51 protein-coding genes, 1 rRNA gene and 1 riboswitch are annotated in these 49,718 nt (G+C 70.7%); of the genes, 17 read left to right on the top strand and 35 right to left on the bottom strand.

Features of this window, described 5'->3' with window-relative positions; translation table 11 throughout:
* Positions 1-40 precede the first annotated feature (40 nt).
* A complete protein-coding gene (locus ACFV9D_RS35760) occupies positions 41-304 on the bottom strand; it encodes a response regulator transcription factor (protein WP_385156082.1) in 264 nt (87 codons plus the stop codon).
* A gap of 237 nt (positions 305-541) precedes the next feature.
* Between ACFV9D_RS35760 and ACFV9D_RS35755 the strand changes: the two genes are divergently transcribed.
* Positions 542-1,567, top strand: coding sequence for a LysR family transcriptional regulator (locus tag ACFV9D_RS35755; protein WP_385156079.1), 1,026 nt, complete (start codon positions 542-544; stop codon positions 1,565-1,567).
* On the opposite strand, the gene ACFV9D_RS35750 is transcribed toward ACFV9D_RS35755, so the two are convergent.
* From ACFV9D_RS35750 to ACFV9D_RS35720, 7 genes are all read right to left on the bottom strand, one after another.
* Entirely contained in the window at positions 1,526-2,116 is a 591-nt protein-coding gene (locus ACFV9D_RS35750; protein WP_385156076.1) for a TetR family transcriptional regulator, read from the bottom strand. The genes ACFV9D_RS35755 and ACFV9D_RS35750 overlap by 42 nt on opposite strands.
* On the bottom strand, positions 2,113-3,402 hold the full coding sequence (locus ACFV9D_RS35745; RefSeq protein WP_385156072.1) for a chorismate mutase: 1,290 nt from the start codon (positions 3,400-3,402) through the stop codon (positions 2,113-2,115). Before ACFV9D_RS35745 ends, ACFV9D_RS35750 begins: the two co-directional genes overlap by 4 nt.
* A 1-nt stretch (position 3,403) precedes the next feature.
* Positions 3,404-4,165, bottom strand: a complete 762-nt coding sequence (locus ACFV9D_RS35740) for an AfsA-related hotdog domain-containing protein (RefSeq protein WP_385156069.1) — start codon at positions 4,163-4,165, stop codon at positions 3,404-3,406.
* Between the two features lie 120 nt (positions 4,166-4,285).
* Positions 4,286-4,894 carry a transferase hexapeptide repeat family protein gene (locus tag ACFV9D_RS35735; protein WP_385156065.1) on the bottom strand — a complete coding sequence of 203 codons (609 nt, stop codon included), beginning with the start codon at positions 4,892-4,894 and terminating at the stop codon, positions 4,286-4,288.
* 78 nt (positions 4,895-4,972) lie between these two features.
* Positions 4,973-6,175, bottom strand: coding sequence for an FAD-dependent monooxygenase (locus tag ACFV9D_RS35730; RefSeq protein WP_385156062.1), 1,203 nt, complete (start codon positions 6,173-6,175; stop codon positions 4,973-4,975).
* Positions 6,176-6,227: 52 nt separating this feature from the next.
* On the bottom strand, positions 6,228-6,701 hold the full coding sequence (locus tag ACFV9D_RS35725; RefSeq protein ID WP_385156090.1) for a flavin reductase family protein: 474 nt from the start codon (positions 6,699-6,701) through the stop codon (positions 6,228-6,230).
* Positions 6,702-6,781: 80 nt separating this feature from the next.
* On the bottom strand, positions 6,782-8,374 hold the full coding sequence (locus tag ACFV9D_RS35720) for a 4-hydroxyphenylacetate 3-hydroxylase N-terminal domain-containing protein (RefSeq protein ID WP_385156058.1): 1,593 nt from the start codon (positions 8,372-8,374) through the stop codon (positions 6,782-6,784).
* Between the two features lie 249 nt (positions 8,375-8,623).
* On the opposite strand from ACFV9D_RS35720, the gene ACFV9D_RS35715 reads away from it, so the two are divergent.
* From ACFV9D_RS35715 to ACFV9D_RS35700, 4 genes are all read left to right on the top strand, one after another.
* Positions 8,624-10,045, top strand: coding sequence for a class II 3-deoxy-7-phosphoheptulonate synthase (locus ACFV9D_RS35715; RefSeq protein ID WP_385156055.1), 1,422 nt, complete (start codon positions 8,624-8,626; stop codon positions 10,043-10,045).
* A 43-nt stretch (positions 10,046-10,088) separates the two neighbouring features.
* Positions 10,089-10,547, top strand: coding sequence for a MaoC family dehydratase (locus tag ACFV9D_RS35710; protein ID WP_385156052.1), 459 nt, complete (start codon positions 10,089-10,091; stop codon positions 10,545-10,547).
* 65 nt (positions 10,548-10,612) lie between these two features.
* A complete protein-coding gene (locus ACFV9D_RS35705; protein ID WP_385156049.1) occupies positions 10,613-11,344 on the top strand; it encodes a siderophore-interacting protein in 732 nt (243 codons plus the stop codon).
* A 106-nt stretch (positions 11,345-11,450) separates the two neighbouring features.
* Positions 11,451-11,897, top strand: coding sequence for a hypothetical protein (locus tag ACFV9D_RS35700; protein WP_385156046.1), 447 nt, complete (start codon positions 11,451-11,453; stop codon positions 11,895-11,897).
* 7 nt (positions 11,898-11,904) lie between these two features.
* Here the strand turns inward: ACFV9D_RS35700 and ACFV9D_RS35695 are convergent, their stop codons facing one another.
* The 7 genes from ACFV9D_RS35695 to ACFV9D_RS35665 form a co-directional block, all read right to left on the bottom strand.
* The gene (locus ACFV9D_RS35695; RefSeq protein ID WP_385156087.1) at positions 11,905-12,378 is read right to left on the bottom strand and encodes a hypothetical protein; all 474 of its coding nucleotides are present in this window, start codon (positions 12,376-12,378) and stop codon (positions 11,905-11,907) included.
* A 159-nt stretch (positions 12,379-12,537) separates the two neighbouring features.
* A complete protein-coding gene (gene ung / locus ACFV9D_RS35690; protein WP_385156043.1) occupies positions 12,538-13,221 on the bottom strand; it encodes a uracil-DNA glycosylase in 684 nt (227 codons plus the stop codon).
* A gap of 68 nt (positions 13,222-13,289) precedes the next feature.
* Positions 13,290-14,855: an ABC transporter substrate-binding protein gene (locus tag ACFV9D_RS35685; protein ID WP_385156040.1), complete on the bottom strand. Its 1,566-nt coding sequence runs from the start codon at positions 14,853-14,855 to the stop codon at positions 13,290-13,292.
* A gap of 148 nt (positions 14,856-15,003) precedes the next feature.
* Positions 15,004-15,771: an SDR family oxidoreductase gene (locus ACFV9D_RS35680; RefSeq protein ID WP_385156037.1), complete on the bottom strand. Its 768-nt coding sequence runs from the start codon at positions 15,769-15,771 to the stop codon at positions 15,004-15,006.
* Positions 15,772-15,796: 25 nt separating this feature from the next.
* Positions 15,797-16,558, bottom strand: a complete 762-nt coding sequence (gene fabG, locus ACFV9D_RS35675) for a 3-oxoacyl-ACP reductase FabG (protein ID WP_385156034.1) — start codon at positions 16,556-16,558, stop codon at positions 15,797-15,799.
* Positions 16,559-16,725: 167 nt separating this feature from the next.
* Positions 16,726-17,109: a DUF3037 domain-containing protein gene (locus ACFV9D_RS35670; RefSeq protein WP_385156031.1), complete on the bottom strand. Its 384-nt coding sequence runs from the start codon at positions 17,107-17,109 to the stop codon at positions 16,726-16,728.
* Entirely contained in the window at positions 17,106-17,951 is an 846-nt protein-coding gene (locus tag ACFV9D_RS35665) for a HipA family kinase (RefSeq protein ID WP_385156028.1), read from the bottom strand. Before ACFV9D_RS35665 ends, ACFV9D_RS35670 begins: the two co-directional genes overlap by 4 nt.
* Positions 17,952-18,078: 127 nt before the next feature.
* Between ACFV9D_RS35665 and ACFV9D_RS35660 the strand changes: the two genes are divergently transcribed.
* Positions 18,079-20,400 (top strand): alpha-N-acetylglucosaminidase, encoded by a 2,322-nt coding sequence (locus ACFV9D_RS35660; RefSeq protein WP_385156025.1) that lies wholly within the window; start codon positions 18,079-18,081, stop codon positions 20,398-20,400.
* Positions 20,401-20,435: 35 nt separating this feature from the next.
* A complete protein-coding gene (locus tag ACFV9D_RS35655; protein ID WP_385156022.1) occupies positions 20,436-20,879 on the top strand; it encodes a Rieske (2Fe-2S) protein in 444 nt (147 codons plus the stop codon).
* A 4-nt stretch (positions 20,880-20,883) separates the two neighbouring features.
* On the opposite strand, the gene ACFV9D_RS35650 is transcribed toward ACFV9D_RS35655, so the two are convergent.
* Positions 20,884-21,543, bottom strand: coding sequence for a cysteine hydrolase (locus ACFV9D_RS35650; protein ID WP_385156019.1), 660 nt, complete (start codon positions 21,541-21,543; stop codon positions 20,884-20,886).
* Between the two features lie 112 nt (positions 21,544-21,655).
* Here ACFV9D_RS35650 and ACFV9D_RS35645 point away from each other — a divergent pair, with 112 nt between their 5' ends.
* On the top strand, positions 21,656-22,123 hold the full coding sequence (locus ACFV9D_RS35645; RefSeq protein ID WP_385156016.1) for a pyridoxamine 5'-phosphate oxidase family protein: 468 nt from the start codon (positions 21,656-21,658) through the stop codon (positions 22,121-22,123).
* A gap of 12 nt (positions 22,124-22,135) precedes the next feature.
* Here the strand turns inward: ACFV9D_RS35645 and ACFV9D_RS35640 are convergent, their stop codons facing one another.
* Positions 22,136-23,041, bottom strand: coding sequence for a LysR substrate-binding domain-containing protein (locus tag ACFV9D_RS35640; protein WP_385156013.1), 906 nt, complete (start codon positions 23,039-23,041; stop codon positions 22,136-22,138).
* Positions 23,042-23,091: 50 nt separating this feature from the next.
* On the opposite strand from ACFV9D_RS35640, the gene ACFV9D_RS35635 reads away from it, so the two are divergent.
* Entirely contained in the window at positions 23,092-24,075 is a 984-nt protein-coding gene (locus ACFV9D_RS35635; protein ID WP_385156010.1) for a DMT family transporter, read from the top strand.
* A 288-nt stretch (positions 24,076-24,363) separates the two neighbouring features.
* Here the strand turns inward: ACFV9D_RS35635 and ACFV9D_RS35630 are convergent, their stop codons facing one another.
* On the bottom strand, positions 24,364-25,695 hold the full coding sequence (locus ACFV9D_RS35630; protein ID WP_385156008.1) for an aminotransferase class I/II-fold pyridoxal phosphate-dependent enzyme: 1,332 nt from the start codon (positions 25,693-25,695) through the stop codon (positions 24,364-24,366).
* 35 nt (positions 25,696-25,730) lie between these two features.
* Between ACFV9D_RS35630 and ACFV9D_RS35625 the strand changes: the two genes are divergently transcribed.
* Together ACFV9D_RS35625 and ACFV9D_RS35620 are read left to right on the top strand one after the other, a co-directional pair.
* Positions 25,731-26,396, top strand: a complete 666-nt coding sequence (locus ACFV9D_RS35625; protein ID WP_385156005.1) for a pyridoxamine 5'-phosphate oxidase family protein — start codon at positions 25,731-25,733, stop codon at positions 26,394-26,396.
* A gap of 9 nt (positions 26,397-26,405) precedes the next feature.
* Entirely contained in the window at positions 26,406-27,044 is a 639-nt protein-coding gene (locus ACFV9D_RS35620) for an FMN-binding negative transcriptional regulator (protein ID WP_385156002.1), read from the top strand.
* Between the two features lie 126 nt (positions 27,045-27,170).
* Here ACFV9D_RS35620 and ACFV9D_RS35615 read toward each other — a convergent pair whose 3' ends face one another.
* Together ACFV9D_RS35615 and ACFV9D_RS35610 are read right to left on the bottom strand one after the other, a co-directional pair.
* A complete protein-coding gene (locus tag ACFV9D_RS35615) occupies positions 27,171-28,205 on the bottom strand; it encodes a DMT family transporter (RefSeq protein ID WP_385155999.1) in 1,035 nt (344 codons plus the stop codon).
* 41 nt (positions 28,206-28,246) lie between these two features.
* Complete coding sequence (locus ACFV9D_RS35610) at positions 28,247-28,765, bottom strand: Clp protease N-terminal domain-containing protein (RefSeq protein WP_385155996.1); 519 nt, start codon at positions 28,763-28,765, stop codon at positions 28,247-28,249.
* A gap of 218 nt (positions 28,766-28,983) precedes the next feature.
* Here ACFV9D_RS35610 and ACFV9D_RS35605 point away from each other — a divergent pair, with 218 nt between their 5' ends.
* Entirely contained in the window at positions 28,984-29,193 is a 210-nt protein-coding gene (locus ACFV9D_RS35605; RefSeq protein ID WP_385155993.1) for a hypothetical protein, read from the top strand.
* Positions 29,194-29,271: 78 nt separating this feature from the next.
* Complete coding sequence (locus ACFV9D_RS35600) at positions 29,272-29,700, top strand: SRPBCC family protein (protein ID WP_385155990.1); 429 nt, start codon at positions 29,272-29,274, stop codon at positions 29,698-29,700.
* A 100-nt stretch (positions 29,701-29,800) separates the two neighbouring features.
* Here ACFV9D_RS35600 and ACFV9D_RS35595 read toward each other — a convergent pair whose 3' ends face one another.
* On the bottom strand, positions 29,801-30,412 hold the full coding sequence (locus ACFV9D_RS35595) for a PadR family transcriptional regulator (RefSeq protein WP_385155987.1): 612 nt from the start codon (positions 30,410-30,412) through the stop codon (positions 29,801-29,803).
* Between the two features lie 150 nt (positions 30,413-30,562).
* On the opposite strand from ACFV9D_RS35595, the gene ACFV9D_RS35590 reads away from it, so the two are divergent.
* Positions 30,563-31,366: a PhzF family phenazine biosynthesis protein gene (locus ACFV9D_RS35590; RefSeq protein WP_385155984.1), complete on the top strand. Its 804-nt coding sequence runs from the start codon at positions 30,563-30,565 to the stop codon at positions 31,364-31,366.
* 80 nt (positions 31,367-31,446) lie between these two features.
* Here ACFV9D_RS35590 and ACFV9D_RS35585 read toward each other — a convergent pair whose 3' ends face one another.
* Positions 31,447-32,244 carry a CPBP family intramembrane glutamic endopeptidase gene (locus ACFV9D_RS35585; protein ID WP_385155980.1) on the bottom strand — a complete coding sequence of 266 codons (798 nt, stop codon included), beginning with the start codon at positions 32,242-32,244 and terminating at the stop codon, positions 31,447-31,449.
* A gap of 91 nt (positions 32,245-32,335) precedes the next feature.
* Positions 32,336-33,835, bottom strand: a complete 1,500-nt coding sequence (locus tag ACFV9D_RS35580) for a glutamate-cysteine ligase family protein (RefSeq protein WP_385155977.1) — start codon at positions 33,833-33,835, stop codon at positions 32,336-32,338.
* Between the two features lie 480 nt (positions 33,836-34,315).
* Here ACFV9D_RS35580 and ACFV9D_RS35575 point away from each other — a divergent pair, with 480 nt between their 5' ends.
* Both ACFV9D_RS35575 and ACFV9D_RS35570 read left to right on the top strand, forming a co-directional pair.
* Positions 34,316-34,915 (top strand): hypothetical protein, encoded by a 600-nt coding sequence (locus tag ACFV9D_RS35575; RefSeq protein ID WP_385155974.1) that lies wholly within the window; start codon positions 34,316-34,318, stop codon positions 34,913-34,915.
* Between the two features lie 335 nt (positions 34,916-35,250).
* The gene (locus ACFV9D_RS35570) at positions 35,251-35,457 is read left to right on the top strand and encodes a DUF5999 family protein (protein WP_385155971.1); all 207 of its coding nucleotides are present in this window, start codon (positions 35,251-35,253) and stop codon (positions 35,455-35,457) included.
* A gap of 128 nt (positions 35,458-35,585) precedes the next feature.
* On the opposite strand, the gene gcvP is transcribed toward ACFV9D_RS35570, so the two are convergent.
* Positions 35,586-38,471, bottom strand: a complete 2,886-nt coding sequence (gcvP, locus tag ACFV9D_RS35565) for an aminomethyl-transferring glycine dehydrogenase (protein WP_385155968.1) — start codon at positions 38,469-38,471, stop codon at positions 35,586-35,588.
* A gap of 179 nt (positions 38,472-38,650) precedes the next feature.
* Positions 38,651-38,749: riboswitch (glycine riboswitch) on the bottom strand.
* A gap of 114 nt (positions 38,750-38,863) precedes the next feature.
* On the opposite strand from gcvP, the gene ACFV9D_RS35560 reads away from it, so the two are divergent.
* Positions 38,864-39,232, top strand: a complete 369-nt coding sequence (locus tag ACFV9D_RS35560) for a PRC-barrel domain-containing protein (RefSeq protein ID WP_385155965.1) — start codon at positions 38,864-38,866, stop codon at positions 39,230-39,232.
* A gap of 148 nt (positions 39,233-39,380) precedes the next feature.
* Here ACFV9D_RS35560 and ACFV9D_RS35555 read toward each other — a convergent pair whose 3' ends face one another.
* The 11 genes from ACFV9D_RS35555 to rrf form a co-directional block, all read right to left on the bottom strand.
* Positions 39,381-40,754, bottom strand: a complete 1,374-nt coding sequence (locus ACFV9D_RS35555) for a DNA polymerase IV (RefSeq protein WP_385155962.1) — start codon at positions 40,752-40,754, stop codon at positions 39,381-39,383.
* Positions 40,755-40,928: 174 nt separating this feature from the next.
* Positions 40,929-41,558: a MerR family transcriptional regulator gene (locus tag ACFV9D_RS35550; RefSeq protein WP_385155958.1), complete on the bottom strand. Its 630-nt coding sequence runs from the start codon at positions 41,556-41,558 to the stop codon at positions 40,929-40,931.
* Positions 41,559-41,785: 227 nt separating this feature from the next.
* On the bottom strand, positions 41,786-42,259 hold the full coding sequence (locus ACFV9D_RS35545; RefSeq protein WP_158985224.1) for a bifunctional nuclease family protein: 474 nt from the start codon (positions 42,257-42,259) through the stop codon (positions 41,786-41,788).
* Positions 42,260-42,312: 53 nt separating this feature from the next.
* Complete coding sequence (locus ACFV9D_RS35540; RefSeq protein WP_385155955.1) at positions 42,313-43,056, bottom strand: MerR family transcriptional regulator; 744 nt, start codon at positions 43,054-43,056, stop codon at positions 42,313-42,315.
* 29 nt (positions 43,057-43,085) lie between these two features.
* Positions 43,086-44,003 carry an FHA domain-containing protein gene (locus ACFV9D_RS35535; RefSeq protein WP_385156084.1) on the bottom strand — a complete coding sequence of 306 codons (918 nt, stop codon included), beginning with the start codon at positions 44,001-44,003 and terminating at the stop codon, positions 43,086-43,088.
* A gap of 82 nt (positions 44,004-44,085) precedes the next feature.
* Entirely contained in the window at positions 44,086-44,892 is an 807-nt protein-coding gene (locus ACFV9D_RS35530; protein WP_385155952.1) for a DUF881 domain-containing protein, read from the bottom strand.
* A 5-nt stretch (positions 44,893-44,897) separates the two neighbouring features.
* A complete protein-coding gene (locus tag ACFV9D_RS35525; protein ID WP_385155949.1) occupies positions 44,898-45,230 on the bottom strand; it encodes a small basic family protein in 333 nt (110 codons plus the stop codon).
* Positions 45,227-46,156, bottom strand: coding sequence for a DUF881 domain-containing protein (locus ACFV9D_RS35520; protein WP_385155946.1), 930 nt, complete (start codon positions 46,154-46,156; stop codon positions 45,227-45,229). The genes ACFV9D_RS35525 and ACFV9D_RS35520 overlap by 4 nt, the downstream gene beginning before the upstream one ends.
* A gap of 100 nt (positions 46,157-46,256) precedes the next feature.
* Entirely contained in the window at positions 46,257-48,752 is a 2,496-nt protein-coding gene (locus tag ACFV9D_RS35515) for a sugar phosphate nucleotidyltransferase (protein WP_385155943.1), read from the bottom strand.
* Between the two features lie 116 nt (positions 48,753-48,868).
* Positions 48,869-49,477: a CDP-alcohol phosphatidyltransferase family protein gene (locus ACFV9D_RS35510; RefSeq protein ID WP_385155940.1), complete on the bottom strand. Its 609-nt coding sequence runs from the start codon at positions 49,475-49,477 to the stop codon at positions 48,869-48,871.
* Between the two features lie 149 nt (positions 49,478-49,626).
* Positions 49,627-49,718 (bottom strand): 5S ribosomal RNA (gene rrf, locus ACFV9D_RS35505); the annotation flags it as partial.

The following is a 49,718-nucleotide window of genomic DNA, read 5'->3' as shown; positions in this document are numbered from 1 at the left end:
GCTCCCGGCACGCCTGCCGGGAGCCACTCGCATACGGCGATCAGTAGAGGTTGATGGCTCCGTTCCTGATTCCCGCGATGACGGCCTCGGTACGGGATGCGACACCTAATTTGATGAAGATCGAGTGCAGGTGGACCTTGACCGTGCGCTCGGAGATCCCGAGAGTCCTCCCCACCAGCCTGTTCGAATGCCCCTCTTTTATGCAGTTCAGCACCTGGCACTCGCGCGGGGTGAGAGTGAACGACGGTCGCGGTACCCCCCGGTCACGCTCCACCGGTTCGGAGTCCCGCTGATAGATGCGCACGCCACCCAGAAACATGTGCCCCCCTGTCTTGCAACGGTCCCTTGCTCACCACGATTGCATGCTGCGAAATCATTCTATAGGTCTGAGTTAAAGCCGCTATTAAACGTGAGTTACTTCACAGTGACCGCAGTGAAACGTAAATAGATTGCAATATGTTCATTGATGATTGAACGGCACGGTGGGAATTTCGGCCACCAAAACATCGGAGAGTTACCGACGGAAAAGCGGTAAAGAGAATTGATCGACACCGGAATCGATATTCCTGAGCCCTCCGAAAACGGGTCCGACGACCTGCCCGGCCCCTGGCCGCCGCACCTGGACCTGCGTCTGCTGCCGGCCCTGGACGCGCTCCTGCAGGAGGGCAGCGTCACCGGAGCCGCCGAACGCCTCGGACTCTCTCCGCCCGCGATGAGCCGTGCGCTGTCCAAGCTCCGCCTCGCCCTCGGCGATCCCGTCCTGGTGCGTGCCGGGCGCGGTCTGGTGCCCACGCCGCGGGCACGGGAACTCCAGCCGAAGGTACGAACCCTGATGCGGGAGGCGGCGGCCCTCCTCGCCCCATGCGGACAGGAGGACCTCACCCAGGTCACCAGGACGCTCGTCATCGTGGCGGACGAGGCGTACGCGGCGGTGCTGGCGCCGCCTCTGCTGAACCGGGCGAGCACGGAAGTGCCGCACGCCCGCTTCACCTTCACCGTGGGGAACACACACGGCGGCGCCCCCCTGCGGGAGGGCGCCGTGGACATCGAGGTCGGCATCATCGACGAACCCAGCCCGGAGCTGCGCATCGAGCCGCTGTTCGAGGACCGGTTCGTGGGGGTGGCGCGAACCGGCCATCCTCTCCTGCGCGCCCGGACGGGCACGACCGTGACCGCCGCGGAGTTCGCCTCCGCGGCGCACGTCAGCGTCTCGCGCAAGGGCCGTATGAGCGGTCCGATCGACGTGGGGCTCCAGGAGGCACACGGTGTGCGCCGACACGTCGTCGCCTCCGTGCCGAACTACGGCGAGGCCCTGCTGATCATCCCGTCCAGCGACTTCGTCACCGCGATGCCCCGCGCCCTGGCCATCAGCGCGCAGGCGTCCGTGGACATCGAGCTGTTCGACCTTCCGGTCGAGACGGCTCCGGTCAGCATCTGTCAGGCGTGGCATCCACGGCACGAGACCGAGCCCGTGCACAGGTGGCTCAGAGACGCCGTACGGTCCGCGCTGGCACAGCGGATGTCGTCATGTCAGCCCGTCGAGCAGGAGGTCGACGGGCTCGCGTGACGGCGTGACGGGCCCGTCCTGGAGGCCGCCACGCCCCACGACGGCGCCGAGGAGCAGTCGGGCGGCGAGGCGGGGTTCGAGGTCGTCGCGTACATCGCCCTCGGCCGCGGCCCGCTCCAGGAGTTCGGCCACGCGACGGAACACCGACTCACGGCACACCGGGTCGCGGTCGTCCTCGTCCGTCGGCCGGTCCGCCGACCAGAACAGGCCATGCCCGGCCGGGTCGGCCGACGCACCGTCGGAGAGCCCGCACAGCAGACCCGCGAGCCTCTCCACGTACCGGCCCTCCCCCGCCGCGCTCTCCTCCAGGAGGGCCAGCACTGCTGCTCGCACCGGTCCCAGAGCGGCCCTCAGCAGCGCCGGCTTGCTCTTCACATGGCGGTACAGCGCCGCCTTGGTGACGCCGAGGCGAGCGGCGATGTCGCTCATGCTCGTCGCGTCGTAGCCCCGCTCGCGGAACAGAGCCGTCGCGGCCGCGAGGACATCCTCACGGCCGCGACGCGGGCGGGACGACGACGCGGGCCGCGGTGTCGTCGTCGAGGTTGTCACCGCGGCGACCGCCCCCGGCACATCTCCAGCAGGGCGTCCGCGAACCCGGCTCCGCCCTCACCGAGTTCCTCGGCGTACCGACCGCGGATCGCCCGCTCACGCCGGGAGTCCACCGGCGGGCCGCCGCCGGCGGTACGGATCCGCTGGATCTCGCGGGATGTCTCGAGCCGTTGCTTCAGCGTGTCGATGAGGAAGCGGTCCGCCGCGTCGATCTGTTCGCGCAGCCGGGCGATGTCCGAGGGCGTGCGCTCCGCACTGGCTTCCGTGGTCTTGGCTTCCGTGGTCTTGGCTTCCGTGGTCTTGGCTTGCACGGTCTTGGTCTGCATGGCCTTGGCTTGCATCCTCGTGCTCCGTTCGTAGGGGGAGACGTCGTGGCCGGCGCCGTCGGCGCGGCGGATCGAGGCGTACGACCCCAGGCATCGCAGCCCCGGCACCCACAGCCGCAGCAGCCCGACGGCCCGGGCCGTGGCGGGTCTTTCCATACCGCCCGGGCAGTCGGCGAGGAGCACCGAGCCGCTCCCGCCGTCGGGCGCGAGATGCAAGGTCACGGCGCGCAGGAAGGCGTGGTGCCGCAGGCCGTTCAGTACGCCGCCGAGCTCCTCCGGCCGGCTCGCGAGGCGCCCGACCAGCGACGTACGGACGGCGGACGGGGAACCGGTGGCAGCCGCGCCCGCAGGGGTGTGTCGCCCGTCGGAACCCGTGCACAGCAGGAACCGGGTGGCGGTGTCGGACGCGTCCTGTATGCCGGTGACGGCGACCTGGAGGCCGTAGTGCGCGGCGGTGAACTCGCCGGCGACCGCCGCGTCGCACTCACCGTCCCGTACCTGGCGCGCGCCCTCGGCGTTGGACCGGGCCGGCCTCCACCGTGCCTGCGGTATGTGGCTGTTCAGCCAGCCGCGGACCTGTGTTCCCGCGTGGGGATGACCGCTCACCGTGCGGACCTGCACCAGCCGGGTGCCCGGGCGTACCAGCAGGGCGAACTCGATGCCGAGGACGACCTCTCTCAGGACGGTCGGCGAAGGTGCCTCCGCCAACGCCCGCAGCGTCTCCGGGACGGGTCCGGCAACGGTGTTGGAGACGGGGAGCATCGCGGCGTCGACGTCTCCGCGGCGCACGAGCGCCAGGGCCTCGGCGGCGGTGGCCGCCGGCAGCAGGCGGGCGCCCGCTGCCTCCGGGACCGCGCGGAGGGCACGCTCGGTGAAGGTGCCCTCCGGTCCCAGATAGGCGAACTGCCCCTGCGGGCCCACGGTGGCGTCGGTCGGTGTGTCCCGTAGGGGCGGCCTCATCTCACACGGTCTCGAGGGCCGCGTCCACGGTGCTCGCCACGGCGCTCTTGGCCCGCCGCAGCTCCTTCTCCTCCAGCAGCCCGGGGGCGAAGGCGGCCGCGTCGATGGTCACTCCGGCGGCGGCCCGGCCCGCCTGCTCCACCACGACCGTCGTACGGAGAGTGAGCCGGCTCGGCTCCGACAGGTCGGACTCGTCCACCGTGAGCCGCAGGACGGCGCCCACGGGGAAGAGGAAGTTCGAGAACGTGGTGTTCATGGAGTTGAGGACGATGTAGTAGCGCTGCTGCGGCCAGCGCGCCGTGAAGTAGCGCTCGACCACGGCGAGGAACATCTGCCGGGCCGCCTCGATCGCCACCATGCCCTGCACGTGCACGCGGTCCTGTACGTCGACGAGGAGCTCGTTGTGGTCGTGCAGCCGCAGCTGCGCCTCGTACGTGGTGTCGTCGACCTGGGAGAGACCGGCGACCAGGACGTTGTCCTCACGGGCCTTGTGCAGCTCCTGGCGGCGGGCGGGCTGCCCCGCGGCGTGCACCAGCAGGATCCTGTCGGCCAGCTGCCGACGGGTGATCGCGTCACGGAGATAGGAGACCTCGAACTCCCCGATGCCCTGCCCGGTGACCACGTGCATCGGTCCTTCGACGGCGTCGAGGTCGCCCGCGTCGAGTGAGCGGGACAGCTCCGAGAAGGTGTCGGCGCCGACGGCCTCGGCGAAGTCGCGGAAACGGTCGCCGACGAGGAGTCGGGAGGTGGCTGCAGTACTCATGGTCATGCCTCCAGGCTGGTAGAGCCGCGGACACGCGGATCCGCGGAGTGCGTTCAGCGAAGTTCCTTCGGGTACGTACGACGGTGCGGCGCCGGGTCGCGCCACGCGATGAACCCGGTCTCAGCGGGCCCGGTAGTCCTGCAGGGTGACGTGTTCCGGCTCGACGGTGCTCGCGAGCGGAGGGCTCAGCCGCTCGGTGGCGGGCTCGGCCGGGTGGAGGCCGGCGAGGCAGCGCTGCGCCAGCTTCTGGTACTGGAGGGTTCCGTTGCCCTTCCAGGCGATCTCCTCAGCGGTGAGCTCGCGTACGACCTTGGCCGGGCTGCCCGCCACCAGCTGCCGTTCCGGCACGTGGAAACGGGACTTGACGAAGCTGCCCGCGCCGACGAACGCCTGCCGGCCCACGACCACACCGTCCATCAGCACCGACTTCATGCCGATGAGGCTGTCCCGCCCCACCCGGCAGCCGTGCAGCACGCTGCCGTGACCGACGTGGCCGTCCTCCTCGACGACCGTGTCCGCCCCGGGGAAGCAGTGCAGGACACATCCGTCCTGCACATTGGCGCCCTCCCTGAGTTCGATGTGGCCGAAGTCGCCCCGCAGGCTCGCGAGGGGACCCACGTAGCACCCCGGTCCGATGTCGACCGAACCGATCAGCACGGCATCGGGGTGGACGAAGGCCGTGGGGTGCACGACGGGTATGTGTCCTTCGAACGAGTAGATCCTTGCCATGGGGTGGTTCACCGTGGTCCTTCTCGCCGTTCGCCGACGTCGGGGTGGGCACCGGGCACGGGCGGCCGGCCCCTGGGTTCAGGCGCTCGCCGTGGCCGAGCGCAGGGCGTCGAGGGCGTCGTGCCCGTGGATCCACGCGAGGTCGTCGGGCAGCCGGGCCAGCCGTACGTTGCGCGCCTCGGCGTCTGGCCCGTCGGGCAGCTGGAAGCAGTCGGCGTTCTTGCGGGATCCCGCCTGCAGCAGCCGGGTGCGCGGCCGGCGCGCCTGTTCGTAGGCGCGCAGGGCGGTCTCCACCCCGTCGACGTCCGCGCCGCCCAGGAGGTCCGCGAGCACGACCGCGTCCTCCAGCGACTGGTTCGCGCCCTGGCCGTGGTGCGGCAGCATCGCGTGGGCGGCGTCGCCGAGCAGGGTCACCGGGCCCGAACTCCAGGTCCGCTGCGGTTCGCGGTCGTACAGGGCCCACCGTCCGGGGCGCTCGCTCGCCCCGAGGATCTCGGTGACGAACGGGTGCCAGCCGTCGAAGGCGGCCAGCAGTCGGGCGGTCTCCCCCTCGGTGGACCAGGACTCGACCGTCCACTCGCGGTCGGGCACGACGGCGAGGAAGTTCAGCGCCTTGCCGCCCGCCACGGGGTACGCGATGAAGTGCCGGCCGGGTCCGGGCCACAACCACAGGACGGACTCGGCGAGTTCGGGAAGGTGGCGCAGCCGTTCCATGGGCACGAGCGCCCGGTACCCGCTGGTGCCCGAGAACACGGCCTCGTCGGGCCCGAAGACGCAGTCGCGCACCACGGAATGGATGCCGTCGGCCCCGATGACCGCGTCGGCCCGTACCTCGGTGCCGTCCGCGAAGCCGATCACGGCGCCGTCGGCCGTCCGCTCCACAGCGGTGGTGCGCGCGCCGAGCCGTACGTGTCGCGTGCCCAGTTCGGCGAGCAGGGCCTGCTGGAGTGCCGCCCGTTCCACGGTCCAGAAGGGGGCCTTGAACCGCTGCGCATAGCTGTCGGCCATCGGGTGGGACACCATGGACCGGCCGGTACGCCAGTGCCGGAAGTCGGCGCGTACGGGCTCGACCGCCGATCCTGCCAGGCGCTCGGCGACGCCCAGCTCCCGGAGGACCCGGTGGCCGTTGGCGCCGACGGCGATGCCGGCCCCTTGGTGTGCCAGTTCACGGGCCTGCTCGTGGACGGTCACCTCGAGGCCCCGCCGTCGCAGTCCGATGGCGACGGCCAGTCCGCCGATGCCGCCACCAACGACGGCCACCTTCGGGCGCCTGAGCGCCATGACGTCTCCTCTCTCTTCCCTCTGTCCGTGTTCGCTGACGGGTCGCGGGCGGTCACATCGCCGGGGTGACCCCGGTGAAGGTGCCGCGGTGGAACACCAGGGGGTCGTGGTCACGGCCCACGGCGCCCAGCACCCGTCCGACGACGAGCACGTGGTCGCCGAGCGCCTGGGTCAGGTGCAGATCGCATTCGAGCGTCCCCGGCCCGTCCGGCAGGACCAGGCAGCCGGTGTGCGGTCCGACGGACCAGTCCGCGGCCTCCTCCACCGCGGGACGTTCGGTGGCGGGCGCCGTGAGGACGCCGACCAGCGAGCGTGCCCGGCCGCCGAGGAACGAGACGGCCCATTGGCCGGAGGTCCGTATCCGCTCCAGGAACGTGGAGTCGCCGCGCAGGCAGATCGACACGAGTGGTGGTTCGAGGGACACGGAGGTGAACGAGTTCACGGCGATGGCGTCGTGACGGACCCCCGCCGGGGTGTCGAAACGCGTCGACACGGCACAGACTCCGGTGACGAACTGGCCCAGCACACGCCGGAGTTGTTCCGGGTCCGGAAGGACGGAGACTCCGGGCGGTGCGGTCGGACCGCCCGGAGTCGCGGGAACGCTGCTCACCGCGCGGCCCGGCCCGGGGGCACCGGTCCGGCGCCCGGCAGACCGCCGCCGATCACGGTGGTGTCCTTGGGGTTGATGAGGTCGGGGGCCTTCCAGCCGTTCTCGTCGTACTCCGACAGACACTGGTCGACGAGCTGCTTGTAGTCGTCGAACTTCCCGGAGACCTGCTGGGCGTGGAGCGCCTCGAAGCGGATCTGCTCGTGGTTGCCGGCGTAGTTCATCTCGTAGAGCTCCCATCGGGCGCCGAACTCGGTCCCGACGGCGTCCCAGGCCAGCTTCATCAGCTTCACCCTGTCGATCGCGTCCACGCCCAGGCCCCGGACGTACTTGTCCAGGTAGGGCCTGACCTCGGGGTTCGACCAGTCGAGCGCATGGGAGTTGTTGTAGATCAGCGCGCTGCCCAGGTCCCGCAGGAAGATCTCGCGGACCTTGGGGAAGATGGAGGACGACAGGACGCGGAAGGCCATCGCGGTCTCGCCGTTGGGGGTGACGGTGCCGTCGGGCCACTTGGTCGGGTTCTCGGCCATGGAGTCCACCAGGGCCCAGAACATGTTGCGATAGGCGAGGACCTCGCCGAGCCTGCTCTGTACGCCGCGGAACTCCGATGTGCCGGTGGTCTCCAGGCACTTGGCGAGCAGCCCGGTCAGGAAGTCCATCTTCACGGCGAAGCGGACACAGGCGTGGAACATGGCCCGGTAGAAGAATCCGGAGCCGTAGAAGAAGTTGTTCGCCTTGTCCACGTCGTAGCAGAAGACGTTCTCCCACGGAATGAGCACCTCGTCGAAGACGAGGATTCCGTCGTTCTCGTCCAGGCGGCTGCTCAGGGGCTGGTCGAACGGGCTGCTGACGGTGGCGGCGGCGAATTCGTACGAGGGCCGGGAGATGACCTTCAGGCCCGGACTGTTGGTCGGCACGATGAAGTACGCGGAGAATTCCTTGGCGCCCTTGGGAATCACGCCGTAGCTTCCGATGAAGATGTGCTGGGTCAGCGCCGCGCCGGTACCGACCACCTTGGCTCCGGAGACCACGAGGCCGGCGTCCGTCTCCCGGTCCACCGTCAGCATGACGTCCTTGAGCTCGGTGAGCCCGCGGTTGCGGTCGATCGGCGGGTTGACGATGCCGTGGCCGATGAACAGCACGCTCTCCTGCGCCTTGCGGTACCACGTGGACGCGTTGTCCTCGAAGGGCGCGTAGTGCTCCTTGTTGGAGCCCAGGGTGGAGAGGAAGGCGGCCTTGAAGTCGGGGGTGCGGCCGAGCCAGCCGTAGGTCATGCGCGCCCACTCCTCCATGGCGCGCGCGGACGCCCGCAGATCGCCGGAGGTGTACGGGGCCTTGAAGTAGGGGTGGGTGAATCCGCCGTTCCCGGTGTCGGTGGGGACGACCAACCGGCTGTTGCGCTCCGGATCGTGCAGCGCGTCGAACAACCGGGCCACCATCCGGGCGTTGTTCCGGAACGCGGGGTGGGACGTGACGTCCTCCACCCGCTCGCCGTAGATCCGCACGTCCCGCCCGTCACGGAGGCTCTGCAGATACTCGTCCCCGGTCTGCGGACGGGTTACGGAACCGGACATATCGGCGCTGCTACTCATGGCGGGATCACCTTTCGAAGCGGATTGCGTGGGGCAGGCGCCGGCGGTTCGCGCCGGTTGCGCCTCCCGGAATCCTCCAGGGGCGGGACCGGCCCCGACAGCCGGCCTCTGGAGCTAGTGCGGGGGTACTAGATCCGCCTTTCTAGCCACAACGACGCACTGAACGCGCGCTGTTCACCCGTGTCAGGCTGCGCCCACATCCCCCGCAGCCGGCGTCCCGCCCCCGGAACAGAAAGCGATGAGGTCTCCGTGGAATCCCTGGCGTCCCCCCTGGCATCCCTGCCCGCGGCGCAGCAGCCCGACTGGCCGGATCCCGCCGCACTCCGATCGACCGTGTCGGCACTGTCCGCCGCACCACCCCTCGTGTCCGCACGGGACTGCGACACCCTGCTCGACCGTCTGGGCGAGGTGGCGCTGGGCAAGGCGTTCCTGTTGCAGGGCGGCGACTGCGCCGAGACCCTCGACTCCGTCAGCGCGGAGTCCGTCCGGGGCAAGCTGGAGGTCCTGCTCCAGATGGCGGCCGTGCTGACGTATGCGGCCGCGGTGCCGGTGGTCAAGGTCGGCCGCATCGCCGGCCAGTACGCCAAGCCCCGTTCCCAGCCCACGGAGACGCGCGACGGCGTCACCCTGCCCTCGTACCGGGGCGATGCCGTCAACGGCCTCGCGTTCACAGCCGAGGCCCGCACCCCCGATCCGGCCCGGCTGGAGCACGTGTACCGGGCGTCCGCCGCGACGCTCGATCTGCTGCGCGGCTTCACCGCGGGCGGGCAAGCGAATCTCGCGCGGGTCCACGAGTGGAACCGTGACTTCGTGGCGCTCTCCGCGGCGGGCCGGCGCTACGAGCGGCTGGCGAACGAGATCGACGCGGCACTCGGCTTCATCCGGGCCTGCGGCATGAACACCTCCACCCTGCGCACCACGGAGGTCTTCGCCAGTCACGAAGCCTTGCTGCTCGACTACGAGTCCCCGCTGGCGCGCACCGATCCGGAGACCGGGCGGCGGTACGCGCTGTCCGGGCACATGCTCTGGGTCGGCGAGCGTACGCGCCAACTCGACGGGGCCCACGTGGCGTTCGCCTCGGGTGTCAGCAACCCGATCGGCGTCAAGCTGGGCCCCGACGCCGCCGTCGGCGACGTCCTCGCCCTGCTGGACCAGCTGGATCCGCACCGTCGGCCCGGCCGTCTCACCTTCGTCGTACGGATGGGGCGGGGGGTGGTGCGCGACCGGCTGCCGGCCCTGGTCGAAGCCGTGCGCGCGGAGGGCGCCCGGGTGGTGTGGGCGTGCGACCCGATGCACGGCAACACCTTCACCGCGCCGAGCGGCCACAAGACCAGGCGATTCGACGACGTGCTGGACGAGATCACGGGCTTCTTCGAGGTGCACCGGGCGCTGGGTACGCATCCCGGCGGCGTGCACGTCGAGCTGACGGGCGAGGACGTCACCGAATGTGTGGGCGGCGGCAACGCCGTGCGCTCCGACGATCTGCACCTGCGGTACGAGACCGCGTGCGACCCCCGCCTGAACCGCGGGCAGTCGATGGACCTGGCATTCCGGGTCGCCGAGTGGTTCAGCGCCGAGAAGCGCCGTCTCGCCCCGTCGCCGGCCGAGCTCGCCTCCCTGCGCTCGGCGGCGGCGCCGGCGTACGCGGACTGCGGCGCGTCCCTCGGCTGAGGGCTCCCTGTCGAGGAATTCCACCACCCCAAGGACGGTCAGTGTGCGGTACTTCGAGGACTTTCCGGCCGGCGGCAGCCACGAGCTGGGGAGCACCCGGCTCACGAGCGAGGACATCATCGCCTACGCGCGCGCCTTCGACCCCATGCCCTTCCACCTGGATCCGGTGGCGGCCCGCGACTCCCCCTTCGGGGGCCTGGTGGCCAGCGGTTGGCACACCGGCGCCGTCGTCATGGGGCAGTTCGTACGCTCCCTGCTCGCGGAGTCCGCGTGCGTGGGTTCCTACGGCATGGACGAGGTCCGCTTCCTGAGCCCCGTGCGTCCCGGGGACGAACTGCGCGGACGGGCCACGGCGGAGGACGCTTCACGGCATCCCAAGCGCCGGGGCGTGGGCACCGTCCGGTTCGTCGTGGAGGCGGTCAACCAGCGGGACGAGACGGTGTACCGGATGCGTACGCGGCTGCTGTTCGGCTGTGCCCGGCCCGCCCCGACGGAGCTTTGACTGTACGCACCGTTGCGTCTAGTCTTGGCGATCCGGGCCCTCCAGCTGAAAGGCTGTGTTCTCGCATGTTCCGTGCACGCCGAACCCGCTACGTCGCCAGAGTGGAGTCGGTCTCCCGGATCGCCCCGCGCATGGCGCGCATCACCCTCGGAGGGCCGGGCATGTCGGCCTTCCGCTGCGACGAACCCACGCAGTGGGTGAAGCTCTTCGTCACCGACCCCCTCGACGGGCGCACGGCCGGCCGCGCCTACACCGTGCGCCACTGCTCCCCGCCCGAGCCACGGATCGACATCGACGTCGTCCTGCACGGCAAGGGCCCGGCCGCACGTTGGGCCGACGCCGCGCGCCCCGGCCAGGAAGTCTCCTTCGGCGGGCCCAAGGGCTCCTTCCGCCCCACCCCGGACGCCGACTTCTACCTGCTCGCCGGCGACGAGAGCGCACAGCCCGCCGTCCTCACCATCGCCGAGTCCCTGCCGCCCGGCGTCCGCGGCGCCGTCTACCTGGAGGTGGAAGGGCCCGAAGCCGAGGTCGAGGTGGACCGGCGGGCCGACCTCGACATCGTCTGGGTCCACCGGACCGCCGGCCGCGCCAAGGGCGAGGCGCTGCGGGACGCCGTCCTCAGCGCACTGGTCCCGCACCAGCGCGTCGCCACCTGGGCGGCCGGCGAGTCGGGCGCCATCAAGGACATCCGCCGTCACTTCCTCACCGGCCTCGGCCTGGACCGCGACCGCGCCTACGCGAAGGGCTACTGGAAACAGGACGAGGCCGACCACCGCGACCCCCGGGCCTCGGACTGACGCACCGGGACGCCACGCGTCACCCGGTTCGGGGCCGTCACCCGTGCGGGGCATTCCCGGTCGGTAGGGGCGCGAAGATCACCGCCCGGCCAGCAGAGTTGCGCGGGTGCATGGAACGAGAACCACAGCGAAGATCCTGGTCGGGATGGCCGTCGCCGCCCTCTCCGGCTGCGTCTCGATCGAGGTGCCGCCCCCGGCCCCCGTACCGCCGAAGGAGGTCAGCCGGCCCGCCCAGGACGTGGAGACGGCCCCGCAGATCGTCGAGGGACCGGCGCGCGAGGCGCTCGAAGCGGCGCTGCCTGATCCCCCTCCCCCGTCACCCCGCGCGACACCGGCGCAGCGCAAGGAGAAGGGTGGGGCCGGGACGCGAAAGGCCAAGAAACGGCCTCCGTCCACACCCCGCCCACACGCCCGGGTGCCGGACGCGAGGCCGCCCGAGCCGCCCCGGCCGCCCCGCTCCCGGGCGGACGTCTGCGAGCTGGGCGAGCAGTACGGGGGCTGGCGCCCGGACAGCCCGCAGGCGAGCATCTGCCGGGGTACGTACCGGAAGTGACCCGCCGCTACCGCGAGCGGAGCCGTACCTCCAGGCGCTCGATCGCGGCGCGCACCCCGTTGCCGTATCCGTCGTCGTCCAGGGCGTCGGAGGCCGCGCGGGCCCGGTCCAGATGGACCCGCGCCGCGTCGGGCCGCTGCAGTTTCACGTAGTCGGCGGCGAGGTTCAGATGGAGCGAGGGGTACAGCGCCCGCAGCGCGACCGCGGAGTCGTGTTCGGCGAGCCGCTCCTCGCTCAGCCCCTCGGCCGCCAGGAGGGCCCGCAGGTCCCAGGCCAGCTCCGCGTCCGGGTCGTCCTGCGCATCGGCCATGTAGTGCGCGAGCGTGCAGCGGTGCAGGGGGTCGCCATCCGGACCGATCTGCGCCCACAGCACCCCGAAGCGGTTGCGGGCCTCCTCGCGGTCCCCGCCGTGGAGCAGCATCGTCGCCTGCCCGATCCTGGTCATGACGCCGTCGTCCGACACCTGCTGCTGCTCGGTCACTGCGGCCTCCACGCGCTCTCCGTCCGGGAACACCGAAGCTAGCCGCAGCGACCGCCGATCCGGCACAGGCTCGGGCGCCGGCCGGGGGCTGTCAGCCGGGCGGGCTCTACGCCCGCCCGGACGACACCCCGCCCGGACGACACCCCCGCGCGGAAGGGCTCAGCCCAGGTCGGGGATGCGCCAGTCGATCGGCTCGTGGCCCTGGGCCGCGATGGCCTCGTTGATCTGCGTGAAGGGGTGGGACCCGAAGAACTTCTTCGCCGACAGCGGCGAGGGGTGCGCGCCCTTCACCACCACGTGGCGCTCCTCGTCGATCAGCGGGAGCTTCTTCTGCGCGTAGTTCCCCCACAGCACGAAGACGGCCGGGTCGGGCCGGGAGGCCACCGCGCCGATCACCGCGTCCGTGAACTTCTCCCAGCCCTGGCCCTTGTGCGAGTTGGCCTCGCCGGCGCGGACGGTGAGGACCGCGTTGAGCAGCAGGACGCCCTGCTCGGCCCACGGCATCAGATAGCCGTTGTCCGGCACCGGGTGACCGAGCTCCTCCTTCATCTCCTTGTAGATGTTGCGGAGGGAGGGCGGAGTCTTGACCCCCGGCCGGACGGAGAAGCAGAGGCCGTGCCCCTGCCCCTCTCCGTGGTACGGGTCCTGGCCGAGGACCAGGACCTTCACCTTGTCGTACGGGGTCGCGGCGAGGGCGGCGAAGACCTCGTCGCGCGGCGGGTAGACCGGCCCCTTCGCCCGCTCCTCCTCGACGAACTCGGTGAGCTGCTTGAAGTAGGGCTTCTGCAGCTCGTCGCCGAGGACGCCGCGCCAGGACTCGGGCAGCATGTCGGTGTCGGTCACGTCAACAACCTCCGGTAGGGCATGTCTTGTACGTCCCCAGAACCTACCGGTGGCCACTGACAACGCCGCTACCAGCTGGCCCTGCGGCTGAGCTCCCACATCTGCATGACGGTCTGCGGGTCGAGCGCGCGCTCGCCGCCCGCGATGTCCTCACCGGCCGCGATGTAGAGCTTGCCCTGCCACAGCGGAAGGAGCCGGACGTCCTCCACCATGATCTCCTGGGCTTCCTTGAACTCGTCCGCGACGGCCCCGCGGTCGCTCTCGCGCCGGGACTTCGGCAGGATCTCGTCGGTGATGCGGGGGCTCACGTACGGCGTCCCCAGCGCGTTCTGCTTGCCGACGAACGGGGCGATGAAGTTGTCCGCGTCGGGGAAGTCGGGGAACCAGCCGCGCCCGAAGACGGGGTACTCGCCCTTCTGGTAGCCCGCCGCGAACTCCTTCCACGGCTTGCTGCGGAGGGTCACCTCGAAGAGCCCCGACGCGTCCAGCTGCCGCTTGAGCTCGGCGAACTCGAGCGCGGTGGCGGAGCCGTACCGGTCGGTGGTGTACCAGAAGGTCAGCTCGACGGGCTTGGTGATCCCGGCGTCGCGAAGGATCGCCTTGGCCTTGGCGGCGCTGGGCTCGCCGAAGCGGTCGAAGAACTCGGTGGTGTGGCCGACGATGCCCTTGGGGACCATGGAGTACAGCGGTTCGGCCGTGCCCTTGTAGGCCTTGGCGACCAGTTCCTCGCGGTCGACGATCTGGGCGATCGCCTTGCGGACCGGCTCCTTGGCGACCGAGGCGTCCCGGGCGTTGAAGACGAGGTAGCGGATGTCGGCGCCGGTCGACTCCACGAGCTGGAGCTTCTCGTCCTCCTGGAGCTCGACCACCTCCTCGGCGGTGAGACCCCGGTAGGTGGCGTCGATCTCCTTCTTCTTCAGCGCGCCGACCATGGCCTCGGACTCCTTGAAGTACCGGATGGTCACGCCGCCGTTCTTGCGGTCCGCGAACCCCTTGTAGGTGGGGTTCTTGGTCAGCTCGGCCTTGTCGCCCTCGGTGTACTCGTCGAGGACGTAGGGGCCGGAGCCGGTGAGCTCGCCGTCTTCGCGGAGCTTGTCGGCGGGGTACTCCGCCGGGTCCACCAGGGACATGGCGGGCGTCGCGAGGACGAAGGGGAAGGTCGCGTCGGGCTTGTTCAGCTTGAAGACGACGGTGCGGTCGTCCACGGTCTCGATCTTGTCGAGCGAGCCGAGCATCCCGTTGGGACCGCCCTCGACGTTGATCGTGCGGATGCGCTCGATGGAGTGCTGGACCGCCTTCGCGTCCAGTTTGTGCCCGTTCGAGAACGTCAGGCCGTCGAGGAGCTTGCACTCGAAGATCCGGCTGGCGGTGTCGGAGAATTTGCAGTCCGCGGCGTCGGACTGCGGGGTCGTGCTGCCGGTCGGAAAACTCACCAGCGTCTGGAAGACATTTCGGAACAGCTCCCAGGAATTGTCCCAAGCGGCTGCCGGATCAAGCGTGGTGGGAGAACTCGTCGTGCCGACGACGATTCTCTGCTCCCCGGCGGATTCAGCGTCCGAAAACAGGCTGCATCCGGACACCAGGGATATGGACGCAAGGGCTGCAGCGGCCTGCAGACTGGTCCGGTTGAACACGTGCACGCTCCTCGTTCAGCCATGGGTCGGCCGACCATACCGCAGCGCCCCGCCAGGTCAATGTTCGACCCTGACGGGGCACTTGAGGCATTCAACGATTAACCGGGGTCAAACCGGTCAGGAATTCAGGAAAGTGTCCGGATATCGGTCACTCGACGCCGGAGTTGAGGAAAAGACCCCCGTCGACCACGAGCGTCTGGCCCGTGATCCAGTCCGACTGGTCGGAGGTGAGGAAGGCCGCGGCGCCGCCGATGTCCTCCGGGACCCCCAGCCGACCGAGCGGGTACGCGGCCGCCGCCTCCGCCTCGCGGCCCTCGTAGAGGGCCTGGGCGAACTTGGTCTTGACGACGGCCGGGGCGATCGCGTTGACCCGGACCACCGGGGCGAATTCGTGCGCCAGCTGGAGGGTCAGATTGACCATGGCCGCCTTGCTCATCCCGTACGCGCCGATGAACGGCGAGGCGGAGATGCCGGCGATCGAGGCGATGTTCACGATCGCTCCGCCGTGGTCCTTCTGCCAGGCGCGCCAGGTCAGCTGGGCGAATCCCAGGGCCGAGATCACATTCGTCTCGTAGACCTTGCGGGCGACGTTCAGGTCGAGCTCGGCGATCGGCCCGAAGACCGGGTTCGTGCCGGCGTTGTTCACCAGGAAGTCGACCCGGCCGAACGCCTCCATCGTCGCCTCGACGGCAGCGGCCTGGTGGGCCTCGTCGTGGGCCTTGCCGGGCACGGCGATGACCCGGTCGGCGCCGAGCCGCTCGACGGCCTCCTTGAGGGCCTCCTCGCCACGGCCCGTGATGCACACGCGGTCGCCGCGGGCGACCAGCGCCTCGGCGACACCGTAGCCGATGCCCCGGCTGGCGCCGGTGACCAGAGCGACCTTGCCGGACGGCTCGGGCAGTTCCTTCGTGCTCATGTACGTCTCCTCTTCCGCTCGGGCGTCAGTTGAGCGGGCCGCCGGCCACGTACAGGACCTGACCGGAGACGAAGCCGGCGTCGTCGCCCGTGAAGAAGGCGATGGCGTTGGCGATGTCCTCCGGCTTACCGACCCGCTGCACCGGGATCATGGAGGCGGCCGCGGCCTGGAACTCCTCGAAGCCCATGCCGACGCGCTCGGCGGTCTGCGCGGTCATCTCGGTGACGATGAAGCCCGGGGCGACGGCGTTGGCGGTGATGTTGAACTTGCCGAGCTCCTTGGCGAGGGTCTTGGTGAAGCCCTGCAGACCGGCCTTGACGGCCGAGTAGTTCGCCTGGCCGCGGTTGCCGAGCGCGGAGGACGAGGAGAGCGAGACGATCCGGCCGAAGCCCGCGTCCACCATGTGCTTCTGGCACGCCTTGGCCATCAGGAACGCGCCCTTGAGGTGCACGTTCATGACCGCGTCCCAGTCGGACTCGGTCATCTTGAAGAGCAGGTTGTCGCGGAGCACACCCGCGTTGTTGACGAGGATCGTCGGTGCGCCGAGCTCGGTGGCCACGCGTGCGACGGCGGCCTCCACCTGCGCGCTGTCGGAGACGTCGCAGCCGACGGCGATGGCGGTGCCACCGGCGGCCGTGATCTTCTCGACGGTGTCCTTGCAGGCCGCCTCGTCGAGGTCGAGTACGGCGACGGCGCGGCCCTCCGCGGCCAGCCGTACCGCGGTCGCGGCGCCAATGCCCCGCGCCGCGCCGGTGACGACGGCTACGCGCTGCTCGGTGGTCGACATGCTGGTTCTCCTCGCCCTTGGATCATCCATGGATGCGGCCCACACGGTGCGTCCCAAACATGAGCGACCGCTTAGTACCTTCCGCAGACGAGACGCTAGAAGCCCTGGCACCCGGTGTCAACGGCCCACCGGGTGCACCGGATCACTCCGCGTCGGGTTCCGGGGGCTCAGCGAACCAGCAGATCGAGCAGCCTTTCGACCTCGCTCTCCGGGTCTGCGGTCAGACCGGTGTGCACCGGGCCCGGCTGGACGACCGTGGAGCGGGGCGCGATCAGCCAGCGAAAGCGCCGGCCGGCGTCGTCCCTGGCCGCCTGTCCGGCGTCCTCGCCGCCCCGGCACACCCCCTCGACGGCGTGCAGCGCGGCCCGTACGCCGGTCACGTCGGCGCCCGGGTCGAGCACCCTGAGCTTGGTCTCGTCGAGATGGGTGCGGGCGGCGACGAAGGACTTGGCACGGCAGTAGACCACCACGCCGGCGTTGAAGAACTCGCCGCGCTCGACGCGTGGCACGACGCGCAGCAGCGCGTACTCGAAGACATCGCGGTCGGTCACGTGGTGCGGTCCTTCTGGGCGGAGTGCGGCCGGGGGGCGAGACGGTCGGCGAGCCAGCCGGGCGGCTGCGCGGGCCCGCGCTCGACGCGCGGGCCGACGGTGATCCGCTCGTGGATGGTGGCGGCGCGCGGCAGCAGCGCCTCCACGTACGCGGCCCGCAGCGCGTCGGTGCTCTCGAAGCCGGGCTCGTCCACCAGCCACTCGTCGGGCACGTCGGCGGCGACCTCCTCGAGCAGCTCCCTCGTGACCAGGGGGGCCAGCTCGGCCGCCGCGGCGGCGATGTCCGGCGAGAACGGCGCGAGGGCGTGGTCGGAGGCGTCGTACGGCTTCGCGGCGGAGGCCTGGGCGCCCGGCCAGTTGTGGTGCCAGATCATGGTGGCGCCGTGGTCGATGAGCCACAGGTCGCCGTGCCAGACGAGCATGTTCGGGTTGCGCCAGGACCGGTCGACGTTGTTGATCACCGCGTCGAACCAGACGACCTTCCCCGCCTCCTTCGGGTCCACCTCGTACGCCAGCGGGTCGAAGCCCAGCGAGCCGGGAAGGTAGTCCATCCCGAGGTTGAGTCCGCCGCTCGCCTTCAGCAGCTCCTGGACCTCCTGGTCGGGCTCGGAGAGCCCGATGACGGGGTCGAGCTCGATGGCGACCAGCTCGGGCACGCGCAGCCCGAGGCGCCGCGCGAGCTGCCCGCAGATCACCTCGGCGACGAGCGTCTTCCGGCCCTGCCCGGCGCCGGTGAACTTCATGACGTACGTGCCGAGATCGTCGGCCTCGACGATCCCGGGGAGCGAGCCGCCCTCACGCAAAGGCGTGACGTAGCGGGTCGCTGTCACTTCTGTAAGCATTTCCACAGGCTATCCGGGGGCGCCTGCCTCGATCACGTCCTCCGCTTGCACCCGCACGGATGAGCGCCGTCAGATCGTCGGCTCCGCCTGCGTCGCCGGACCGGCCGGTGGTCGGAGAGTGGGCGTCATGCGTCGACCACTCCGAGCAGGGAGCCACGCGGGCAGTCGGCTGGAGAGCCGCCTGGTCCTTCGATGGCGAAGGGTGCTGGCCGCCCTGGTGCTGGCGGCGACCGGCGCGCTGTGGCTGCCGGGTCCCGTGCCCTCCGTGGCCGCCGGCCACGTGGCAGGCAGGTCCACGGTCGCGCCCGCCTTCGACTCGGCGCCCGCCCGGGCGAGTCTGCGGCGCCTGCTGTCCTCCCGGTCCGCGCAGTTCACCTTGGTGGCGGTCGAGCAGCCCGCTTCCGGCGACTACTTCTCCGTCTCCGGGACGCCCGGGGCGATCCGGGTGCGGGGCACCTCGCCGGCCACGCTCCTCACCGGAGTGGGCTGGTACCTGGAGCACGTCGCCGGTGTCGACATCGGCTGGCCGGGCGACAGCCTCGGCCGGCTGCCCGCCACGCTCCCGGCGGTCGGCGGCGAGGTCACGCGGTCGGCGACCGTCCCCCACCGCTACGCACTGAACGACACCGACGAGGGCTACTCCGGCGCGTACCGCGACTTCGCCACGTACCGGCACGAGATCGACCTGATGGCGCTGCACGGCGTGAACGAGGTCTTCGTCCCGACGGGGGCGGAGTACACGTACTACCGGGCGCTCCAGCAGTTCGGCTACGACGCCGCGGAGTTGCGCGGCTGGATCCCCGGCCCGGCCCATCAGGGCTGGTGGCTGCTGCAGAACATGTCGGGCTTCGCAGGCCCGGTCTCCGAGCAGCTGATCGAGGCCCGCGCGGCGCTGGGGCGGCGGATCGCGGACCACCTGCGCTCGTTGGGGATGACTCCCGTCCTGCCGGGCTTCTTCGGCACGGTGCCACCCGGCTTCGCCGCCCGGAACCCGGGCGCGGTCACGGTCCCGCAGGGCAGGTGGGTGGGTTTCGACCGGCCCGACTGGCTGGATCCGACCGGACCGGTCTTCGACCGGCTGGCCGCCGCCTACTACCTGATCCAGCAGCGGCAGTTCGGTGACAGCTCCATGTTCAAGATCGACCTGTTGCACGAGGGCGGCATCCCGGGACCGGTCGATGTCGCAGGTGCGGCCGGGGCCGTCCAGCGGGCGCTCGAGGCCGCACATCCCGGCGCCACCTGGGTCATGCTCGGCTGGCAGCGGAACCCGACCGCGGCAGTCCTGAGCGGCGTGGACCGCAGTCGGGTGCTGATCGTCGACGGTCTCTCGGACCGTTACGACGGCCTCGACCGCGAGAAGCAGTGGGGTGGTACCCCCTACGCCTTCGGCTCGATCGACAACTTCGGCGGCCACACCACCCTGGGTGCCAACACCGGGGTGTGGGCGAGCCGTTTCCACGCGTGGCTGAGCAAGTCCGACAGCGCGCTGCGCGGCATCGCGTACCTCCCGGAGGGCACCGGCGGGAACCCCGCCGCGTTCGACCTGTTCACCGAACTCGCCTGGCAGCCGGGCCCGACCGACCAGCGGGCCTGGTTCGCCTCGTACGCCGCCCGGCGCTACGGCGGCGCCGACCCGCACGCGACCGCCGCGTGGGAGCAGCTGCGCCTCGGCCCGTACAGCACGCGTTCCGGTTCGTGGAGCGAGCCACAGGACAGCCTGTTCGCCGCGCGGCCGGGTCTGACGACGACCCGGGCCGCGCGCTGGAGCCCGACCGCCATGCGCTACGGCCCCGAGACGGTGGAGCGCGCGCTCTCGGAGCTGCTCCAGGTGGCTCCCGAACTGCGGACCACGGACGCGTACCGGTTCGACCTCGTGGACGTGGCACGGCAGGCGCTCACCAACCGCGGCCGCGTCCTGCTGCCCCGCATCAGGGCCGCGTACGAAGCCGAGGACCTGGCCGGCTTCCGGACGCTGGTGCGCGAGTGGAACGCCGACGAGGAGCTGCTCGGACGCCTTGTCGGCTCCGACCGGCGGTTCCTCCTCGGCCCCTGGCTCGCCGACGCCCGCTCCTGGGGGGCCGACCCCGCGGAGCGCGACCGGCTGGAGTACGACGCCCGCTCGATCCTGACCACCTGGGGCGACCGGGAACCGAGCGAGAACGGCGGCCTGCACGACTATGCCAACCGCGAGTGGGCCGGGCTGGTCCAGGACGTCTACGCGCCCCGCTGGGCCGCGTACTTCGCGAGTCTGGACAGCGCGCTGGTGAACGGCACCGATCCGGTCGCCATCGACTGGTTCGCGCGGGACGACGCCTGGGCACGCGGCCACCGGCGCTACCCGACGACTCCGACCGGTGACCCCGTCGCCCTGGCGGGCGAGGTACGGGCGGCCCTGGCCAAGTCGTCGACGGTTGAACGTTTCGGAGCGTTGAACGTTTCGGAGCGCTGACTCGTACAGACTCCTGACAGGGTGATCGCCTCGACATGAGCGGAAGGCAAGGGGAGCACATGAGTGAAGTGGCACGCCGGACAGTGGTCTCGGCGGCGGGCGGGGCGGGCCTGGTGGCCGTACTCACCGCATGCGGCGGGGGTTCGAAGGACACCGCGGGCGGCGGCGCTGCGGACGCCGCGAAGGAGCCGGGCGCGCCCCTGGCGAAGACCGCGGACATCCCGGTGGGCGGCGGCAAGGTGCTGGCCGATCAGGGCGTGGTGATCACCCAGCCGGCCGCCGGTGAGTTCAAGGCGTTCTCGTCCAAGTGCACGCACCAGGGCTGTGCCGTCAGCGGGGTCGCCGACGGGGTCATCACGTGCCCGTGCCACCAGAGCCTGTTCGACGCCTCGGACGGCAGCGTGAAGGGCGGCCCCGCCACGTCTCCGCTGCCGCCGACGCCGATCAAGGTGGAAGGGGACGCGATCACGCTCGCGTGATCGGTCACGCTCGCGTGACGCGCTGGGGGCTCTTCCAGCAGCCCAGCACCTCCTCGGTGGTGGCGATGGTGGAGACGAGCGCGAGCGTGTGACGGATCATCGCGGGGGTGTAGTCGGCCGGCACCCCCGCGATGGCGTCGCCGGGCACGACCACGGTGTAGCCCAGGTTGACGGCGTCGAAGACGGCGTTGGGGACGGCCACGTTGGCGGAGACCCCGGTGACGACGAGCGTGCGGCAGCCGAGGTTGCGGAGCAGCGGGTCGACGTCGGTACCGGCGAGCGGCGAGAGGCCGTGCAGACGTCGCACCACCAGGTCCTCGTCCGCGACCTCGATGGGTTCGGCGATCCGTACCGCCGTGCTCCCGCTGTGCTGCTGCACAGGGAGCCGGGCGGCGGCCCGGAACAGCCGGGCGTTGCTGTTGGCGCCGCGGCCGTCGGGCCGGCGCTCGGCGACCGCGTGCAGCACCTGCACATCGGCCTCGTGCGCGGCCGCGACCAGCCGGGCGACGTTCTGCAGGGCGCCCGACGCGCGGGCGGCGGCGGCGAGTTCGGGCAGCGCGCTCGTGGGGCCCACGACGCCCTGTTGGCACTCGACGGTGAGCAGGACCGTGCCGGCGGGGTCGAGCTGCTCCTGGAGCTGTGCCCATCGATTCGTGCTGGTCATGGTCCCCCCTGGCTTGGCACTCCGGGCGGGCGAGGTTAGCCACCCTTGCCCCAGGAGGGAAGAGCCCCCATGATTTCTGACACTCCATCAGAATCATAGAAGGGGGCGGACGATGACCGTCGCACAGCGCCGGGGACGCCGGATCATGATGACCCCGGCCGAGCTGGACACCTTCCTGACCGAGCAGCGCACCTGTCGGGTCGCGACCGTCTCGGCCGACGGCCGCCCGCACGTCGGCGCGCTCTGGTTCGCCTGGGACGGGACCTCGCTCTGGCTCTACTCGATCACCCGGAGCCGCCGTTGGGCGGAGCTGTGCGCCAACCCCCGGATCGCGGTGGTGGTGGACGACGGCGAGGAGTACGGAGAACTGCGCGGCGCCGAACTGTCGGGCACGGCGGTCTTCGTCGGCGAAGCCCCGCGCACCGGCGAGCCCTGCCCCGAACTCGACGTCCCCGAACGGCTCTTCGCCGCGAAGAACTTCGGCCTGGACACGATGCCGCACGACGGCCGCCACGCCTGGCTGAAGCTGACGCCGGACGCCGTGGCGTCCTGGGACTTCCGCAAACTGGCGGGCCTCTGAGCTCTCGTCCCGTCAGATGCTCAGCGGCGCCCCCACCTCACGCAGCGCCTCGACCGCCGCCCGGATCGACGGCCGCCGGTCGGCGTCGGTGCGCCAGGTCGCGTAGATGTGGCGGCGCATCTTCTGCCGGACGGGGACGAACGCGATCCCGTCCGGGGTCGGGCCACGGCCGAGCCGCGGCGTCACGCACACGCCGAACCCCGCGGCGATCAGGGCGAGCTGGGTGTGGTGCTCCGCCGCGAAATGGGCGATGCGCGGCTCCATGCCCTGCGAGCGCAGGGTGAACATCAGCCAGTCGTGGCAGAACTCTCCCTCCGGCCAGGAGACCCACTCCTCGTCACCGAAGTCCACGAGATCCACCTCCTCGCGCCCGGCGAGCGGATGGTCGGCCGGCACGGCGACGTCGGCGGCGTCGTCGAGGAGGTGGGCCCGCTCCAGTCCACCCGGCACCGGCGCCCGCTTGTTGCTCCAGTCGAGGACGATCGCGAGGTCGGCATCGCCCCGCAGCACCTCGCGGATGCCCTGCTCCGGCTCCAGCTCGGTGGTTCTCACCCGCAGGTCGGGGTGGGCGGTGCGCAGGGCACCGAGCGCGCCGGGCAGCAGTCCGCGCGCGGCGGTGGGGAAGGCCGCGATCCGGACCTCGCCCACGACCTGTCCGCGCTGCGCCTCGATGTCCGCCTGCGCGAGCTCGACCTGGGACAGGATGCGCGCGGCGTGCTCGGCGAGGAGCAGCCCGGCGTCCGTGAGCCGAACGCCCCGGCCGTTCTTGGCGAGCAGTTGCTGACCGATCTCCCGCTCCAGCTTGGACAGCTGCTGCGAGACGGCCGAGGTGGTGACGTGCAGTCCGTCGGCGGCTCCGCTGACCGAGCCGTGCCGCGCGACGGCGTCCAGGGTCCGCAGGCGCTCCAGATTCAACATGTAAGCAATGCTAATCGAAGGGATTCATTTAATCTCGCTTGTTCTACGAGATGGCAGCCGTCACTCTGGATCCCATGATGGTCGACTGGCGGATCCGCTTCGGTGTGCTGGCCCTGATCTGGGGCTTCAGCTTTCTCTTCATCAAGGTCGGCACGGAAGGGTTCGCACCGTTCCAGGTGACCTTCGGCCGCCTGCTGTTCGGTACGGCGGTGCTGGCCGTCGCCATGGTGATCAAGCGGGAGCGGCTGCCGCGCGGCCGGCGCACCTGGCTGCATCTGACCGTCGCCGCGTTCCTGCTGAACGCCCTGCCGTTCTCGCTCTTCTCGTACGCGGAGCTGACGATCCCCTCGACGCTGGCGGGCATCTGCAACGCCACGACGCCCCTGTGGGGCATGCTCCTCTCGCTCGTCGCGCTCTCCGAGGACCGCCCGACGCGCGTGCGTGCGGCGGGTCTGGGCATCGGCTTCATCGGCGTGCTGACGGTGCTCGGAGCCTGGCAGGGCTTCTCCGGGCTCGACGTCACCGGCACGATGCTGGCGCTGCTCGCCTCGTTCAGCTACGCGGTGGGATGGATCTACGTCCGCCGCACCCTGACCGGCACGGGCGCGTCGAACCTCTCGCTCGCCGGCTCCCAGGTGGGCCTGGCGACGTTGCAACTGGCGGTGGTGACGCCCCTGTTCACCTCGCTCCCCTCGTCGGTCGAGATCGTTCCGCTGCTCGCGGTGATCGCCCTGGGTGCACTGGGGACGGGGTACGCGATGCTGCTGCAGTACGGCGTGGTCGCCGAGGTCGGCCCGACGACGGCGGCGATGGTCACGTACTTCATCCCGGTCATCGCGACGGCGGCGGGCGTCGCCCTCCTGGACGAGCAGCTCAGCTGGAACACCCCGGTCGGCGCCGTCATCGTCCTCGCGGGCGCGGCCCTCACACAGACCCGCGGCCCCGGCGCCGCGACGAAGACCATCCACGCGTCCGGCACCCCGGACAAGAACCCCGCACCCCAGCCGGCAACCCCGGCGGCCGGCCACCGGTAGACCCCGGGCCGCCCCCCGTAGACCCCGCCCGCTGCCCCGGCTGCGGGCGGGGCCTTCGGCCGCAGGGGCGAGGCAGTCGCCGTTCCGCCGGTCCCACACCGCTCGTGGGCTGCCTGAGGCAGGGACGCCCGCCTCCCCGAATCCGCGGCCGTGCGGACGCCCCGACTCCCCCCGGCCGAGTACCGTGCGCCGCCCCGACTCCCCCCGGCCGAGTACCGGGGGTGTCGGCCCGCCACCCCCGGCATCGGGCCGTCCCGTACCCGCCCCTCGGGGCCGAGGGACGGACCCTCAGCCGTAACTCCGCGCCGGCGCCGGCCCCGCAGCGCCCGCGATCGCGTCCGCCAGGGCCTCGACGTCGGTGACGGACAGGCCGGAGACGGTCACCCTGACCGCGGGCCCGGCGTCCAGCCGGAACCGGGCGCCGGGGGCCACCGCCCAGCCCGCGCCGAGCAGCCGGGCCACCGCGCCGGTCTCGTCGGAGACCGGCACCCAGACGTTCATCCCGCTCCGCCCCTGCGCCTCAACGCCCCGTCGCCGCAACGCGCGGACGAGCCCGTCACGCCGCTCCGCGTACGCGCCCGCGACGACCGCGGCGTCCACCGCCCCCGTCGTCCACAGGTGCACCACCGCGTGCTGGAGCAGCCGGCTGACCCAGCCGGGGCCGAGCCTCTGGCGCCCGAGGACCCGGTCGACGGTCTCGGCGTCGCCGGTGAACGTGGCGATCCGCAGATCCGGCCCGTACGCCTTGGCGACCGAGCGCACGAAGGCCCAGTGGCGGGTCACCCCGGCGAGCGGATGCAGCGGCAGGTCGACGATGCCGTGGCCGTGGTCGTCCTCGATGAGCAGCACGTCCGGACGGTCCGCGAGCACCCGCCGCAAGGCGGCGGCACGGGCAGCCCCGACGGCCGCGCCGGTCGGGTTCTGCGCGCGGTCGGTGACGATCACCGCCCGTACGCCGTCCCGCAGGGCACTCGCCACCGCCTCGGGCAGCGGCCCCTCGTCGTCGACCGCGATCGGCACCGGCCGGAGTCCGAGCGCCGGTACGAGGTCGAGCAGGCTCCCCCACCCCGGGTCCTCGACGGCGACGGCGTCCCCCGCCCGGAGGTGGACGGCCAGCACCCGTTCGATGGCGTCCAGCGACCCCGAGGCGACGCCGATCGGCCCGTCGGGGACCCCTTCGGCGTCCAGCGCGGCACGCGCGAGCCGGGCGAACTCCTCGTCGACCGGGGCCTCCCCGTACAACCCGGGCCGTTCGGCCTCACGCCGCGCGGCCTCGGCGAGCGCCGCGCCCAGCGGGGGCAGCAGGGCGGGGTCCGGATTGCCCCTGCTCACGTCCCGTACGCCGACCGGGGCGTCCACCCGGATCGACCCGCGGGCCGTCGTGGCGGGCCGGGGCCGCACTCGGCTGCCGCGCCGACCGTCCGTCTCGATGACCCCGCGCTCCCGCAGGGTCCGGTACGCGGCCGCGACGGTGTTCGGGTTCACGCCCAGCGTGAGGGCCAACTCCCGCATCGGCGGCAGCAGTTGACCGGGACCGAGCGCCCCCGCACCGACCCCCCGCTCGACGCTGGCGGCAATCTCCGATGCGCGACGACCTTCGATCCGATACTCTCCTAGCACAAACAAGATTATGCACTAGTGCAATGGAGAGCGCAATGACGGATTCCTACGAGCCGACCGAGCGGACCATCCCCACCCGCTCCCGCCACCGCGCCTCTTACGACCGCGCTACCGTGCACTCGATACTCGACGAGGCGTACGTCTGCCACCTCGGCTTCGTCCGTGACGGCGCCCCCGTCGTGCTGCCGACGCTCTACGGCCGGATCGGCGACCGCCTCTACGTCCACGGCTCCACCGGCTCGCGCCCGCTGCGCATGGCGGGCGGCAGGGGCGGCGAGGCCCCCGGGCTGCCGGTCTGCCTGACAGTGACCCACGTCGACGGCCTCGTGCTGGCCCGGTCCGCGTTCCACCACTCGATCAACTACCGCTCGGTCGTGGTCCACGGCACCGCCCACCAGGTCACCGACCCCGAGGAGCTGCGCACCGCCCTCGACGCCCTGGTCGACCACGTCGTGCCGGGCCGCTCCCGCGACTCCCGCCCGGCCGACGCCAAGGAGCTCGCGGCGACCGCCGTCCTGCGCCTCGACCTCGACGAGGTCTCCGCCAAGGTCCGCACCGGCGGCCCCAACGACGAGCCGGAGGACGCGGCCCTCCCCCACTGGAGCGGCGTGATCCCCGTACGGAAGACCTACGGAACGCCGATCCCGGCCGACGACCACGACCCGGCCATCGCCCTGCCCGACTACCTGTCCGCCATCTGAGGCCGCGCCATGCTGATCCACCCCTGGGACGCCGCCCACGACGCCGACGAGTGGCGCGGCTGGCTGTCCCGCCACGACTTCGGCCAGCTCGCCGTCAACGGACTCGGCGGCGAGCCGCCGTGGGTGCAGCCGATGCACTTCCGGTACGAGGCCGAGCCCGGCCCCTACGGCCGAGTGCTGGCCCACCTCGCCCGCCCCAACCCGCTGTGGCGGGCCCTGGACGAGAACCCCACGGTCCTGCTCAGCGTGGTCGACGACTACGCGTTCATCCCCGGCCCGTGGACGGCCCCGGAGGGCGCCCCGACCGAGCACGGCACCCCCACGTCCTTCTACGCAGCGGTCCAACTGCGCTGCACCGCCCACGTGGTCGACGACCCGGCGGAGAAGGCGGAGCTGCTGAACCGCCAGGTCGCCCACTTCCAGCCCGAGGGCGGCACCGCCCCGGTCACCCCCGGCGAGGCCCCCTTCGGCCGCCTCCTGTCGGGCCTGCGGGTGCTACGCCTCGACGTGACGGACGTCCGCGCCAAGTTCAAGTACGCCAACCACAAACCGGAGCCGACCCAGGACCGCATCGTCCAGGGCCTGACGACCCGCGCGTCCCCCGGCGACCACGAGGCGGCAGCCCACCAACGCCGCCGACGCGCCTAGGGCCTGTCCGACCCTGATCCGCCGGACAGGCCTTAGGGGTTACACCCCACCGTGCCGCAGGCAGTCAAGGACGTCCCGCGGAGCCGGCGCCACCATCAGCAGCGCCAGGCGATGTTCGCCGTCCCCCTAGGGAGCGGTCTTGCCCGCCGACAACTCGCTCTCGCGGGCGCTCGGCGCGGCTCCAGCCCCGGACTCCGCCCCGCCCCCGGACTCCGCCCCCGACTCTGACCCCGCCACCGGTTCCGTCGACGCCGCCTTCGGCGTCGACGACTGGGCGATGAACGCGCCGACGAGGACGATCACGCCGCCGATGATCTGCGGCGCCGCCAGGTGCTCGCCGAGCAGCACCCAGGCCAGCACGGTCGCGATCACGGCCTCCAGGCAGGCGACGACACCGGCCACCTGCGGCGAGAGCCTGCGCACCGACACGATGCCGGTGATGTAGGCGAGGACCGTGGCGATCAGCACGATCCACCCCAGGAGCAGCCACGCGGCCACGCCCGTACCGTTCATGTCCGCCTCGCCTCCGAGCACGGACCACTCCATCCCCCACGGCCGGGCGACGACGGTCAGTACGAGCGCGCCGATCAGCAGTCCGTACGCGATGACGCCCAGCGGGTCGACCGGGTCGGACTCGTCGCCGCCGTGGTCGGAGAGGACGAAGTAGCCGACCTGGCAGCAGGCTGCGCCGAGCGCGAGCAGCAGGCCGAGCAGGTCGAAGCTGAGCTCCGACCAGACCTGGACCACGCACGCCAGACCACCGGCGGCGAGGACGACGCCGAGCGCCGCGGCGCGGGTGACCGGTCGTCGCTGGACGAACCGGACCCAGCCGAGGACGAGGGCGGGGGCGAGGTACTCGATGAGCAGCGCGACGCCGACGGGGATCCGCGAGATCGAGGCGAAATAGCAGGCCTGGACGCCCGCGACGGCGAGCAGTCCGAAGCCGACGAGGAGCGCCGGCCTGCGACGCAGCAGGTCGCGATGGCGCCAGGCCACCGGCAGCATGACGAGGGCGGCGCCGGCCACCCGGAGCCACACCACATGAAGCGGGTCGAGTCCCGCCTCGATGAGCGGCTTCGCCGCCACACCTGAACCACCGAATGCGAAGGCCGAGGCCAGGGCTAGTCCCAGGCCGGCGCTTCTCCCCTGAGACGCGTGCATCGGGCCATTCTGACAGCACCGCGTCAGGTGCGTAACCCCCGTTACACCTGTTGAGACAGCTCCCCGATACGGTCGGCCAGCACCCCCGGATCGACCCCTGCCCGGCCGAGCACCTCGACCGCCCGGCACTCCGGATCCGCCGCGATCACGGCCAGCAGATCGAGGCCACGCGCGCGGGGATCGCCGCGCAGCGCTGCCCGCTCCCAGGCGCGGCCCATCGCGGCGGCCGCGGCGGGCGACCAGCCGTCCGCCGCCGGGTCGGCCTCGCGTACGACGCCCAGGGTGCCGGAGTCCTCGACGGATCCCTGCCAGCGCAGGCCGTAGCCGATGGAGCGCTGGACCAGGTAGCCGAGCACGCGCGCGAGCTGCGGTCGGCCCTCGAAGGCGGTGCCGACCTCGGGATCGGATTCGATGAGGGAGTGGAGCAGATGAGCGGTGTCGATCTGCCGGTCCCCGTCGCGCAGGGCTCTGCGGCGCGCGCTCGCCACGACCGTCGCGAGTTCGGCGGTGAGGCGGCCGAGTTGGATTTCCGGGCGGCGGGCCACGGGCTGCCGGGGCACGCGAGGGACAGGACTATGCACCCTCCCACCTCATCAGCCTCGGGCGGCCGGAACATCCCCGGCGAGAAGCATGTCCGCATCCCACCGGAGTTGGGCACCGGTGCACGGTGCCTCCTCCCTACGGAGGAGATTTCGGGCGTTCTCCCTCGGGGGGCGCGCGCCGCCTTGCTTTGCGCCCCGAATGCAACCACGGCGCCCTCCCGTTTCGTCCTTTGAGTATGTTCTGGATGGTCGCCCTGCTCGCACTCGACGGGCGGCAGTACGTCTACCGCGTGTACGCACCGCGGGAAGCGCTGCCTGCCGATCTCTTCTGGGCCGCGTTCCACTGCCACGACGAGGGCGGAGGGCCGCGGGCCTCCGACTGGTTCGACTCCGCACAGATGTGGTGGATCGGCGAAGTCGAAGAACTGACGGTTCATCAGTATTGAATGTTGACGGCCGCCCGGCTACGTTCCGTCGACACCGAAGACCGACGAGAACACGCGAACCCGCGAAGGGGTGGTCGTATGGCCGAAGTCAGCGCGGAGGCACGGATCGAGGCGCCGGCCGAGAAGGTCTGGGCGCAGCTGACGGACTTCACCTCGTACGGCGAGTGGAACGCCACCCACACCAACTTCCCGAACGGCGGTCCGGCCACGCTGGAGACGGGCGCCACCTTCGCGGAGAACATGAAGCTGATGGGCTTCCCCGCCGAGGTGACCTGGACGGTCGAGGAGCTGGAGACCACCCGGGTGCTGGCCATCCGGGGCAAGGGCCCTATGGGGGTCAACGTCGGCACGCGCTACTCGCTCGCGGCCGAAGGGGACGCCACCACGGTCCGGATCGACGGCGAGTTCACGGGCGCGGCGGTCTCCTTGATGGCGGGCAAGCTGAAGGATTCGGCCACCGCGGCACTGAACGAGTCCCTGCGGAAGCTGGCCGGCCTGGTCACCTGACCCACCGGCCGACCCGACGACCGACCGATCGCCCCACTGACACACACACCGAGGGGCCCCGCGGCGCAGCGCCGCGGGGCCCCTCCAGCTGTCCGACGGCTCAGTGCTCGTCGGCCAGGATCAGGTACAGCTTCTTGCGGGCCTCGTTGATGACGGCGACGGCCTTCTGCCGCTGCTCGGTACTGCCGGTCTTCCAGACCTGCCCGAACGCCTCCATCAGACCGAAGCCGGCCTGCCGGATCTCGTTCACGGCCTCCCAGTCGACGCCGCGCCCGGCCTCCTCCCAGGGGGCCTCCGGCCCCGACTCGGCCTCGGTGCGGCCGGCGTCGGTGAGCGTGAACAGCTTCTTGCCGCCCTCGCTCGCACTGGCGATCAGACCCTCGTCCTCGAGGAGCTGAAGCGTCGGGTAGACGGAGCCGGGGCTTGGCTTCCATGCCCCGCCACTGCGCTCGCCGATCTCCTGGATCATCTCGTAACCGTGCATCGGGCGGTCCTTCAGCAGCGCCAGGATCGAGGCGCGCACGTCTCCGCGCCGCGCCCTGCCCCGGCCGCCTCCGCGACCACGGCCGCCGAAGGGGCCTCCGCCCCACGGTCCACCGCCGAAGCCCGGCCCGAACTGACCGAAGGCGGCACGCCGCCCCTCGAAGTCACCGCGAGGGCCGGGTCCGCAGTGTCCGTGACCATGTCCGTGTTCGTGTCCATGTGAACGCATCGCAACGCTCCTTCCATCGGGTATACATCGTTGAACTGTCGCGATGCCTCAACGATATATCGGAATACTTCGTTTGCCAACACTCAAGCGGTCCAGCCATCCCGGATTGGCCTTGGCCTGCGGGTTTTCCACCCCGGTACGGTCCGTGCCATGCGGATCCGAATCGTCGACGCCTTCACCGACCGCCCCTTCTCCGGCAATCCGGCAGGGGTCCTCCTCCTCGACTCCTTCCCCGACGACCACTGGCTCCAGAAGGTGGCCGCCGAGGTCAACCTCTCCGAGACCGCCTTCGCCCACCCGCTGCCGCCGGGCGGCGAGGCCGACTGGGCCCTGCGCTGGTTCACACCGACCACCGAGGTCGACATGTGCGGCCACGCCACGCTCGCCACCGCCCACGTCCTGCACACCACCGGCGCCGCGACCGGGACCGTCCGGTTCGCCGCCCGCTGCGGCATCCTCGGTGCCACCGCCGAGGAGGACGGCACCATCACGATGGACTTCCCGACCTCCGAGCTCACGGCCGTGCCGGCCCCGGACGGCCTGGCGAAGGCGCTGGGCGCGGAGGCCGTGTCCGTCCACGACACCGCGGTCGGCGATCTCGTCGTCGAGCTGCGCGACGAGGCGACCGTCCGCTCCCTGGAGCCGGACTTCGCGGCCCTGGCGCACCTCTCCGACCGGGGTGTCATCGTGACCGCGGCCGCCGAACAGCCCGAGCGCGGCTACGACTTCGTCTCCCGCGGCTTCTTCCCCGGCCTCGGCATCGACGAGGACCCGGTCACCGGCAGCGCCCACACCGCGCTCGCCCCGCTCTGGTCCGCGCGCTTCGGCCGCGACGACCTGACCGGCTTCCAGGGCGGCGCCCGCACCGGCGTCGTCCGTACCCGGCTGCGCGGCGACCGCACCCTGCTGACCGGCCACGCCGTCACCGTCATCGACGGCGAACTGCGCGCCTGACCCCGCACATGACGAAGGGGCGTACGGCCATCGCCGTACGCCCCTTCAGGCTTTCCGTCCCCTACGCGTCGCTCCTTCGCCTACGCGGTCGGCAGCCAGTCCACCTTCCCGGCCAGCAGCCCGTATCCGACGAATGCGACGATGTCGAGCAGCGCGTGCGCCACGACCAGCGGCCCGACCCGCCCCCAGCGGCGGTACAGCCACACGAAGACGACGCCCATGACCATGTTCCCGACGAACCCGCCGACGCCCTGATAGAGGTGGTACGAACCGCGCAACACCGAACTCGCGACCAGCGCTGCCATCGGTGACCAGCCCAACTGCCCGAGCCGGCGCAGCAGATAGCCGACGACGATGACCTCCTCCAGTACGGAGTTCTGCACCGCCGAAAGAATCAGGACGGGGTACTTCCACCACACGTCCGGCAGCGACTCGGGCACCACGGTCAGATTGAAGCCGGCCGCCCGTGCCCCCAGGTAGAACGCGAGCCCGGCGCTCCCGATCGCGGCGGCCACCAGCGCGCCCCGCCCGAGGTCCGGCCAGGGTCGGGTCCGGTCGAAGCCGATCGCCCGCAGCCCCGATCCCTCGCGCATCAGGAGATGGGCGACTAGGGCGACCGGTACGAGCGCCGTAGCGATGCCGAAGAGCTGCCAGGCCAGATCGAGCCACGGCCGCCCGGGGGCGTACGAGCTGTTGAGCATCGCCGCCTGTTCCTTCAGCCCGCCCGGCTTGGTCAGCGAACCGACGAAGCTGATGAGGGACGAGAGCGCGCTCGCACCGAGCGAGAGCGCCAGGACGATCAGCGTCTCGGACCGCAGGACCCTGCGCGGCAGGCCGTCGGGGGGAAGAGAATCGGCGACCACTCGTTGCTCCGACACCACACCTGTCTCCACTTCCCCATCGCGTTCCGGGTACGGAGATCATGCGTGACGGGCCCTGCCGGGCGCCATTCCGGGGCCGCGGGGACGTCTACTCGATCCCCACCGGCCACCGGTGCACCGGTTCGCCGCCGTGCATCAGCTCGGCGTACCGACGGGTCGTGGCCGCCAGGGCGGCCTCACGGTCGAGGCCGGACTCCCGTGCCCGGCGGAAGGTCTCGGCCTGCCAGGAGGCGCCGTTGACCCGGCCCCGACAGCGCTCCTCGATCACACCGAGATAGAAGTCCCGGTCGGCCGGCTCGACGTGCCAGGCGTCGAGCCCCGCCGCGGCCAGCGGCAGCAGCTCGTCGAGGACGAGACGTACCGCGGACACCGTCGCCACCCCGCCGGAGCGCCCCGGCCGCGGCCAGCGCAGCTCGGCCTCGATCCCGTGGCGACAGGCGGCGTCGAAGTTCGCGGCGGCGTCCTCGAACGGCAGCCTCTTCCACACGGGCCGGGCCTCCTCGGCGAGCGCCCGCACCAGCCCGTAGTAGAAGGCCGCGTTGGCGACGACGTCGGTGACCGTGGGTCCGGCCGGCAACACCCGGTTCTCCACCCGCAGATGCGGGACCCCGTCCACCCAGCCGTAGACGGGCCGGTTCCAGCGGTAGACCGTCCCGTTGTGCAGGACGAGCTCCTGCAGGCGCGGCACCCCGCCCTGATCGAGGACGAGGAGCGGGTCCTCCTCGTCGCAGATCGGCAGCAGCGGGGGGAAGTACCGCAGGTTCTCCTCGAAGAGGTCGTACGCCGAATCCACCCACCGCTCCCCGAACCAGGTGCGCGGCCGCACCCCCTGCGCCTGGAGCTCGGGCGGCCTGGTGTCCGTGGCCTGCTGGAAGAGCGGCGGGCGGGACTCGCGCCAGAGCTCCCGTCCGAAGAGGAACGGCGAGTTGGCGCCCACGGCTATCTGGACGGCTGCCACCGCCTGGGCCGCGTTCCACACCGCGGCGAACCGGCCCGGGGTGACCTGGAGGTGCAGCTGCACGGAGGTGCAGGCCGCCTCGGGCACAATCGACGTGGACGTGCAGGTGAGCCGCTCCACGCCTTGGATGTCGAGGGTGAAGTCCTCGCCCCGGGCGGCGACGATCTGGTCGTTGAGCAGGGTGTACCGGTCCACGGCCGAGAGATTCTCGAAGACGAGATCACGCTGCGCGAGCGTCGGCAGAATTCCGATCATGACGACGCCGGCGTCGACTTCGCGGGCCTTGCGGTCGGCATATCCCAGACCGGTCCTCAGCTCTTCCGCGAGCCGGTCGAAAACGCGGCCGCCGAGCCGGTGCGGAGCGATGTTCACTTCGAGATTGAACATGCCGAGTTCCGTCTGGAAATCCGAACTCGCGATGCGCTCGAGGACCTCGCCATTCACCATCCGGGGCAAGCCGTCCGCGCCCGCGAGATTGAGTTCGATCTCCAGGCCCATCAGATTCTGCGGACGGTCGAACCTCTTCTCCGCCAGGAGCCTCGCGAGCCCCGCCAGGCACTGCTGGAGCTTCCTGCGGTATCTCTGCCGATCGGACAGGTCGAACCCGTCTGCCACGACCTTCTCCCCCATGGAAGCGTCCCTCCCCGATTGGGCGGCCACGGCGACGGCCGCGCGCGTCACGGACGATGATGCCCAGCCGATTGATCCATAACGCCTGCGGACCGACCCCACCGAACGCTAGGCTGGATTGAGCAATCGCCCGGCACACCCCCGGGGCACATGGCAAAGGACATATTCCGTTGCCATAATCGTGGAAAGCATGGGGTCGATATTCGGCCGTCCGCAGCGGCGACGAAGTCGCAGGCAGACGAAGCGCCCTCACCGCAAATGTTGCGAATCTCCCCCGGAACAAGGCCGGATGACGCCTTGCTCGCAATATCGGCGACGGCTACCGGAAACACCGCGTGAACACGTCTCGTATAAACTCCGTGAACGAGGCAGAGTGTTGGCGCCCGGCCATGGCTTCATGGCCCCTCCGGCCCGGCAGCCCACAGCGCCGTCGTACCTGCCCACGCATCACCGTGTCTCCTGAGCGAGAGGCGACCCACCATGCTCCGACCCTCCCCGGCCCCTGCGCCGGCCCTGCGCAGTGTCCTCGCGGCCCTCGGTTCCCCCACCGCCGTCCGCGAGGCACGAACCCCCGCCCTCCGGTCCGCCCAGGGGCCGCTGAGCCCCGAACTGCCCCTGCCCGTCCACGTCCTCGACGTGCGGGACCAACTCGTCCCGTCCGGGCAGGCTCCGCGCACCCGGCTCACCGGCTGGCGGTTCCTGATCCGGGGCACCGACCGGGCCGTCGCCGCCGCCGACACCATGCTCACGCCCGACGGCTGGTCCTTCTCGCACTTCTTCGAGGGTCCGTACATCACCGCCACCGAACGCGCCCTGCTCCAGGCCGAGGCGCTGCCCATGACGTACCAGCCGCGCCTGCTCTCCGTACCGGAGCTCTACATGCTGACGCTGTGGCTCCACGGCGACACGGAGGCCGACGGGGCATCGGATTCGCCCGCACCGGCCGATCTCCTCGTCCCGCTCGCCCCGGCGCCGCCGGGCATCGCCGCCCACCGTCCGCACCGCGTCGCCGACCTGATGCCCGTCCTCACCCTGCGCCTCGCGCCGCCGCCGCTGTTCGGCACTCCGGCGCCGGCCTGAACCACCGCACCCGTAGCGCGCACGCCCCGCGGCCCGCCTCCAGCACCGGGCCGCGGGGCGCCTTTCTGTCCGAACGCCGCCGTCGAACACCCCGCCCCGTACGGACTAGCCCACCAGGGCTACCCCGAACCACCCGAAGAGACCGCCCAGTTGAGCTGAACCGCCCGCGCGGGTGATACGTCTTCATGCAGTAGGAAGAGCTGCCGTGAAATACCTGCGGATCGACGTCCGTGGGGGAACACTGGACCAACCGAACCGACAAACGGGGGGCGGCCATGAGCACCGCATCGAGCCGCAGGACGACAGACACCACGACGCAGCGAAAGAACCCACCCATGTGCCAGCACCAGCCCGCCTGTCCCACCGCCGACTCCGCCGACCGGGAGGCGGCCCGAATGATGGCGCACCACCCGGAGCAGGGCTGGAGCCTGCTGTGCAACGGCGTCCTGCTCTTCGAGGACACCGGTGAACTGCTGCCGGACGGAAAGATCATCGCCCCGCACCGCCCGCTGACGACGGGCCGGGTGACGACTGCCGCCTGACGACCGGGCACCGTCGGGCACCACACCGTACGAGGGAACACGCCAAGGGCCGGCCCGGAGAAGTCTCCGAACCGGCCCTGACTCATGCCCTGTTGCCGAGGGCGATCAGCTCATGCTCGCGCTCACGCTCAGTTGTCGTACTCGTCCATCGGCGGGCAGGAGCAGACCAGGTTGCGGTCGCCGAACGCACCGTCGATCCGGCGGACCGGCGGCCAGTACTTGTCCGCGGCCGAGACACCGGCCGGGAAGACCGCCTCGTCACGGGTGTACGCGTGGTTCCACTCGCCGCCCAGCGCGGCCGCCGTGTGCGGGGCGTTGTGCAGCGGGTTGTCGTCCGCCGGCCACACACCCGATGCGACCTTCTCGATCTCGCCGCGGATCGCGATCATCGTGTCGCAGAAGCGGTCGAGCTCGGTCAGGTCCTCGGACTCGGTCGGCTCGATCATCAGCGTGCCGGCCACCGGGAACGACATCGTCGGCGCGTGGAAGCCGTAGTCGATCAGGCGCTTGGCGATGTCGTCGACGCTGACGCCGGTCGCCTTGGACAGCGGACGCAGGTCGACGATGCACTCGTGGGCGACCAGACCGGCCGGACCGGTGTAGAGCACCGGGTAGTGCGGCTCCAGGCGCTTGGCGATGTAGTTCGCGGCGAGGACGGCCACCTGCGTGGCGCGCTTGAGGCCCTCGCCCCCCATCAGACGCACGTACGACCACGAGATCGGCAGGATGCCGGCCGAGCCCCACGGGGCCGCCGAGATCGGGCCGACGCCCGTCTCCGGACCGGCGGACGGCTGCAGCGGGTGGTTGGGCAGGTACGGCGCGAGGTGTGCGCGCACACCGACCGGGCCGACGCCGGGGCCGCCGCCGCCGTGCGGAATGCAGAAGGTCTTGTGCAGGTTCAGGTGGGACACATCGCCGCCGAACTTGCCCGGCTTGGCCAGCCCCACCAGCGCGTTGAGGTTGGCGCCGTCGACGTACACCTGACCGCCGGCGTCGTGCACCTCGGCGCAGATGTCCGCGACGTGCTCCTCGAACACACCGTGCGTGGACGGGTACGTGATCATCAGCACGGACAGCTCGTCACGGTACTGCTCGATCTTGGCGCGCAGGTCCGCGACGTCGACCTCGCCGTCGTCGGCGGTCTTGACGACCACGACCTTCATCCCGGCCATGACCGCGGAGGCGGCGTTGGTGCCGTGCGCGGAGGACGGGATGAGGCAGACGGTGCGCTGCTCGTCGCCGTTGGCGCGGTGGTAGGCGCGGACGGCGAGCAGACCGGCCAGCTCGCCCTGCGAACCGGCGTTGGGCTGGATCGACACCTTGTCGTAGCCGGTGACCTCGGCGAGGCGCTCCTCCAGCTCGGTGATCAGCGTGAGGTAGCCCTGCGCCTGCTCGACCGGGGCGAAGGGGTGGATCTGGCCGAACTCGGGCCAGGTCACCGGCTCCATCTCGGTGGTCGCGTTCAGCTTCATGGTGCAGGAGCCGAGCGGGATCATGCCGCGGTCGAGCGCGTAGTCGCGGTCGGCGAGCTTGCGCAGGTAGCGCAGCATCGACGTCTCGGAGCGGTGCGCGTGGAAGACCGGGTGGGTGAGGTACGCGTCGGAGCGCAGCAGCCCGGCGGGCAGCGCTTCCTCCGTGGCGGCGTCCAGCGCCTCGATGTCGGCGTCGACACCGAAGGCGGCCCAGACGGCGGCGACCTGGGCGCGACCGGTGGTCTCGTCGCAGGAGATCGACACGTGGTCGGCGTCGACGAGGTACAGGTTGACACCGGCCTCGCGGGCGGCGGCGACGGCCTCGGCGGCCTTGCCGGGCACGCGGACGGTGAGGGTGTCGAAGAAGCTGCCGTGGACGACCTCGACGCCACCGGCGGTGAGGCCGGCGGCGAGCACGGTGGCGTACCGGTGGACGCGCTGAGCGATCTGCTTCAGGCCGTCGGGACCGTGGTAGACGGCGTACATGCCGGCCATGACGGCGAGCAGCACCTGAGCCGTACAGATGTTGCTGGTGGCCTTCTCGCGGCGGATGTGCTGCTCACGGGTCTGCAGGGCCAGGCGGTACGCCCTGTTGCCGTCGGCGTCGACGGAGACGCCGACGAGGCGGCCGGGCAGCGAGCGGGCGTGCTTGTCCTGGACGGCCATGTAGCCGGCGTGGGGTCCGCCGAAGCCCATGGGCACACCGAAGCGCTGGGTGGTGCCGACGGCGATGTCGGCCCCGAGAGCACCGGGCGAGGTGAGCAGGGTCAGCGCGAGCAGGTCGGCGGCGACGGTGACGATCGCACCGAGCTCGTGGGCCGCGTCGATGAGCGGCTTGATGTCACGGACGGCACCGGAAGCACCCGGGTACTGCAGGAGCACGCCGAACACGCCGCGCTCGGCGATCTCTGCCGGAATGCCCTCGCTGAGATCCGCCACGACGACCTCGACGCCGGTCGGCTCGGCGCGGGTCTCGATGACGGCGATGGTCTGCGGCAGGGCGTCGGCGTCGATGAGGAAGACACCGTTCTTGACCTTGCCGACCCGGCGGGAGAGCGCCATGGCCTCGGCGGCCGCGGTGCCCTCGTCGAGGAGCGAGGCGCCGGAGGTGGGCAGACCGGTGAGGTCGGCGACCATGGTCTGGAAGTTGAGCAGCGCCTCGAGGCGGCCCTGAGAGATCTCGGGCTGGTAGGGCGTGTAGGCGGTGTACCAGGCCGGATTCTCCATGACATTCCGAAGAATCACCGGCGGGGTGAAGGTCCCGTAGTACCCGAGGCCGATCATCGGGGCGAGGACCTGGTTGCGGTCGGCGAGCTCACGCAGCTCGGCGAGGACCTCGGCCTCGGTGCGGGCGGCGGGCAGGCCCAGCGCCTCGGCGTTCTTGATCACGTCCGGCACGGCGGCGGCCGTGAGCTCGTCGAGGGAGCCGTAGCCGACCTGCGCGAGCATCTTGGCCCGGGCTTCGGCGTCGGGCCCGATGTGCCGCTGCTCGAACGGGATGCCCTGTTCGAGTTCGGAGAGCGGAGTGCGGTTGGCGGTCATGTACGGAGGCCTCCTGGTCGTCACGACCTGCGAGGGACACCACGGCGCGGGTGCCCGGACGGCCTCCCCCTCTGTCATCTCAACCTGAGAGCTTCACCGGCACGCCAAAACGGCTCGCCGGTTTTCACCGTCGGTGAGAGCGGATGCCGTCGGACCTCCGCTCTGCTTTCCAGAGTGACCTCGTCCGTGCGGTACAGGGGCCTGAGAGATTCCGGGGAGGATTTGCTCCTTCGGCGCCTCCGAAAGGTTTCTCCGGAGGACTCTCCCGCACAGGGTCGACAGCCACAGCCAGCCTACCAGCGAGGTTCCCGGTCCCATCGCTCAAGTGGCCGACATCCCAGATGTGCACTTTCGTAGTCTTTGTAGAGCAGTTGCGACCAGTTGGAGGGACCGTGCAGACCGACATCGATCCGCGCAGCCTGATCGGCCGCAAGGCGTTCGACCGCGAGGGACACAAGATCGGGACCGTGGACGAGGTGTACCTGGACGACGCGACCGGGGTACCGGAGTGGGCCGCGGTCCGCACGGGCCTCTTCAGCCGGGACGCCTTCGTCCCCCTCGAGCCGAGCGAACTGGCGGGGGACGGCCTCCACATCCCGTACGACCGGTCCCTGATCAAGGACGCCCCGGACTTCGGCGTGGGCCGCCACCTCTCCCCGGAACAAGAGCTCCAGCTCTACCGCCACTACAACATCGCCCTCCCACCCCCACCACCCCCAGACCACGACTTCGGCCGCCTGGCCGGCCAAGAAGAAGCCTGACGACTTCACCGCGCCCGCCAGCACGGACGCATCCCACGGCCGCCGACGGCGTCCAGCCACCCACGGGAAGGCCCGCACCTCTTCATCCGAGTTGCACGGGTGGTGCGGGTGGGAACGACAAGCCCGGCCGAAGGCCGGGCGCACCCCACTACGCGACCGCCGCCGTACCCGCCCCGCCCCCCACCAAGGGCAGCGGCTCCCCGACCTCCAGCTCCGGATCGTCCACGAGAAACGTCCGCACCCGCCCCGGCGCAGACCCCGGCTCCTCGAAGCGCACGGTGACCCGCCCCACCCCGCTCCCCTGCACCCACCCGGCCCCGTACACGGCGTGCCGTACGTCGTGCCCGGGCGACCACCGCCGCTCGAAGTGCGGCGCCTCCGGCTCAGGCCCCTGATCCAGAGGTGCCTCCTCCACCACACCCCCCGCCGGCGGCTCCGCCGCCCCCGCCGCTTCCGCCTGCGCGAACAGATCCTCCTGCGTGTAGTCCGCGAGCCCGCTCACCCCCACGCCCAGCAGCCGGACCCCGCCCGTCGTGTCCACCCCCTCGAGCAGCCGCCCCGCCGCTTCCCGCACCACCACCGGGTCGTCCGTCGGCCCCCGCAGCGTCTCGGAACGCGTCAGCGTCGAGAAGTCGAACCGCCGCACCTTCAGGACGATCGTCCGCCCCGAGTGACCCGACGCCCGCAACCGGCCCACGCACCGCTCCGCGAGCCGCTCCACCTCGATCCGGATCCGCACCCGGTCGTGCAGGTCCACGTCGAAGGTGTCCTCCACCGACACCGACTTCGCGTCCCGCTCGGCCACCACGGGCCGATCGTCGTACCCCTGGGCCATCCGGTACAGGGAGGCCCCGTGCGCGCGCCCAAGGAGCCGTACAAGCTCGTCCTCGCCCGCTTCCGCGAGGTCCGACACCGTCGTCATCCCCGCCCGCCGCAGATGCTCCCCAGTGGCCGGCCCGACCCCCGGCAGGATCCGCACCGACTTCGGCCCCAGCAGCTCCCGCTCGGTCCCCGGCTCTATGAGCACCAGACCGTCCGGCTTGGCCTCCTCCGAGGCGATCTTCGCGAGCATCTTCGACCCGGCGAGCCCCACCGACCCCGTCAGCCCCGTGGTGGCGAGAATGTCCCTGCGCAGCCGCTCACCGGCCTCGCGCGCGCTCGCGCTGTTGTCGGCCACACCCCCGGCCTCCAGGTCGACGAAGGCCTCGTCCAGGCTCAGCGGCTCCACGAGCGGCGACAGCCGCCCGAGGAGCTCCATGACCTGCTCGCTGATCGCCCGGTAGAAACCGAAGCGCGGCACGAGGTAGGCGGCGTTGGGCGCCAGTCGCCGGGCCTGCGCCATCGGCATCGCGGAGTGGACCCCGAAGCGCCGTGCCTCGTACGAGGCCGTGGCGACGACCCCGCGCGGGCCCAATCCCCCGACCACCACCGGTTTTCCGCGCAGACTCGGCTTCGCCGCCTGCTCGGCGGCGGCGAAGAAGGCATCCATGTCCAGATGCAGGATCGTCGGCGCGGCTCTCACATCTCCGATGCTCCCCTACGCCACTGACAACCGACTCGCACTGACGTACGACACGCTCAGATCGCCCGGGTTCGCCCGGTCGCCGCCCGACATGCTCAGACCCCCGGGCTCGCCCCAGACGCCGCCCGACACGCTCAGCCCGCCCAAGTACGCCCCAGGCCCCGCCCGACGCGCTCAGACCGCCCGGTCGCGCCGCCGCCGCGCGAGCTCGTCGCCCGGATTGTGGCCGATCAGCGTCTCACCGGTATCGATGCGCTCCCCGTGCAACTGCGAGAGCGCCGCCTCCACATCGCGCCAGACGACACCCACCGCGATCCCGAAGACGCCCTGCCCGCCCTGGAGCAGGTCGACGACCTCGTCGGGCGAGGAGCACTCGTACACCGTGGCCCCGTCGCTCATCAGGGTCATCCGCTCCAGGTCACGGAAGCCGCGGGCCCGCAGGTGCTGCACGGCGGCCCGGATGTTCTGGAGCGCGACCCCGGTGTCCAGGAACCGCTTGACGATCTTGAGAACGACGACGTCGCGGAAGCTGTACAGCCGCTGCGTCCCGGATCCGTACGCGGGCCGCACGCTCGGCTCGACAAGGCCGGTACGCGCCCAGTAGTCCAATTGGCGGTAGGTGATCCCGGCCGCCGCACACGCCGTCGGACCGCGGTAGCCCACCACGTCCGTACCGGACGCCACACCCTCGCCCGCACTCGTGTCCGTACCGAAGTCGCCCACACTGCCGTGTAGCGGATACGGACCGTTCTCCCCGGGCGCACGCCCGAGAGAGCCCCCTGCCGTACCGTCGCCGCTGCTCATCACGCCGACCCTCCGTCCTTGACCTGCCCACACGAAGGTAGGCAGTCACTCGGGGTGCGTCAACGATCGCCACACTCGGCACGCCGAGTGATAATCACCCAGAGAGTGGTTTCCCGTGTCCCTCTCCAGGGAACGGCTACTCGAATGCTCTGACCGCACCCGGCGCGCGACAGCCAATGACCGGACCACGGCCGGCCCGCCTCACCGGCTGGTGGACCCGGCCCGCCTCACTGGCTGCTGGACCCGAAGTCCTCCGGGGAGATCTGGTCGAGGAACTCGCGGAACTTCTCCACCTCGTCCTCCTGCTCGTCCGGAATCGCGATACCGGCGTCGTCGAGCACACCGTCACTGCCGAAGATCGGCGTCCCGGTGCGCAGGGCCAGCGCTATCGCGTCGGACGGCCTGGCGCTCACCTCGACGCCGCTGGCGAAGACCAGCTCCGCGTAGAAGACGCCTTCACGGAGATCCGTGATGCGGACCTCGGTGAGCTCCTGGCCCACGGCTTCAAGGACGTCCTTGAAGAGGTCGTGCGTCAGCGGCCTGGCAGGGGCCATCCCCTGCTGGGCGAAGGCGATCGCGGTCGCCTCACCCGGTCCGATCCAGATGGGGAGGTACCGATCGCCTCCCACTTCACGCAGGAGCACGATCGGCTGGTTGGAGGGCATTTCCACCCGGACACCCACAACGTCGAGCTCGTTCACACAGCAACCCTAGGACGTGCCCGACCGGTTTGGGTAGTCGGGCCCCTACAAGATCACTGCAGCTTGAGCCCCAGAGCGGTCTGGACCAGTGCCGCGTGCAGCCGTACGGAGAGCCCGGCGAGCTCCTTCGCGGTGGCCTCCGCATGGGCTCTGGTCTGCGGATTACGGTGCCGGCGCAGCGGCGCGACCATCTGCTCGATCAGCCCCGCCTCCCGATCGGCGGCCGCTTTGACCGCCCTCAGGTGCCGCGGTTCCAGACCGAATCTCCCCAGATCCGCGACAAGTCTGGCGACGGTGACCGCCTCGGCGTCGTAGCCGCCCTCGGCTCCCGCGGTGATGAGCCCGTACGACTCCCACTCGGCGAGCTCCTCCTCGCTCACCTCGGCGGCGGCGAGCAGCTCGGCGCGTCCCACCCGCGCGGCGGTCGGACGGTCACTCTCCGATTCCCAGGCCCCGTCGAGCAGATCCCGCTGCGGGCTGGGGGACGGGAGCTTGATCTGCTCGCCCCGGGCAAGGGCGTCGAGATGCTCCCGGATGACCTTCAGCGGAAGATAGTGGTCCCGCTGCATCCGCAGGATCTGAGCGAGCCGCTCCACGTCCTGCGGGCTGAACTTCCGGTAACCGGAGGCCGTGCGCCGGGGCTCGACGAGCCCCTCGGCCTCCAGGAACCGGATCTTGGAAATGGTCACTTCGGGAAACTCGTCACGCAGTTGGTTCAGCACCGTCCCGATGCTGACCAGCCGGTCGCCCGCGGTGGCGGTGCCGTGTCCGGCACCGCCCGTCGGTGTTCGCAGCATGGACCTTCCCTGAAGGCTTCCCGGAGGCGTCACACGCCCCGCTGGCTCGAGTAGAAGACCAGCCGGTACTTGCCGATCTGCACCTCGTCGCCGTTGGACAGAACGACCGATTCGATCGGCTCACGGTTGACGTACGTGCCGTTGAGGCTGCCGACATCGGCGACCGTGAAGCTGCCGTCCTGCGCCCGCCGGAACTCCACATGGCGCCGCGACACGGTGAAGTCGTCGAGGAAGATGTCGCTCTGCGGGTGACGGCCGGCCGTGGTCAGCTCGCCGTCCAGCAGGAAGCGGCTGCCCGAGTTCGGGCCACGGCGCACGACGAGCAGCGCCGATCCGGCCGGCAGCGCCTCGACGGCCGCCAGGGCCTCGGGCGACAGGGACGGCATCGCGGTCTGACCGGTGACCTCGGCGTCGTACGCCTCGAGGCCGGAGATCGAGATCGTCGACGTCGTCTCGGACGCGCGCTCCACGGGCGCCCCGCCCCGCAGCGGCGTGCCGCAGTGGGAGCAGAAACGGCTGTCCGCGGCGTTGCGGTGACCGCACCTCGTACACACCGGCATGGACGCATCCTCCTGCCGCGGCTGACCCGCGGAGGTCTGGGTCGCATACGGATCGGGGGTGAACCCTCCACCCGTACTTGAGGTCGATGGCTCTCCGAAACCTATGCGGCCGGCACCGGCAGGGTCAACAGACGACGCGCCCTGGCCGTCGACCTCGTCACGGAAGAGCGGGCGTTCGCCACCCTGCTCCTCGCTCTGGGCGTGGCGCGGCGCGCGGTGCTTGGCGTTGCCGCCGTCCTCGCGTGCGCTCTTGCCGAACAACTTCGCAAAAAAACTCACGGGCGATTCCCCTTGACCGAAACAGACCCGCCCGTGGGGCAGGACGAACCCTGAATGAACACACCTGCCGACCCGGACATCCTCACAACGTCCGTATCCTCCGGACAGTTTCCACCACGCACCACGCTTGTGATGCGGCGACCCCCCGCAACGTCTTGCCCTTGTCGCGCGACCGCCATGCACCCCCGCCTCACTGCGAGGACGACTGAGCGTAGTCAGGCCGCTTCGCAGGTCGCAAGGCATCCACAACGATCTTCTCGGACCGGGCCACGGTCGCGGTGGCCTGCTCCTTCTCCAGTGTCTGGATGACTCCACCGGGGATGTTGAGCGCGGGCTCGAGATCCTCGGGCTTGCCGATGACCTTGAAGACGTACGGAGCGGCCACCTTCGTTCCATCGATCTCTATATCGCCGCCCGCACCCGAGAAGTAGCTGTCCGCAACCACCCGTACGTCGTTGATCTGGATCGCCTCGGCGCCCGCGGCCCGCAGCTCCTGGATCGCGTCGAGCAGCATGTCCGACTCCACCGCCGCCGAGGCGCCCGCGACGGTCAGCGTGATGCCAGGACCTTCGGCACCGACCGTGCCTGCCAGGATGCCGAGCTGCCGCTCCTTCTCCTGGGTCTGCTTGCGGGCCTCCTCGGCCTGGTCCGAACTGGACTCGAGCTCGGAGCGCTGGTTCTCCAGACGCGTCTTCTCGTCCTCCAGGCGCTGCGTGCGGTCGTCGAGCTCGTCGAGGATGCGGACCAGGTCCTCCTGACGAGCACCGCGCAGCGCGCTGTTGTCGCTGGTGGAGCGGACCTGGATGGCAAGACCAAGGCCGAGGACGAACAGCAGCAGGGCGACGATGAGCTGGGCTCGGCTCACCCGCGGCGGCCACAGCCCCGCGGCCAGCCGCTGCCGCCCGGTCAACTGCGGCTCGGGGGTGGCGGGAGTCGCCGGCGTCGCCTTGTCGTCGTCCGGGTTCTGCGGGGTCTCGGGGTGCGCGTCGTTGCTCATCGGCGTCACGCCCGGAACACGTGCCGCCGGATGGCGGCGGCGTTGGAGAAGATCCGGATGCCGAGCACGACGACGACACCGGTCGACAGCTGCGCGCCGACACCCAGCTTGTCGCCGAGGAAGACGATCAGCGCGGCCACCACCACGTTCGACAGGAAGGAGACCACGAAGACCTTGTCGACGAAGATTCCGTCGAGCATGGCACGGAGGCCGCCGAAGACCGCGTCGAGGGCGGCGACCACGGCGATCGGGAGATAGGGCTCGACCACCGCCGGAACCTCGGGCCGGATCAAAAGTCCGACCACCACTCCCACGATCAGGCCCAGTACGGCGATCAAGATGTGCCCTTCCCTGTGTCGGCCGTGGCCTGTCCGGTGGCCTTGGCCGCCCCGGCTCCCCTCGGCTCTGCTGTACGTACGATCAGGCTCGGCGCGGCCGGCAGACGCACCTCGGTCTCGGCCGAGATGCTGGTGCGGATCCCGAAGTTCTCCTGCAGCGCGTGCAGGTACTGGCCGTCGGCGCTGTCCTGGAACGCGGTGCTCAGCCGCTGCCCGTCCCCCACCGCGAGCACCGTGTACGGCGGCACCAGCGGCTTGTTGTCGACCAGTATGGCGTCGCCCGCGGCCCGGATCGCGGACAGCGATGTCAGCCGCTGGCCATTGATCGCGACGGCCTCGGCGCCGGACTCCCACAGACCGTTGACGACCCGCTGCATGTCACGGTCACGGACCCGGCCCGTGTCGGAGAACCCGCTGCTCTCCCGCGGACCCCCGCCACCCTGGTCGGTGTCCTTGGCGTCGTCGACCACGAGCTTCACTCCGGGCCCGTGCACCGGAGTCGCCCCAGAGAGCAGCGCCACCAGCTCGGCCTGGTCACCGCCGTGCTGCTCGAGCGCCTTGCGCTGCCGCTCCCCCACCTCGGCGCGGATCTTCTCGACGTCCTGCTCCAGGGCGTCGGCCGCGGAGGTCTCCGCGTCGATCCGGCCGATCAGCTCCTGCCGCTCCTTGGCGACCACCGGCGCGGAGATCCGCGCCTCTGCGGCGCCCACGGTCACCACGGCCGCGGCAAGCACGAGGCCGGCCGCGAGACCGAGCTTGGCCCGCAGCGTACGCGGCAGCCCGCCGCCCTCGGCCGCGCGCCGGGCCGAAGCCTCCGCGTAGCCGTCGTCGAGCGCGTGGTCCATCACGTTGTTCAGCAGCGACATGGACGCGTCCGGACGCGGTGGTGGTGATCCGGTGCTCCGAACGGGGTGCTGCTGCGACATGCCGCACATCGTCGCACGTCGGGGGTGCTACCGCCGAATGGCCCCACCGAAGAGCCGGGAGGCGTCCCACGGACACCTCCCGGCCCATCCGTCCCAACGGTCAGTGACCTGCGCTGTCGACCACGTTCGACCACTCGTCGAGCAGGGCCTGGGCAGAGGCGTCGTCGGGCCCCTCCGCCCACAGATGGGTGACGGCCTCGGCCGGGTCCGGCAGGACCATCACCCAGCGCCCGTCCGCCTCGACGACCCGCACCCCGTCGGTGGTGTCCACCGACCGGTCGCCGGCCGCCTCCACGACCCGGCGCATCACGAGCCCCTTCACGGCCCACGGCGTCGCCACGTCCCGCCGCAGGACATGCGCCCTCGGGATGCGGGCGTCGATCTGGCTCAGCGTGAGCTGCGTCCGCGCCACGAGCCCGATCAGTCGTACGAACGCGGCGGCGCCGTCGAAGACGCTGCTGAACTCCGGAATGATGAACCCGCCACGACCGTCGCCGCCGAAGATCGTGGACTCCTCCCGGCCGACCCTCGTGAGATCGTCCGGTGAGGTCGTCGTCCACTCCACCTGAGTGCCGTGGTACGCGGCGACCTGCTCCGCGATCCTCGTGGTCGTCACCGGAAGCGCCACCCGACCCGAGCGCCGCTCGGCGGCCACCAGGTCGAGCATGACCAGCAGCGAACGGTCGTCCTCGATGATCCGGCCCCGCTCGTCGACGAGCGAAATCCGCTCGCCCACGGGGTCGAAGCGCACCCCGAACGCGGCGCGCGCGGAGGCGACGATCTCCCCGAGCCGTACGAGCCCGGCCCGCCTGGTCTCCGCCGACTCCGTGGGCCGCGACTCGTCGAGTCCCGGGTTGATCACCAGCGAGTCCACCTGCAGCCGGCCGAGAAGGCTCGGCAGAACGAGCCCCGCACTGCCGTTGGAGGCGTCCACGACGACCTTGAGACCGGCCTCGGCGATCCCGGAGGTGTCGACGTTCCGCAGCAGCGAGCCGGTGTACGAGTCGAAGACGCTCGCCGGGAAGGAGAGGTCGCCGATCTCGCCCGGGAACGCCCGCCTGTACTCCTGACGTGCGAAGACCCGGTCCAGCTTGCGCTGCCCGGCCTGCGACAGGTCCGCACCCCGCTCGTCGAAGAACATGATGTCCACGGAGTCCGGCACACCGGGCGAGGTCCGCAGCATGATTCCGCCGGCGCTTCCCCGCGCGGTCTGCTGCCGCGCCACCGGCAGCGGCACGTTCTCCAGGTCGCGTACGTCGATGGCACTGGCCTGGAGGGCCGAGATCACCGCACGCTTCAGGGCGCGGGCACCCCTGGAGTGGTCACGCGCGGTGGTGACGGTCGCGCCCTTCTTCAGCGTCGTGGCGTACGCACCCGCGAGCCGTACGGCAAGCTCGGGCGTGATCTCCACGTTCAGGATCCCGGAGACCCCGCGTGCCCCGAAGAGATGGGCCTGTCCGCGGGACTCCCAGATGACGGAGGTGTTGACGAAGGCGCCGGCCTCGATGGTCTTGAAGGGATAGACCCGGACGTTCCCCTGGACGATCGATTCTTCACCGACCAGGCATTCGTCCCCGATGACGGCGCCGTCCTCGATCCGGGCGGCCCGCATGACATCGGTGTTCTTCCCGATCACACAGCCGCGCAGATTGCTCTGCTGCCCGATGTAGACGTTGTCGTGGATGACGGCCTTGTGAAGGAAGGCGCCGCTCTTGACGACCACGTTCGAGCCGATGACGGTGTGCTCGCGGATCTCGGCTCCCGCCTCGACCTTCGCGTAGTCGCCGATGTACAGCGGCCCGCGCAGGACGGCCTCGGGAGAGACTTCCGCCCCTTCCGCGACCCACACGCCGGGCGAGATCTCGAAACCGTCGAGCTCGACCTGGACCTTCCCTTCGAGCACGTCGGCCTGCGCCTTCACGTAGCTCTCGTGGGTGCCGACGTCCTCCCAGTAGCCCTCGGCGACATAGCCGTAGATCGGCTTGCCTTCCTTCATGAGCTGCGGGAAGACATCACCCGACCAGTCGACGGACGTGTCGGCCTCGACGTAGTCGAAGACCTCGGGCTCCATCACGTAGATGCCCGTGTTCACCGTGTCCGAGAAGACCTGCCCCCAGGTCGGCTTCTCGAGGAAACGCTCGACCTTTCCTTCCTCGTCCACGATGGTGATGCCGAATTCCAGCGGATTCGGCACACGCGTCAGACAGACGGTGACGAGGGCGCCTTTCGCCTTGTGGAAGGCGATCAGATCGGTGAGGTCGAAGTCGGTGAGTGCGTCTCCCGAGATGACGAGGAAGGCGTCGTCCTTCAGCGCCTCCTCGGCGTTCTTCACACTTCCTGCTGTGCCGAGCGGTTTCTCCTCGTTGGCGTACGTGAGCTCCATACCGAGCTCCTCGCCGTCACCGAAGTAGTTCCTGACGAGCGAAGCGAGAAACTGCACGGTGACGACGGTCTCGGTGAGACCGTGCCTCTTGAGCAGTCGCAGGACATGCTCCATGATCGGCCGGTTGGCGACCGGCAGAAGAGGCTTGGGCATGCTCGAGGTCATGGGACGAAGTCGGGTTCCTTCGCCACCGGCCATCACGACGGCCTTCATGTCGGAAGCGTCCTCCTTGAAGAGACGACGGTCCTGCCGACTTCACCTGTCCGCTCAGTGGCCCTCGGGCGTCCTCGTACATGCCGGCGACGTTGCACGGCACAGGACAGACGGGCTCAATCGGCCGCGGTATCCGCCTTGACGAGTCGACGGACCTGGACCACGTAGAGGATCCCTGCCCACCAATAGAGAGTTGTACCCCATCCGGCGAAGGCCCACCCGAAAACTTCGGCGAGTGACGAAAGCCAGCCCGTTCCGTCACTGAGCAGCAGCAAGGGGAAGGCGTACATCAAGTTGAATGTCGCAGCTTTCCCGAGGAAGTTCACCTGCGGCGGCGGATAGCCGTGCCGGCGGAGGATTCCCACCATCACCAGCAACATCAGCTCGCGGGCGAAAAGGGCGAGTGTCAGCCAGAGCGGCAGGATCTCGCGCCAGGTCAGGCCGACGAGGGTGGAAACGATGTAGAGCCGATCGGCGGCAGGGTCGAGGAGCCGGCCGAGGCTGCTGATCTGGTTCCAGCGCCGGGCGAGCTTCCCGTCGAGATAGTCGCTGACGCCGCTGAGCATCAGCACGAGCAAGGCCCAGCCATCGCTGTTCGGACCGCCGAACACAGGCCGGAGAATCAACCACAGGAAGAGCGGCACGCCGACGAGGCGAGCCATGCTCAGGATGTTGGGGATGGTGAGGACCCGGTCCGTCTGAACTCGAGTCTCCTGGACCTCCACCCGGGGGCCTCCTGTGGGAAACGTGCCAATGATGCCCCCTGACCTTACCCTCAGCCACGACGGACAAGTACACAGGGGTCGACTGTCCGATTTTGAACGCAAAAATGCCTCAACCCCCGGACAAGGTCCGGGGGTTGAGGCTAAAAATTGTTCGGCGGCGTCCTACTCTCCCACAGGGTCCCCCCTGCAGTACCATCGGCGCTGAAAGGCTTAGCTTCCGGGTTCGGAATGTAACCGGGCG

Source organism: Streptomyces sp. NPDC059875 (genome assembly GCF_042731085.1).
Lineage (GTDB): Bacteria > Actinomycetota > Actinomycetes > Streptomycetales > Streptomycetaceae > Streptomyces.
The sequence above is the reverse complement of the archived record's forward strand: the minus strand, read 5'-3'. Positions and strand labels throughout refer to the sequence as shown.

Coding starts and splice junctions, on each gene's coding strand:
- ACFV9D_RS35615 (WP_385155999.1), bottom strand. CDS start 28,205: ATGCACGCGTCTCAGGGGAGAAGCGCCGGCCTGGGACTAGCCCTGGCC.
- ACFV9D_RS35745 (WP_385156072.1), bottom strand. CDS start 3,402: ATGAGGCCGCCCCTACGGGACACACCGACCGACGCCACCGTGGGCCCG.
- ACFV9D_RS35660 (WP_385156025.1), top strand. CDS start 18,079: ATGCGTCGACCACTCCGAGCAGGGAGCCACGCGGGCAGTCGGCTGGAG.
- fabG (WP_385156034.1), bottom strand. CDS start 16,558: ATGTCGACCACCGAGCAGCGCGTAGCCGTCGTCACCGGCGCGGCGCGG.
- ACFV9D_RS35570 (WP_385155971.1), top strand. CDS start 35,251: ATGTGCCAGCACCAGCCCGCCTGTCCCACCGCCGACTCCGCCGACCGG.
- ACFV9D_RS35530 (WP_385155952.1), bottom strand. CDS start 44,892: ATGAGCAACGACGCGCACCCCGAGACCCCGCAGAACCCGGACGACGAC.
- ACFV9D_RS35600 (WP_385155990.1), top strand. CDS start 29,272: ATGGCCGAAGTCAGCGCGGAGGCACGGATCGAGGCGCCGGCCGAGAAG.
- ACFV9D_RS35635 (WP_385156010.1), top strand. CDS start 23,092: ATGGCAGCCGTCACTCTGGATCCCATGATGGTCGACTGGCGGATCCGC.
- ACFV9D_RS35590 (WP_385155984.1), top strand. CDS start 30,563: ATGCGGATCCGAATCGTCGACGCCTTCACCGACCGCCCCTTCTCCGGC.
- ACFV9D_RS35625 (WP_385156005.1), top strand. CDS start 25,731: ATGACGGATTCCTACGAGCCGACCGAGCGGACCATCCCCACCCGCTCC.
- ACFV9D_RS35620 (WP_385156002.1), top strand. CDS start 26,406: ATGCTGATCCACCCCTGGGACGCCGCCCACGACGCCGACGAGTGGCGC.
- ACFV9D_RS35705 (WP_385156049.1), top strand. CDS start 10,613: ATGTTCCGTGCACGCCGAACCCGCTACGTCGCCAGAGTGGAGTCGGTC.
- ACFV9D_RS35580 (WP_385155977.1), bottom strand. CDS start 33,835: ATGGGGGAGAAGGTCGTGGCAGACGGGTTCGACCTGTCCGATCGGCAG.
- ACFV9D_RS35575 (WP_385155974.1), top strand. CDS start 34,316: ATGCTCCGACCCTCCCCGGCCCCTGCGCCGGCCCTGCGCAGTGTCCTC.
- ACFV9D_RS35645 (WP_385156016.1), top strand. CDS start 21,656: ATGACCGTCGCACAGCGCCGGGGACGCCGGATCATGATGACCCCGGCC.
- ACFV9D_RS35520 (WP_385155946.1), bottom strand. CDS start 46,156: ATGTCGCAGCAGCACCCCGTTCGGAGCACCGGATCACCACCACCGCGT.
- ACFV9D_RS35595 (WP_385155987.1), bottom strand. CDS start 30,412: ATGCGTTCACATGGACACGAACACGGACATGGTCACGGACACTGCGGA.
- ACFV9D_RS35540 (WP_385155955.1), bottom strand. CDS start 43,056: ATGCTGCGAACACCGACGGGCGGTGCCGGACACGGCACCGCCACCGCG.
- ACFV9D_RS35740 (WP_385156069.1), bottom strand. CDS start 4,165: ATGAGTACTGCAGCCACCTCCCGACTCCTCGTCGGCGACCGTTTCCGC.
- ACFV9D_RS35680 (WP_385156037.1), bottom strand. CDS start 15,771: ATGAGCACGAAGGAACTGCCCGAGCCGTCCGGCAAGGTCGCTCTGGTC.
- ACFV9D_RS35550 (WP_385155958.1), bottom strand. CDS start 41,558: ATGAGCAGCGGCGACGGTACGGCAGGGGGCTCTCTCGGGCGTGCGCCC.
- gcvP (WP_385155968.1), bottom strand. CDS start 38,471: ATGACCGCCAACCGCACTCCGCTCTCCGAACTCGAACAGGGCATCCCG.
- ACFV9D_RS35650 (WP_385156019.1), bottom strand. CDS start 21,543: ATGACCAGCACGAATCGATGGGCACAGCTCCAGGAGCAGCTCGACCCC.
- ACFV9D_RS35730 (WP_385156062.1), bottom strand. CDS start 6,175: ATGGCGCTCAGGCGCCCGAAGGTGGCCGTCGTTGGTGGCGGCATCGGC.
- ACFV9D_RS35655 (WP_385156022.1), top strand. CDS start 20,436: ATGAGCGGAAGGCAAGGGGAGCACATGAGTGAAGTGGCACGCCGGACA.
- ACFV9D_RS35515 (WP_385155943.1), bottom strand. CDS start 48,752: ATGAAGGCCGTCGTGATGGCCGGTGGCGAAGGAACCCGACTTCGTCCC.
- ACFV9D_RS35640 (WP_385156013.1), bottom strand. CDS start 23,041: ATGTTGAATCTGGAGCGCCTGCGGACCCTGGACGCCGTCGCGCGGCAC.
- ACFV9D_RS35720 (WP_385156058.1), bottom strand. CDS start 8,374: ATGAGTAGCAGCGCCGATATGTCCGGTTCCGTAACCCGTCCGCAGACC.
- ACFV9D_RS35605 (WP_385155993.1), top strand. CDS start 28,984: ATGTTCTGGATGGTCGCCCTGCTCGCACTCGACGGGCGGCAGTACGTC.
- ACFV9D_RS35665 (WP_385156028.1), bottom strand. CDS start 17,951: ATGCTTACAGAAGTGACAGCGACCCGCTACGTCACGCCTTTGCGTGAG.
- ACFV9D_RS35735 (WP_385156065.1), bottom strand. CDS start 4,894: ATGGCAAGGATCTACTCGTTCGAAGGACACATACCCGTCGTGCACCCC.